General features: G+C 33.4%; 41 protein-coding genes and 1 CRISPR repeat array. Of the genes, 19 read left to right on the top strand and 22 right to left on the bottom strand.

Going from position 1 to position 51,695, the window contains the following annotated elements; genetic code table 11:
• Positions 1-67: 67 nt before the first annotated feature.
• Positions 68-1,495 carry a GDSL-type esterase/lipase family protein gene (locus tag AB1410_02160; GenBank protein MEW6455506.1) on the top strand — a complete coding sequence of 476 codons (1,428 nt, stop codon included), beginning with the start codon at positions 68-70 and terminating at the stop codon, positions 1,493-1,495.
• Between the two features lies 1 nt (position 1,496).
• Positions 1,497-2,261 carry a bifunctional hydroxymethylpyrimidine kinase/phosphomethylpyrimidine kinase gene (thiD, locus tag AB1410_02155; GenBank protein MEW6455505.1) on the top strand — a complete coding sequence of 255 codons (765 nt, stop codon included), beginning with the start codon at positions 1,497-1,499 and terminating at the stop codon, positions 2,259-2,261.
• A 4-nt stretch (positions 2,262-2,265) separates the two neighbouring features.
• On the opposite strand, the gene AB1410_02150 is transcribed toward thiD, so the two are convergent.
• Genes AB1410_02150 through waaF form a run of 4 tightly spaced genes read right to left on the bottom strand, consistent with a single transcriptional unit; the run spans position 2,266 to position 4,812 of the window.
• On the bottom strand, positions 2,266-3,054 hold the full coding sequence (locus tag AB1410_02150) for a TIGR02757 family protein (protein MEW6455504.1): 789 nt from the start codon (positions 3,052-3,054) through the stop codon (positions 2,266-2,268).
• Positions 3,048-3,194, bottom strand: a complete 147-nt coding sequence (locus AB1410_02145) for an RCKP-type rubredoxin-like domain-containing protein (GenBank protein MEW6455503.1) — start codon at positions 3,192-3,194, stop codon at positions 3,048-3,050. The genes AB1410_02150 and AB1410_02145 overlap by 7 nt, the downstream gene beginning before the upstream one ends.
• Positions 3,191-3,787, bottom strand: a complete 597-nt coding sequence (locus AB1410_02140; GenBank protein MEW6455502.1) for an HAD family hydrolase — start codon at positions 3,785-3,787, stop codon at positions 3,191-3,193. The genes AB1410_02145 and AB1410_02140 overlap by 4 nt, the downstream gene beginning before the upstream one ends.
• Positions 3,788-3,789: 2 nt before the next feature.
• Positions 3,790-4,812, bottom strand: a complete 1,023-nt coding sequence (waaF, locus tag AB1410_02135; GenBank protein MEW6455501.1) for a lipopolysaccharide heptosyltransferase II — start codon at positions 4,810-4,812, stop codon at positions 3,790-3,792.
• A gap of 29 nt (positions 4,813-4,841) precedes the next feature.
• Here waaF and AB1410_02130 point away from each other — a divergent pair, with 29 nt between their 5' ends.
• The 3 genes from AB1410_02130 (at position 4,842) to AB1410_02120 (ending at position 8,034) form a co-directional block, all read left to right on the top strand.
• Complete coding sequence (locus AB1410_02130; protein ID MEW6455500.1) at positions 4,842-6,056, top strand: class I SAM-dependent rRNA methyltransferase; 1,215 nt, start codon at positions 4,842-4,844, stop codon at positions 6,054-6,056.
• Positions 6,057-6,130: 74 nt separating this feature from the next.
• The gene (locus tag AB1410_02125; GenBank protein MEW6455499.1) at positions 6,131-7,423 is read left to right on the top strand and encodes an endonuclease Q family protein; all 1,293 of its coding nucleotides are present in this window, start codon (positions 6,131-6,133) and stop codon (positions 7,421-7,423) included.
• A 125-nt stretch (positions 7,424-7,548) separates the two neighbouring features.
• Entirely contained in the window at positions 7,549-8,034 is a 486-nt protein-coding gene (locus AB1410_02120) for a bifunctional nuclease family protein (GenBank protein ID MEW6455498.1), read from the top strand.
• Positions 8,035-8,087: 53 nt separating this feature from the next.
• On the opposite strand, the gene AB1410_02115 is transcribed toward AB1410_02120, so the two are convergent.
• The 14 genes from AB1410_02115 to AB1410_02050 all read right to left on the bottom strand — a co-directional run bounded on the left by AB1410_02115 (position 8,088) and on the right by AB1410_02050 (position 27,778).
• Positions 8,088-10,406 (bottom strand): LptF/LptG family permease, encoded by a 2,319-nt coding sequence (locus AB1410_02115; GenBank protein MEW6455497.1) that lies wholly within the window; start codon positions 10,404-10,406, stop codon positions 8,088-8,090.
• Positions 10,407-10,653: 247 nt separating this feature from the next.
• Positions 10,654-11,841, bottom strand: a complete 1,188-nt coding sequence (locus tag AB1410_02110; GenBank protein ID MEW6455496.1) for a c-type cytochrome — start codon at positions 11,839-11,841, stop codon at positions 10,654-10,656.
• Between the two features lie 188 nt (positions 11,842-12,029).
• Positions 12,030-13,391 (bottom strand): NrfD/PsrC family molybdoenzyme membrane anchor subunit, encoded by a 1,362-nt coding sequence (nrfD, locus tag AB1410_02105; GenBank protein ID MEW6455495.1) that lies wholly within the window; start codon positions 13,389-13,391, stop codon positions 12,030-12,032.
• A complete protein-coding gene (locus tag AB1410_02100; protein ID MEW6455494.1) occupies positions 13,381-14,073 on the bottom strand; it encodes a 4Fe-4S dicluster domain-containing protein in 693 nt (230 codons plus the stop codon). Before AB1410_02100 ends, nrfD begins: the two co-directional genes overlap by 11 nt.
• Positions 14,074-14,080: 7 nt before the next feature.
• Positions 14,081-16,546: a molybdopterin-dependent oxidoreductase gene (locus AB1410_02095; GenBank protein MEW6455493.1), complete on the bottom strand. Its 2,466-nt coding sequence runs from the start codon at positions 16,544-16,546 to the stop codon at positions 14,081-14,083.
• Between the two features lie 9 nt (positions 16,547-16,555).
• Positions 16,556-17,068 carry a cytochrome c3 family protein gene (locus AB1410_02090; GenBank protein MEW6455492.1) on the bottom strand — a complete coding sequence of 171 codons (513 nt, stop codon included), beginning with the start codon at positions 17,066-17,068 and terminating at the stop codon, positions 16,556-16,558.
• Positions 17,069-17,072: 4 nt separating this feature from the next.
• Entirely contained in the window at positions 17,073-18,227 is a 1,155-nt protein-coding gene (locus tag AB1410_02085; GenBank protein MEW6455491.1) for a multiheme c-type cytochrome, read from the bottom strand.
• Positions 18,228-18,449: 222 nt separating this feature from the next.
• Entirely contained in the window at positions 18,450-19,802 is a 1,353-nt protein-coding gene (locus AB1410_02080; protein MEW6455490.1) for a sigma-54 dependent transcriptional regulator, read from the bottom strand.
• Positions 19,799-21,652 (bottom strand): ATP-binding protein, encoded by a 1,854-nt coding sequence (locus AB1410_02075; protein ID MEW6455489.1) that lies wholly within the window; start codon positions 21,650-21,652, stop codon positions 19,799-19,801. The genes AB1410_02080 and AB1410_02075 overlap by 4 nt, the downstream gene beginning before the upstream one ends.
• Positions 21,653-22,026: 374 nt before the next feature.
• Positions 22,027-22,617, bottom strand: coding sequence for a nucleotidyltransferase family protein (locus tag AB1410_02070; GenBank protein ID MEW6455488.1), 591 nt, complete (start codon positions 22,615-22,617; stop codon positions 22,027-22,029).
• Positions 22,614-23,591, bottom strand: coding sequence for a xanthine dehydrogenase family protein subunit M (locus tag AB1410_02065; protein ID MEW6455487.1), 978 nt, complete (start codon positions 23,589-23,591; stop codon positions 22,614-22,616). The genes AB1410_02070 and AB1410_02065 overlap by 4 nt, the downstream gene beginning before the upstream one ends.
• Positions 23,588-25,927, bottom strand: coding sequence for a xanthine dehydrogenase family protein molybdopterin-binding subunit (locus tag AB1410_02060; protein MEW6455486.1), 2,340 nt, complete (start codon positions 25,925-25,927; stop codon positions 23,588-23,590). Before AB1410_02060 ends, AB1410_02065 begins: the two co-directional genes overlap by 4 nt.
• An 11-nt stretch (positions 25,928-25,938) precedes the next feature.
• Positions 25,939-26,550: a (2Fe-2S)-binding protein gene (locus AB1410_02055; GenBank protein ID MEW6455485.1), complete on the bottom strand. Its 612-nt coding sequence runs from the start codon at positions 26,548-26,550 to the stop codon at positions 25,939-25,941.
• A gap of 142 nt (positions 26,551-26,692) precedes the next feature.
• A complete protein-coding gene (locus AB1410_02050; GenBank protein ID MEW6455484.1) occupies positions 26,693-27,778 on the bottom strand; it encodes an XdhC/CoxI family protein in 1,086 nt (361 codons plus the stop codon).
• A 268-nt stretch (positions 27,779-28,046) separates the two neighbouring features.
• Here AB1410_02050 and AB1410_02045 point away from each other — a divergent pair, with 268 nt between their 5' ends.
• The gene (locus tag AB1410_02045) at positions 28,047-29,189 is read left to right on the top strand and encodes a porin (GenBank protein ID MEW6455483.1); all 1,143 of its coding nucleotides are present in this window, start codon (positions 28,047-28,049) and stop codon (positions 29,187-29,189) included.
• Positions 29,190-29,295: 106 nt separating this feature from the next.
• Here AB1410_02045 and mobB read toward each other — a convergent pair whose 3' ends face one another.
• From mobB to AB1410_02025, 4 genes are all read right to left on the bottom strand, one after another.
• On the bottom strand, positions 29,296-29,796 hold the full coding sequence (gene mobB, locus AB1410_02040; protein MEW6455482.1) for a molybdopterin-guanine dinucleotide biosynthesis protein B: 501 nt from the start codon (positions 29,794-29,796) through the stop codon (positions 29,296-29,298).
• A 1-nt stretch (position 29,797) separates the two neighbouring features.
• On the bottom strand, positions 29,798-30,430 hold the full coding sequence (locus AB1410_02035; protein ID MEW6455481.1) for a molybdenum cofactor guanylyltransferase: 633 nt from the start codon (positions 30,428-30,430) through the stop codon (positions 29,798-29,800).
• A gap of 4 nt (positions 30,431-30,434) precedes the next feature.
• Positions 30,435-32,537, bottom strand: coding sequence for a GTP 3',8-cyclase MoaA (gene moaA / locus AB1410_02030; GenBank protein ID MEW6455480.1), 2,103 nt, complete (start codon positions 32,535-32,537; stop codon positions 30,435-30,437).
• A gap of 85 nt (positions 32,538-32,622) precedes the next feature.
• A complete protein-coding gene (locus AB1410_02025; protein MEW6455479.1) occupies positions 32,623-32,781 on the bottom strand; it encodes a hypothetical protein in 159 nt (52 codons plus the stop codon).
• Between the two features lie 115 nt (positions 32,782-32,896).
• On the opposite strand from AB1410_02025, the gene AB1410_02020 reads away from it, so the two are divergent.
• The 13 genes from AB1410_02020 to cas4 all read left to right on the top strand — a co-directional run bounded on the left by AB1410_02020 (position 32,897) and on the right by cas4 (position 44,181).
• Positions 32,897-33,973 carry an ERCC4 domain-containing protein gene (locus AB1410_02020; GenBank protein ID MEW6455478.1) on the top strand — a complete coding sequence of 359 codons (1,077 nt, stop codon included), beginning with the start codon at positions 32,897-32,899 and terminating at the stop codon, positions 33,971-33,973.
• Between the two features lie 14 nt (positions 33,974-33,987).
• A complete protein-coding gene (locus tag AB1410_02015; GenBank protein ID MEW6455477.1) occupies positions 33,988-34,140 on the top strand; it encodes a HEPN domain-containing protein in 153 nt (50 codons plus the stop codon).
• 298 nt (positions 34,141-34,438) lie between these two features.
• A complete protein-coding gene (gene cas3 / locus AB1410_02010; GenBank protein MEW6455476.1) occupies positions 34,439-36,019 on the top strand; it encodes a type I-D CRISPR-associated helicase Cas3' in 1,581 nt (526 codons plus the stop codon).
• A 2-nt stretch (positions 36,020-36,021) separates the two neighbouring features.
• Positions 36,022-38,604: an HD domain-containing protein gene (locus tag AB1410_02005; GenBank protein ID MEW6455475.1), complete on the top strand. Its 2,583-nt coding sequence runs from the start codon at positions 36,022-36,024 to the stop codon at positions 38,602-38,604.
• Positions 38,601-39,392 carry a type I-D CRISPR-associated protein Cas7/Csc2 gene (gene cas7d, locus AB1410_02000; protein MEW6455474.1) on the top strand — a complete coding sequence of 264 codons (792 nt, stop codon included), beginning with the start codon at positions 38,601-38,603 and terminating at the stop codon, positions 39,390-39,392. Before AB1410_02005 ends, cas7d begins: the two co-directional genes overlap by 4 nt.
• A 1-nt stretch (position 39,393) precedes the next feature.
• Entirely contained in the window at positions 39,394-40,113 is a 720-nt protein-coding gene (gene cas5d, locus AB1410_01995; protein ID MEW6455473.1) for a type I-D CRISPR-associated protein Cas5/Csc1, read from the top strand.
• Complete coding sequence (locus AB1410_01990; protein MEW6455472.1) at positions 40,113-40,772, top strand: CRISPR-associated endonuclease Cas6; 660 nt, start codon at positions 40,113-40,115, stop codon at positions 40,770-40,772. Before cas5d ends, AB1410_01990 begins: the two co-directional genes overlap by 1 nt.
• A gap of 247 nt (positions 40,773-41,019) precedes the next feature.
• Complete coding sequence (locus AB1410_01985) at positions 41,020-41,307, top strand: hypothetical protein (protein ID MEW6455471.1); 288 nt, start codon at positions 41,020-41,022, stop codon at positions 41,305-41,307.
• Complete coding sequence (locus tag AB1410_01980; GenBank protein ID MEW6455470.1) at positions 41,288-41,728, top strand: hypothetical protein; 441 nt, start codon at positions 41,288-41,290, stop codon at positions 41,726-41,728. Before AB1410_01985 ends, AB1410_01980 begins: the two co-directional genes overlap by 20 nt.
• A gap of 115 nt (positions 41,729-41,843) precedes the next feature.
• Positions 41,844-42,305: a hypothetical protein gene (locus AB1410_01975; protein MEW6455469.1), complete on the top strand. Its 462-nt coding sequence runs from the start codon at positions 41,844-41,846 to the stop codon at positions 42,303-42,305.
• 16 nt (positions 42,306-42,321) lie between these two features.
• Complete coding sequence (gene cas1, locus AB1410_01970; protein ID MEW6455468.1) at positions 42,322-43,293, top strand: CRISPR-associated endonuclease Cas1; 972 nt, start codon at positions 42,322-42,324, stop codon at positions 43,291-43,293.
• Complete coding sequence (gene cas2 / locus AB1410_01965; protein MEW6455467.1) at positions 43,293-43,583, top strand: CRISPR-associated endonuclease Cas2; 291 nt, start codon at positions 43,293-43,295, stop codon at positions 43,581-43,583. Before cas1 ends, cas2 begins: the two co-directional genes overlap by 1 nt.
• Positions 43,558-44,181 (top strand): CRISPR-associated protein Cas4, encoded by a 624-nt coding sequence (gene cas4 / locus AB1410_01960; GenBank protein MEW6455466.1) that lies wholly within the window; start codon positions 43,558-43,560, stop codon positions 44,179-44,181. The genes cas2 and cas4 overlap by 26 nt, the downstream gene beginning before the upstream one ends.
• Before the next feature lie 316 nt (positions 44,182-44,497).
• Positions 44,498-51,534: direct repeats of the CRISPR family, unit length 37 nt; unit sequence GTTAGCGAAGAGATTCCATTAAAACAAGGATTGAAAC.
• Positions 51,535-51,695: the final 161 nt, after the last annotated feature.

The raw sequence follows: 51,695 nt of genomic DNA, 5'->3' as shown, positions 1-51,695 counted from the left end.
TAAATTACTGTGGAAGATAGAGAATGATTTGTCCGTTTATTGCCGGGAGGTAGCTTAATGGTGGACCTTGAAGAAAAAATCAATCAAAGAATTTCTTTATTTGAAAATTCCGATAGGATGTTCCCCTATTCTTGACTTCTCATGCGAAAAAGATGGCGCTTCTAAAATATGGGTTTCATATACTCAGTATGATGGAAATGACTGGGAAATATACGCAAAATGTCTTGATGCTTCCATGGTGCATCAAGAAAACTCCATAAAAATGTCATCCAATGAATTTCAGGATAGGAATCCTCAACTGTTGAATGTAAATGGAGAAATGTTTGTCATCTGGGAAAAAATTTCAAATGGAAAAACATCAATTTCAATAAAAAAATTAAATTCAGAACAAAGTGAACTGGACATAATTCCATTTCAGGAAAAAACAATTCTTTTTAAGGCATTTACCTCTGATGGAACCATAAAGATTCTATATTTCCCAAAAGGAAGAAATAATAAATTATACATAAAAAATTTAAACGAAAGATATTTAAGTAAAACAACATCAGAAGATTCAATATATGACCATGAAACTGAAGAAAATAAATCTAAAAAAAGTTTTGAGTTCTTTATTGACCCGAATGAGTACATTGCATTTGGGGATAGTATAACTTATGGAACATTCGGAGATGGATTTTTTCCGGAAAAAGGTTATATTCCAAGACTACAGAATTTCTTGCTTCAAAATTTAGGAAGCTCTACCGTATTGAACAGAGGAATCCCAGGAGAAGATACAATTCATGGATTGAGCAGAATCGATGCTGTTTTAAACAAAGATAGATCAGGATATTTTCTTCTGCTGGAAGGGACAAATGATGTAACTCTTGGCTACTCCATAGATAATATCACATTCAATTTAAAAGAAATCCTTAAAAAATGTTTGAATCTTGGAACAAGACCGCTAATCGCTTCAATCATCCCCAAAGCTTTTGATTACGAATATCAGAATTTCTTAGTGATTCAACTTAAGGAAAAAATAAAAAAACTCTCAGATGAATTATCCATTCCATTTGTAGACCAGTTTACAGCGTTTTATTCGTATCCAGATGAATATGGAGGCTGGAGATCCCTTTACTCAGATAGATCTCATCCCAATGAAAAAGGATATGAATTAATGGCAAAAACCTGGTTTGAATCTATAAAAAAATTAGGGCCATTTCCTCCATCAGGATTGAGAATTTCCTCTTCCACTAAAAAATCCACTTCAATCAACTTAAAATGGAATCCAAACTATGATAGCGATTTGCTTGGATATTCATTGTACGTAGGATTTTCTTCAAAAAAATACATCATTAAAGTACTCCTTGGAAAAACAACTTCATATAATATATCTTTGCTTCCTGGGAAAACATATTACTTTTCTTTAAAAGCTGTTGATACATTAAATAACGAAAGTGATTTTTCAGAAGAAATCTCCTACAAACCCCCATTCTGGAATTATTCTAACAATAATTAATATGAGAAAGGTACTTTTATCAATAGCTGGTTATGACCCAACTAGTGGAGCTGGTGTAATTGCAGACATAAAAACTTTTAAAGCTTTTGGATTCTATGGTGTCGGTGTGGTGACTTCTATAGTTTCCCAGAATTCAAAATTTGCAAAATCAATGGATCCGCTTCCTCCTTTAACGATTGAAAAACAAATCAGAGTCCTTGCAGAAGATTTAAAAATTCATGGAATTAAAATTGGAATCATCGGATCAAAGAAAAACCTCCAATGGATTATAAATTTTTTAAAAAAGAGAAAGTTTGAAACTATAGTTCTCGACCCAATTATTAAAGCTTCCCATGGCATAAAATTTCTTGACGATGAGCAAATAGAAATTATGAAGAATGAGCTTTTCCCTCTTGTTTCCATTGTTACCCCAAATCTTTTTGAGGCAATGAAAATATTGAAAATAAAAAATTTAAACCTCAGTGAGCTTAAAGCTTCAATACTCCAATTCTATAAAAGATATTCTACAAAAATTCTTGTCAAGGGTGGTCATCTAAAGAAAGAAAATTGGGATATATTTTTTGATGGTAATAAATTTTATCTATTCTCTGGAGAAAAGATTAAAAAAGAAGTACACGGAACAGGCTGCATCCTTTCGTCTTCTATCTTAGCCCTCAAGACAAAAGGATATACCTGGCATCATGCAATTGATAGAGCAAAAAAGTATGTTTCCGAGCAGATGAAAGAATCAGAAAGAATTGGAAAGGGCCAGGAATTTTTTAGATAATTTTTTACAGAAAATACTCTGAAATTTCTTTATTTAAAATTCCAATCCTTGTGAGGGTAAAATCATATTTCAAAGGGTCATCAGGGTTTATTCTTCTAAAATTTTCAGTTATCTCCTGAGCGGTCTTCCAATCATTTGATTTTCTTTCCGTGAACTTCAACATCCTTGAAATTTTTGCTACATGAACATCAATTGGATAAATTAATTTATTTTTAGGAATTTCGTTCCAGATCCCAACATCTATGTCGTCTTTTCTCACCATCCATCTGAGAAACATGTTCAATCTTTTACATGCGCTTCCTTTTACAGGATCGGGGAGGAGACTCCCAATTCTTGAAATATCTCCTTGAGAAAATTTCTTGGCAAATAAATCAAGAGAATCCCTAAATGGTTGACCTTCTCTATAGCAATCCAGGAAAAAAGTTTTCAATCTCCCATATTTTTTCAGTGCTATGCTTAATAAAATGAAAAAATTTTCAATCTCGTTTAACTTTGTAAAACGATGAACAAAACTATCAATAATGTTGTTAAAGGATTTAGATTTCATGAAAAAATTATAAGGATTTACGCTAATAACTTTCAAAACTCTCTCGCAGGAAGAAAATATATTCTTTACATTGCCATATGAAAGGGAAGAAACTATAAAACCAACAATTTCCTGATTTTCCGGCTCAGAATACCTGTGAACGAATTTAACAGGGTCTGTTTCAATATATTTTTTTTTGTTAAATTCTTTGTATAACCTATCTAATTTTTTCCTTAGATTTAATATTCTTCTATCATCGATTAACACTTTTTACCTGATTTTTTTGCTCCCTGTTTCTTCTCCTCTTTTTTCAAAAACGAATTAATCGCTCCACATTCAGGACATTTTTTTGGCTTGCATCTGGCATCTTTTTGATGCCCGCAAGCAGAACAGCTCCAAATACTCATCTTTTCCTCCTATTTTTTTTATTAAAATTATTCAAAATCCATTTTACACCATCAAGGACATTTTCAGCCACAAAATCCGGCTCTATTCCTGATTCCTTCAATCTATTCAGACTTTCCATCCCATAACCAGTAAGGACAAGAATACATTTTGCTCCTATATTCTTACCAAATAATATATCTTCAACCTTATCTCCTACCATAAAGGATTCCTTCAAATCAATTCCAAAATCTTTTTGAGCCTGCAATGCCATCCCAGTATTTGGTTTTCTACACTCCAGATCCTTTTTTCCATCTTTGGTGTATGGATAATCTGGATGGAATGGACAGTAATAGAAAGCATCGATTCTTACCCTATTATTCAAAAAAATCTCTCCCATCTTCTTATGAATTTCAATCAAATCTTCTTCCTTTATGATGCCCATTGCCACACCTGCCTGGTTTGAAACAACAATCGATAGGAACCCTGCATTGTTGATTAATTTTATTGCCTGAAAGCTTTCAGGGAAAATTTTGATCTTATCGAAGGAATTAGGATATCCAACATCCTCATTTATTGTTCCATCTCTATCCAAAAAAACAGCTATTTTTTTCATAGCTAATTAATTCCTTTTTCCTGAGAAAGAAGCTCTTCTGCAGCTTTAAAAACTTCCCACACGCTTATTTCTTTCATACATAGATGGTCTACAGGGCACTCTCTGTATTTGCATGGAGAACATGAAAGCTCTTTCCTGATAACTTTATAAGGCTGATGTAAAGGAGCGGTTGAGGCAGGATTTGTAGGGCCAAATATAGCAATGATTGGTATCCTGAAAGCGTTTGCAATATGCATTGGACCTGAATCGTTTGTAATAAACAAATCCATCCGGGAAATCAACGAAATGAGTTCCCTTAGAGAAGTCTCACCAGCCAAAATTACTGGTTTTATGTCCATTGATTTTGCAATTTCCTCTGACAATGGAACTTCTTCTTTAGACCCAAAGATGAAAATCATCGAGTCGAATTTTTTTTGTAATAAATTTGCAAGAATTCCATAATTTTCCGTAACCCATCTCTTTGCTTTTCCATAATAAGCACCAGGGTTTATGCCAATTTTAAGAGTGTTCTCTTCTGCTCCTTTTAATTTAAAAATTTCTTCAGTTCTTCTTAAATCCTCTTCACTCAAATACATTTCAAGTTTTGGTTCATCTACCTCAAGATTGAGCTTGGTTAATAAATCCATGTAATAATAAACATGATGCTTTGAGAAGGGGGCTTTTGGTTTCTTAATTCCTTTAGTCAGCAATAAACTTCTTCCGTCAGATCTGTATCCCCATATCTCTGATATTCCAGCAATAAAAAACTCCAAAGAAGTCCTGAAAGAATTTGTAAATAATAAACCAAGGTCAAACTTAAATTTTTTGAGGTATTTTGCATTAGAAAAAATATTTTTTATTCTTCCTCCCCTCTCAAATTCTAAAATTCCTTCTATATATGGAACTCCTTCAAATATGCCTGCAACCCATTTATCAGCTGCAATGTAAATTTTATCATTCGAGAAATTTTTTTTTAGACTTTTAATCGAAGGAATGCTCATTACTGCATCTCCAATCCAGTTAGGAGCTCTTACCACAATTTTCATAGTTTTAATTTTAATTTCATGAAGATGTATTGTCAAAAAAATCAAATGCTTATATATTTTTTGTGATGGAAAAGAAGGTAATTGTTAAAAAAGGAGTGGAAAAAAAGATAAAAAATTATTACCTGTGGATTTACAGGGATGAAATAAGAAAAATTTCCGGAAATCCAAAAGATGGAGAAATAATTTCTGTATATGATCATAATAATAATTTCTTGGCTAAAGGTTCATTCAACGGCAATAGCCATATCCCTGTCAGAATATTTTTCTACGATCAGGATGAACAACTTGATAAAGCCACAATTAAAAGAAAAATAAATGATGCTCTTACTATTAGAAAATCCATTAAAAATACTAATTCGATTAGAATAATTAATTCTGAAAGTGATGCATTTCCAGGTCTGATTCTTGACCGATATGGAAGTCATTTTGTAATCCAGAGTCGAATTAAAACAATTGATTTAATAAAATCTGTTTTAATCGATGTAATAAATGATGTATTTTCACCATTGAGTATTTATGAGAGATCTGAAGGAGATTTTAGAAAAGAAGAAAAATTAGAGCCCATTGATGGTGAATTGTATTTAAAAACACCTGATAGAGTTTTAATAACGGAAAGAAATTCAAGTTTTATCGTTGATGTTAAAAAGGGAGCAAAAACAGGATTTTACATGGATCAGAGAGATAATAGATTTTTTTTTGAAAATTTAATTGAGGAAGGTAATACTGTACTCGATCTTTTCAGCTATACAGGAGCTTTTTCCGTTTTCAGCGCGAAAAAAGGTGCCACTGTTACCATGGTTGAAATTGAACCGGAATACGTAGAAATTGCAAAAGAAAATGCAAGAATAAATAAAGTCGAAAATAAAATAGAATTTGTAACCAAAAATGCCTATGACTTTTTAGAGGATGTTTCAAGAAGCGGAAAAAAATTTGATTTCATCGTAATAGATCCGCCGGGAATTATAAAATCCAAAGGAGAAGTTGAAAAAGGCAAATGGGCTTACTGGAAATTAGCCTATAATTCATTTCTTTCGTTAAAGAAAGGTGGTAAATGTCTTATCTCTTCATGCTCATACCATGTATCTCCCTCTATACTGCTTGAAATGATAAGACTGGCATCCTCTGATTCAGGCAGAAGAATAAGGATTATCACCCAAACGTATCAACCCGAAGACCATCCATGGATACTTCAGATTCCAGAAACTCTTTATTTAAAAAGCTTTTTTTTAGAAGCTTTAAATTAAAAATAAAATTATGTTGAATAAAAAATTTTAAGTTTATAAAATTAGTTTTTAAATAAATTTCGTTTTGAGACCTGATGAAATTTTTAGCTGACCTTCACATCCATTCAAAATTTTCAAGGGCCACCTCCAAAGAGATGGAGCTGGAAATCATAGCCCGTTGGGCCAAAATAAAAGGAATATCTTTAATTGCCACAGGAGACTTTACCCATCCTGAATGGTCTTATCTAATAAAAGAAAAACTTGAACCCTTAGAAAATGGGTTTTTAAAATTGAAAGACCCAGGTAAAATAGATAACCCCTTTTTAAGACAGATTTCTTTTTCAGTGGATGATGTAAACTTTATTATCTCAGGAGAATTGAGTTTCATCTATTCAAAAAACGGCCAGGTAAGAAGGATTCATATTATTGTGTTAGTCCCGGATTTACTGACTGCTGAATTAATAAATAAAAAAATAGAAAACTATGGGAAACTGAGCTCAGATGGAAGACCTATGCTCGGCATGGATGCTAAAAACTTTCTCAGTATAATCCTATCAATTTCTCCCAGAAGCATTGTAATTCCAGCCCATATATGGACTCCATGGTTCTCTCTTTTTGGAGCCAATTCAGGATTTGATTCGATTGAGGAATGTTTTGAAGACATTAGCGATGAAATATTTGTCTTAGAGACAGGGCTTTCTTCAGACCCTTCCATGAACTGGAGACTTTCATCCCTCGATAGATTTACTCTCACTTCAAACTCAGATGCTCATTCTCCTTCGAAAATTGGAAGGGAGATGAACCTTTTTGATACAGAATTCTCATATCAGGGAGTAAGGGAAGCAATAAAATTGAAAAATCCAAAAAAATTTCTTTACACGATAGAATTTTTCCCAGAGGAGGGAAAGTATCATTACGATGGACATAAAAATTGTAAAGTTTGTCTTTCTCCTAAAGAAAGTATCAAAAAAAATCTTTTGTGCCCTGTTTGTAGCAGGAAATTAACCATAGGAGTAATGCATCGAGTTGAAGCTCTTGCAGATAGAGAAGAAAATTATTTACCCGAGGGAGTAATACCTTATAAAAATTTAATTCCCCTGAATGAAATAATAGGAGAAGCAATGGAAAAATCAAGCGAATCTCCAGCAGTTTATGAAGAATACTTCAGATTAATAAATATTTATGGAAATGAATTTAATGTATTAAACAATGTCCCTATATCTTCTCTTGAAAAATCAACATCGGAAAGAATCTCTCAAGGAATCTCGAATATGAGAGAGGGGAAAGTCAGCATATTTCCAGGATTTGACGGAGTATATGGAAAGATCTCTCTTTTTGAGAGAAAAGAAGAACAGAAAGCTGAAGAAGCCCAGCTAAAGCTTTTTTAAGGAAACAAATAAAATTTTGCGAAGAGGATGGTTGGCCTCTTTAAAAAATTAATAAATATAAAATGGTGGTTGCCTTGACAAAATAAAAAATTATATCTATATTCTAAGTGAAATAGGAGGGAAGAATGGAAATCCTGATGGAAGTTAAAGGTTTAATAGTAGATCCTATTAACAATATGCCTGTTATTATTTTAAAAAACATTGAGGGAACAAAGCTTCTTCCAATATGGATTGGGGTTTTCGAAGCAAATGCTATCGCTCTAAAATTAGAGAGAGTTGAAACCCCCCGGCCGATGACCCATGATTTAATAAAAAACTTTCTCCAGGAACTGAATGCCAAAATAAAGAAAATAGTAGTTAGTGATATTAGAGATAATACTTTTTTCGCCAATATATATATACAAAAAGATAATGAAATATTTAAAATAGATTCAAGGCCTTCTGATGCAATAGCCATTGCTCTCAGAGTTAATGCACCCATATTTGTAAAAGAAGAAGTTTTAATGAGAGCCCATACCACTGAATTAGAAGGAGGCCTTGGAGATTTAGAAAAATTACAAAAGTGGTTGGAAAAATTGAGGCCTGAAGATCTTGGAAAATATAAGATGTAAAATGTGCTTCATAAGAAGCTATTTGTAATTGAAGATATTTATGGGACAGCACATTAAGTTTTTATGTAAAAGAATAAATATAACCCTAAAAATCCAAATAATAAGTTAGCTCCCCAGGCAGATATAAATGGTGAAAGAAGAGCAATGTAACCAAGGTTTTTAAAAATTCCTAAAAAGCCCCAGTAAATAATTCCAATAAATATACTTATTCCTATTCCATAAAGAGCCCCTCTTTTTCCCATTGAAAATGAGAACGGAACCGCAATCAAACTCATTATAAAGGGAACAAAAGGAAATGCTATTTTAAAGTTTAAGTCAATTTGAAATTTTATGGTATCAAATCCTGCTTCTCTCAAATCTTTAATATAATTCTTTAATTCCTTGTGATTCATCTGATCAGGCTCTTTCCATTCCTTTATAAAATATGAACTATCTTCCTCTACCCTTACTTTTACAGTATTTTTTTTGTCAAATGAAATTAACTTCTCTTCATCAAATTCTCTAATCCAGGCATTTTCAAGTTCAATATATCCATTTCCTAAATATCCTTTTACTCCAAAATACCTGCTTTTTAATGAAAAATCGTTTTTATCTAAATTAAAAATTGAAATTTCGCTGAACACTTTCTTGTGAGGGTCAAAATATTTATAATGAAATATTCGATTTCTGTCTCTACTCATCATCCATCTTCTATCGATTCTCATGTACGTTTGAGGAACATCAACTCCTCTTATATACTGTTTTAATTCATCAGCTCTTTTATTTGAGTGTGGAAGGAGATTCTCCTGCAAAAAAAACAAAAATATACTAAAAAATACAGAAATTAATAAAACCGGAACAGAGATTCTGTAAAGGCTTATTCCACTCGCTTTTATCGCAGTTATTTCATTAGTTTTAGATAATATTCCAAATGTGAGAAGAGTACTCATGAGAATACTTATCGGCAATACCCAATAAGTAATTTGAGGAAAATAGAACCATACATATTGAAAAAGAAATGAAATGGATCTTTTATGTTCAAAAATATCGTCAAGAAGTTCAAAAAATGTTATCAGGACAAAAATAAAGCTAAGACTCAAAAAACTTAATAAAAATATTTTTACATGTTTTTTTATTATGTATCTATCGATAATATTTGGGAATCTAACTATAAATCTTGGAAGAAGCAATCTTATTGTAACTATGCCTTCTCTCTTTCTAAATTCTTTTTTTTCCTCCCTCATCCCGAGCTTAACTTTTTTTCTTGAAAATAATTCATATGGAATTCCTGGTTTTTCCAAATAGCTTCTTAAAAACAAATAAGAACCTATAAATCCAAATATAATATTAGCCCCCCACATCCCCAAAAATGGAGAGACCTTTCCATCCATCGCTAAATTTTCTCCCGCTGTTATAATAATGTAGTATACGATAATAAAACCAAGGCTTATAGCAAATCCACTCGTTCTACCTCCTTTTTTTGTGGAAATACCAAGGGGTAGTCCTAAAATAGAAAATATTATGCAGGCAAAAGGAAGGGCAATCTTTTTATGTATTTCAACCTGATGGGAATTCCATTGATTTGAATGAGGAATAAATTTTTTCACATCAAATAGAAGTTCAAATATGTCCTTTTCTCTAACTCTTTTCTGAATTCTCAGTGGAGGAAACAATGTATCAGGGTCTAAAGGCTCTGAAGACCTATAAAATTTTGTGGTGCTATATTTTTCAGGCTCCTTTAAAGAATATGTATGAACAATCCCATTAAAAAATTCAAAGGAAGCCTTTTTCTCTTTTTTATTAATGTTTATGGTTCCTCCTTTTGAAATTACTAATTTTGATTCTTCTGGTTCATCTTCTACTGTTATAAAAATATTTTTCCAGATATCGTTTGATTCATTCTGGATATATATTACCCAATTTGAAATCTTTTCATTAAATTCTCCTGGAGCAATCTCCGCTTTAGTTTGAGAAATTATTGTGTTATAGAGAACTTCTACTAATTTATAATTCGACTTTGGTGCAACAATCGACGCAATATAAAAGGTTAAAAGCCATATAACCACTGAAAATGCAAGTATCGGTCTTAAAAATCTTATAAGACTTATTCCGAGTGATTTAAAAGCCATTACCTCCCAATCAGTTGAAAGTCTACTTAATCCAGCAAGAATACCCATTAATGTGGACATGGGGAGAGTAAATGCAATTATTCCCGGTATAAAAAGACCCATTAATTTTAAAACAAGAGAGATAGAAGCTCCTTTACTTATAAGAAGTTCTGTTAACTCAAGAATGTTATTCATGAGCATCGTAAATGAATAAACAATTAATCCAATTAAAAAAGGCGGGATTATTTCTTTTAGAATATATTTATCAAAAATTCTAAAAATCATGTAAAAAGTATACAACAACTATACATTATTAATCCAATTGTTATAATTAAGCGACAAGCAAGTAAAATTAAATTCTCATTAACAAAACTTTACTTGCTTCCAAAATATCATAAAATTCCAAAAAGTTTACTAATCATTTGTAAAAATAAAAGAAAAATCCTTAAAAGACAAGAAAGCCTCATTAGCCAAAGCTTTGACACAGAATCTCAGGGTAGGGTTGTCTGGATAAATAATGCTTTATTGGTGTCTATTTACGTTTTACTGTATTGGAGCGGATGAACTCCCATAGGTCTATCATTTCATTTCCCTCAAATTTAGGCCATGGGACATGGATTCTCTTTACACTTTCCTCCATAGCTGGAGCATGATTCCACATTGCAGATGCCCATTCAGAAGGAGATGAAATAAAATTTGTCTCTGTAAGATTAGGACCTGGAAATTCATTATCTTCTTTTTTTAACGAATGACACACATTGCATTTTTTCTGCTCAAAAATTATCTCCCCTTTTCTTGGGTTCCCTTCAAAATTGATATATTTTACAAAATATAGATAAGCTGTTATATCTGCTAACTCATTCTCTTTAAAATAAATGTAAGGAAGGCTTTTTTCTCTAAGCATTTTTATAAAATCAGGCCATGTATTCCACATTGATGAAGCTACCTCAACGGCATTTTTATTCAGATTTAATTTAGAAAAGTCTGAGGCTGACAGACTCCCATTTCCTTTGACAGAATGACATTCAAGGCATCTTTTTTCCTTCAATAAATTCTTTCCTTTAACAGGATTTCCCGGCTTTTCATAAATTTTGAAATTACTTTTGTTAAGGGAAACCCCCCTTATATAGGCTAAAATACTATATATGTCATCTTTATGAATCTTATGTCTCTCTATCCCATACTTTCTTAACTTCTCATTCATCTTCAATGCGTTATTCCACATGTTTTGAATGAAAATTATTGGTGAGCCAATCTTACTATAATCATCAAGATTTTTGCCAACTCTTCCTCCTTTTCCCCCTGCAGAATGGCAATTAGCACATCCTTTACTATAAAATGTTTCTTTTCCCTTAAAATATTCTCCATACTTTCCAAAATAATCAAGAAAGTATAAATAAGAACCGAGCTTGGACATTTCCTCCCCTGAAATTAAAGGTCTTTCAACTCCCATTTCTTTCATCTTTTCTATCATCTGAGGAGAATGATTCCATAAAGCCCCAGCCAATTTGAGGATGTTTTTCTTTTCTTCCATTTTGCTCAAATCAGGTCCCAATTTACCTCCAATTCCCCAGGTCGAATGACATTTTGAGCATCCCTTATTCAAAAATATTTTCCTGCCTTCCAGAGGATTTTCAATCAATAATTCCTCGTTTCCTGATCCTGAAATATAATAGAATAAAATTAAATTCAGTAATAATATTATTTCTATTCTTTTCATTTTATCTCCTCAAAATTAATTCAAAAAATCATCTTCCAAAAAATAATCTAATATAAAAACAATAAATAATTTGTAGGGCAGCCCTTCAGGGCCTGCCCCGAACCATGCCCTGAGCTTGTTTCATGGGTTGATTCGGGCGTTGCTTAATGCAAGGCTAAAGCCTTGCCCTACATGTCATTTTATTTAATTCATTTTTGCATTAAATCTTTTTTGGATTTAACACCTCCTGAAGGTCCAGGAAGATAATCTTTCATTCTCTCCCCAGCCTCCTCTAGCATTTTTTCCCTTCCTTCCTTAACCTCCCATATGGAAACAATCGGAAAAAGCTTTGAAAATATAACATAGAATAGAATAAACCACGCAAAGCAACCTATCATTAGAAATAACTCCACCCAGGTTGGTATGTATATACCCTGTTCGTAAGGAAGCCTCGGGTTCACAAGAGTGGGTACAACAATCGTAAATCTCTCAAGCCACATTCCTAAAACAACTGAAATCGATGCTATTACTGTTCCTGAAATTGTCCTTGTTTTTTTATTGCTTAAAATTATAAACGGGACTATGAAATTTGAAATTACCATAATCCAGAAATAAGGGGCATACTTTCCGATTAATCTTGAATAAAAAACAGCCATTTCCATTGGCTCATTCCCATAGAAAGTGGTAAGGTACTCAGCAAATGTGAAATAAAACCAGAGAAGAACCATAACCAGAAGAAGTATTCCAAGATTGTTAAAATGTATTGCTTTGATATATTCCTCAAGATGGTATACTTTCCTTAATATTGCCATTGCAATAATTATGGCTGCAATTCCTGAAAATATGGCACCAACCACAAAATAAGGTCCGAAAATTGTACTATGCCACATCGGCTGGATTGTCATCGCAAATACCCATGAAACAACTGTATGAACAGAAACAGCGATAGGAATTACAAGGACAGCCATTATTGAAATGGCCACCTCAAGTCTTCTTTTTTGCTTATCGTTTCCATTCCATCCTAAAGAGAGAATCCTGTAAAACCATTTTCTTTTTGAGATTCGATCTCTCATTATGGCAATGTCTGGAATTAATGGCAGATAGAGATAAACTGTACTTGCAATTATATAAGTGGCAATTGCAAAAACATCCCACAATAATGGCGAATAGATCCTTCCTTCAAATACTCCATTTTTTATAACATTCCATGCTCTATCAGGTCTTCCCAAATCTAAAATTATGTTGAAAGTGCCGATATAAAGAACAATTACTGTTATAACTTCTGCAGACCTTGTGATTGCCCTTCTCCATTCGGATTTTGAAATTCTTAAAATTGCAGAAATGAGAGTTCCCGAATGGCTTATTCCTATGAAGAAAACAAAGTTTGTGATATAAAGTCCCCAGAATACAGGCCTATTCAGTCCAGTAACACCAAGTCCATATTTTAATTGATAAGCCCATCCAAAATACCCAATAAACACTAACACGGCGAGGAAAAAGATGAATAAATAAAATTTCTTCCCTGTACGAACAATTGGAGAAAGTAAAATTTCCTCATCTCTATCTTTCATTCTTTATCTCCTTTAAGTATATTACCTTGGGTTCGGTTCCCAATTCTTCCAGTAATCTGAATGCCCTTTCACTTCTTGAAAGTATTGCAACTTCAGAAAGGGGATCGTCTAAATCACCGAAATACATGGCATTGGAAGGGCATATCTCGACGCATGCCGGAACATATTCGATATTATTTAAATCTTTGTTTTCAACCCTTGCTTTTTCTTTTGCTTTTACCAATCTGTGATAACAAAAGGTACATTTTTCTATCACTCCCTTTGTCCTTATGGAGACATCAGGATTAAGAGATTTTTTCATATCTTCTGGCCATTCAGGCTCATACCAATTAAAATATTTAGCAGTATATGGACACGCGTTAGCACAATATCTGCAACCAATGCACCTTGGATAGATTTGGGTTACAAGTCCTTCTTTATTCTTGTAAGTGGCTCCTACTGGACATACTCTAATACATGGCGGGTTTTCACAGTGAAAGCAAAGTCTCGGCAAAAAACTGATTTTAAACCCGTTTGATTCTTTCTCTTTTACCGAGATAATCTCCATCCAGGAAATTGCTCTTCCCTTTGAAGCTTCATCAGGTGATGAAAATGGCACATTATTTTCAATTTTACATGCAACAACGCATGCACCGCAGGCAGTACATCTATCAAGGTCAATTACCATTCCCCATCTTGTCATTTTACCTTCACGATTTATAAACTTTTACTCTTGTTGTTAAAAACACCATTGAACCTGATACATAGTCGTAATCATAGTTAATTATTTTAAAAACATTACTCCCTATCCCATCAGCCCATCTTCCATAATTTTTATGTCCAAATTCTACCGGAATACTTATAACTTCCTTTAAAGTCCCTTCAAAAAACCTTGCCTTTACTTTAATTCTGCCCTTTGATGATTCCACCCATATATAATCTCCGTCTGAGATATGCATTTCCTTAGCTATTTCAGGATGAATTTCTGCCCACGATTCCCATTTTTCGTTAATATAATTACCAGAAATCTCCTGGAGAAAAGGGAGATTTCCATCTCCTGTCATACGATTTGAATAAATCCTTATTAAATTCAACTGAAAAGGATAATCTACCTCATTTTCCCCATATCGAGGAGGCTCAAAATGAGGAAGATAAATAAAATCTCCTCTTTGACTTATTTTTAATTCATCTGACAGTTTTTCCAATTCATACTTTATTGAAGTTTTATTTTTTACTGCTCTTTTTTTACATATTTCCTCAAGTTTGTTTTTTAAAATCAAAGAATAAAACTCATATTTTTTTGAAGGGGTCCTGAAAACTCTCGACCATTCTGAGAAATAATAAGCAAAATCACACCATGCTCCTTCATTAAACAATGACTCTCTAAACCTCTCTAAATTTTCATACTTTGAAGTCCAGAAGCCCCTTTCCTCTAATTCTGCCATTTCTTTCTCCTCATCCTGATAAGATATTATCGTTCCGGAATTAGATTTAAAAATACCATCGATACTGAAATCGAGAACTTCTCTGTAATTTCTCCAGAGAAAGGATTCTCCAACACTTCCCCCAATCTTCTTTGCAACATGAATAATCAAGTCATAGAAATTCATCATGTTTCCAAATGATTCAACTGCAGGCTGCCCAACACTAAAAACAGTATATCTCCCTAAAGGAAATGCTATACAATCTTGCCAGCTCTCAAAAAAAGTAGACTTGGGGAGCACTAAATCCGCATAAACAGAACTTTCGTCTAAAAATGTGGAATGGCTGATGATAAATGAAATCTTTTCAAACAGATTTTTAAAATTACTATCCAAATTTTCAAAGAAAATGGGGTTGAAATTATCAAGGAGCAGAATTTCTACATCATATGGATCCCCTTTAATCCCTGAAATGGCAACCTGGTTAACCACATCTGTCGCTAAAGGAAACAAGTCGGTTCCCGCTTTATCGATTCTCGGTTTTTTAATTCCCTCCTCTGAAGTTCTATCATGGGTTACTGAAGGAAATGACTCAAGGGGTATTTCACTCGGGACGACAACCCCACCTTTTTTATCTATTGAACCAACAAGGGCATTTAATGAATGAATGATGAAATTAGAATAGAGGCTATTTGTATAATTTCCAACTCCCAAATCTACGATGGCTATAGCAGGTTTTGTTTCAGCAAACTCTTTGGCAATCCTTACTATATCAGCAACAGAAACGCCAGTCTTTACAGATATATCATCAAGATAATATTCTTTTGTAACAAAATCTTTAAATCCCTTATGCACAACACCACTCTCGTCTGTCCAATCAAAAAAACCAAAAGTGAAATTTTCGATAAACTCTTTGTCATAAAGTTCTTCTTTGATTAAAACATTTGCTATTCCTAATGCAAAAAGACCTTCGGTTCCAGGGTTTATCCTGATCCATTCATCAGCTTTATTCCCTGTATATGATAATCTCGGTTCTACATGAATAATTTTAGCTCTTTTTTCTCGACCCTGCCTGATGAATCCAAAAGCATTCATAGCCCTTACCGGAGATATCCAGTCCTCCAGGATGTGCGAACTAAAGGAAAGAATAAAATTTGTTTCTTCAAAATCATAAGCAAAAATGTCATCTATTCCATGGGTTAAATAATTAGCCTTCATAACAGGATTAAAATAAAGAGGATAGACTTTAACATAATTTGGAGTTCCATAAGCTTCTGCAAACCTTGAAATTAACATCTCTCCCACGCTTCTATTCCTGTTTCCCAGGATTACAAATTTTTCAGGCTCTTTTCTTTCTCTCAATTCCTTCAACTTAGTTGAAATTATTTCAATTGCCTCCTCCCATGATATTGGTTTCCATTCCTTCGAAAATCTATTACCAACTTTCTTGATTGGGGTCTTAATCCTGTCAGGATTGTAAATTAATTGAAGAGACGCCAGACCTTTAGGACATAATCCGCCCCTGTTGACTGGGTGGTACGGGTTTCCTTTTAAATTTATAACTCTTCCTTTTTTTACTTTAACCAAAACTCCACATCCACCAAAACACTGGTCACATATTGAAGGAATCCATTTTGAAGACATATCCTCTCTTTCTACAAAATTAATTAGAATATCTTTTTTACCGCAATTTGAAAGGGCTAATCCGGCTAAAGTGCTACCAGTAAGTTTAATAAAATTTCTCCTCTTCATCATTTTTTTTCTTTACCTATGACAGACAATACAATCCACATCTGCCGTTTTCTTTACATGACATGAAATGCACCATTTCATTGAAAACTCCCTGTAGGGCTTATTTACTGCATTTTTTCTTTCTTCCATATTTCCATGGCATTCACTACAATTTATTTTTCCAGTCACCACATGGATTCTATGGGAAAAATATGTATGGTCTGGAAGATTATTAACCTTTACCCATTTAATTGGATTTCTTCCTTTAATAGAATCAATAAGTTTTTTTTCTTCTGAGCTTTCTGAAAGCGAGTCTGAATGACAGGATTCACATGTCTCAATATTTGGAATCCCAGCAAATTCCTCTTTTTTCACATATTGATGGCAATCCTCACAACCCATCCCCTGACTTATATGAATAGAATGATTGAAATTTATCGGCTGTTCAAATAAGACTTCCTCTTTTTTAAAAATAAAGAACTTACTCACTATAAATAAAAATAGAGCCAATAATGTTAATTTAAATAATGACTTTATTATATCCATTCATTTATTTTTTTATTAATTTTTTTTCATCGGATGACATTTCAAATTCGATTTTTTCACTTTTAAATATACTCGGCAAATAAAGATAGGAAACCCATGCCCTTACATCTACTTTTTCATTTTCAGGAATACTATAAAATTCAAATTTTTCTATTCTTTTTTCCTTTGGACCTAACCTGTTATCCATCAAAACTTTTGTTGCACTGTAAAAAAAATCATAATCCTTTTGAATTTCTTTTCCCTTTTCATCAACAAGAAGTTTAAAGTACTCTTTTCTAATTATTTTTGGATATTCCATACTTTTTGTTTTAACACTGACGTATAAAATTAGTTTTCTGGATGGAATTCCTGTTGGAATCATATGCCCTGATCCAACATTCTCCATCACAACCTCAACATAGACCATATTATTTACTCTTTCAGTCTTCAAGATTCTGATTGAAACAGCTTTTTTTAATTGAATTATCGAATGACTGCCAGATATATCATGAAGATTTATCCATTTCTTCGTTGGTCTCTTTATACTCTCCTTCACCGCGTATCCGGGAGCTGCTGGCATATGACAGTTTTGACATATTACTCCTTCTTTATTGTAGGGTCCATTTTTCCATTCACTGTATGTTCCAAGAATAAGAACTCCATTATTATTTTTATATTCATGACATGAAGCACAGATAAGAGAAGTGGTATGAACGGATGAGAATGAGGCTGGATGTTCTGGGGATTCAACATTATAAAGAGGGCCATATTTTATTTTCCCGGTCTCAATTATAAATGGGATATTCTGGTTCAAATTTATATCTTTTATAGAATGACAAAAATCACAATTTATACCCTCTTTCGAAATATCCTTCTTTATTTCATAATCTTCGCTAATTGCGGCAATCGGAGCATGGCATACAACACATAGATATTTTGCTTTACCCTCCGTCTCTTTGTAAGCTTCCAAATAGGAAGCTTCAAAAATCGGGTCAGTAATTGACATTGAATGGAGGGAATTTTTCCAATAATTATATATATCTTTATGGCATTCTCCACATTTTTTGCTGTTCTCGAAATTAACCTTTTTTAACTGCGATTTTTTTGTTTCTGCAGTGATTCTAAACGAAATTAATAAGGTAAAAATAATCAAAAGAAATATAATAATTATCTTTTTCATCCATAAAAAATGAAGCAAAGTTCATGCCAAATATCTAAGTAATTGATAATTAATGTATTTTTATTTTAACGTAAAATTTGATTTATAAATTTTTTTAAAAAAGTATGAAATTTTTTTCAAAATGTATAATTGGAATCAGGAAATATTATGATTTTATTGTAAAAATTCAATATGACAAATCAGTACTCTCAACTGACAAAATTTGCATAAAATAAAGACATTTTAATCAAAATTATATTTTTTAATCTTTCTATATAAATTTCTTTCGCTTATTCCCAGGACATCTGCAACTTGTCGTCTATTTCCCCCAAATCTATTCAGAAGATAACTGATATACTTTTTTTCCATCTCTTTTAAAGAAACATCCTCTTTCAAAAATAAAAAGCTTTCCCTGTTTTCCTCAATCAGGTCTGAGGGAAGATCAGAAGCTGAAATGACTTCATTCTTTGATATAATTAAAAGCCTCTCTATTATATTTCTCAATTCTCTTACATTTCCGGGCCATGAATAATTATTAAATATTTTCAATACTTCATCTGACAATTTTTTCTTTTCTCCTCCTGGTGGTACTAATTTTTCAATAAAATATTCTGCCAAAAGAGGAATATCCTCTTTTCTCATTCTGAGAGGGGGAATCCATATGTTGAATACATTTAAACGATAAAATAGATCTTCTCTAAATTTTCCCTCTTTCACAAGCTCTTTCAGGGAGGTGTTTGTTGCTACTATAACTCTTACATCAACTTTTATCTCCTTTACTCCTCCAACTCTCATAAAAGTTCCCTTCTCGATTATACCTAAAAGTTTTATCTGAAAAGAAGTAGGAATTACTCCGACCTCATCAAGAAAAATTGTTCCACCATCAGCGATTTCAAAAAGACCGTATTTTAGTTGAGTAGCACCGGTAAAAGACCCCTTTTCATGTCCAAAAAGTTCACTCTGGAGTAATGACTCTTGGTAAGCTCCACAATCTAAAGTTACAAAAGGCTTGTTCTGACGATTGCTTTTTTTGTGTATCAATCTTGCAATAACTTCTTTTCCAACTCCACTTTCCCCTTCAATCAAAACTGTAGAATTTGTAGGGGCTACCTGAGAAACTAAATCCAATACTTTCTTAATTTCTTTGCTCTTCCCAATAACATCCGGATAATATTCCTTCCTGGCTATTTGCAATTTTAATCTGACATTTTCTTCTTCAAGTTTTTTCTTTTCATAAGCTTTTTTTATAGTAGATTCAAGCTCTTCCAATGAACATGGCTTTACAAGATAATTGTACGCCCCTGCCTTAATACAATTTACTGCTCCGCCAATATTTCCGTATGCGGTGAGTATAATTACTTCAGTACTCGAAGAGCTATCTTTAATAATTTTTAAAAGTTCTTCTCCGTTTAAATCGGGCATCCTCATGTCGAGAATGATTACATCAAATTCATTGTAGAGTCTTCTCTGAATAACTTCTTTTCCACTTCTGATAGCATTTACGTTAAATCCTAAAATGGAAAGTTCTTTTGAGATAACTTTTCTAAAAACATCATCGTCATCGACTAACAACACATTTATTTTTCTTTCAGTCATGACAATTCCTTTGCCAATGGAAATTTTATTTCAACTTTCGTTCCTTTTCCGACCTCACTCTCTACCGATATTTCTCCTTTATGGTTTTTTATAATATTGTAAGCAATAAAAAGACCCAGCCCTGTTCGTTTATTATTTGACTTACCACTGTAAAAAGGCTCAAAGATTTTATCAATTTCCTTTTTAGCAATTCCTGCTCCTGTATCTTCAATAATAACTCTTCCATATGAATTATCTTTTTGAATCGAAATTTTCAATATTCCACCATTATGCATTGCATCTATTGAATTCAAGATTACGTTTAAAAAAACCTGCTGAATCTGTGTTTCATCTCCACGAATATAAAACTTCTCTTCTCCAAATTCTTTTACAAGAGAAATATTTAATCTCTCGAGCTGGAACTTATTCAGTGAAATAACATTTTCAAGGCATCGGATTAAATCAAGAGGTTGGAATAAAAAAGATGCTTTCTTTGAAAGATGAAGTAATCTTTCTGTTAAATTTTTTATTTTTAAAATTTCATTTTCAATTAATTCTAAGTACTCAAGGGCATCGTTTTCCACGGTTCTCCTTTTCAATCCTTGAACACAAGTAGAAATTGAACCAAGAGGATTATTTATCTCATGGGAAATTCCTGAAACAAGAAATCCAAGAGAAGCAAGCCTTTCCTTATGGTTTAGATCCATTTCAAGTTTCTTTCTTTCTGTTACATCTCTCCAGACTTCAACAACCTGAAACACTTCTCCATCTTTTCTAAAAAGCCCAGAGGAATATATTTCATAGAAATGTTTATTTCCTTTCCTGTCTTTTATTGTTCTAAAAACAAGAGCTGGTTTTCCGGTGCGAAATGTTATTTCTGCAGCACAATCTTCATTATATCCCTTGCATTGATAAGAAAATCTCCTGCCTGAGGAATAACAGACCTCGCCTTCTATTTTTTCCTTTTTTTTGATCAGATTTTTAAAGGAACTGTTAGTAAGAACTATATTAAAATTCCTATCAACAACTACTACGCCCTCATTTATAGAGTTTAACATGTTTTCAATGTATTCTTTATTCTTCTGTAGCTCTTTATAAGATTCTCTAACACGTTCAGTCATCCAGTTAAACTTTTCTGCAAGCTCACCAATCTCATCTCTTGAGTAAATAGAAACCTTTTCATCAAGAGCACCCTTTCCAATTTTTTCTATACTCTTCAGCATTTTTTTTAGTTTTTCAAGGATTGACTTACTCAGGATAAAATATAAAATTAAAATTATTACGATCGTAGTTAAAAATGTCCATAATACAATTCTCTTCAAACTGAGAATAAGTTGCTTCTTTATCGGATCAGTAGAAAAATCAATTATAAGAACACCATTGATTTTATTTTCTTTTGAGTGACATCCAAAACATTTAGGGCTGTTAAAAATTGGGGTAACATTTCTTAGCACCTCTTCTCCTTTAGAAAATTTAAAGATAACAGTCTTTCCTCTAAATCTTGGCTCATATTTATGGCACAGAAGACATGTCTCATCCTTTTCATTAAGAACTTTATTTATCATGCGTTCTTGAGATGAGATTTTTATCTGACCTTTCTTATCAAGAACGATTACAGATTTAACCCCTTCTTCTTTGGCGATTTCCTGGACTATTGAAGCTACTACCGTCAATTTTCCCACCATCATTGCTTCTTCTAATCCCTTCTGAACAAGTTTGCTCATCTGAGTGGTGGATTCAATAAGACCTGACAATAACTGGTTTCTATGATGAAAATATAGATTAATTCCGAATAAAAACAATAAAACTGCAAGGGTCAACGTTACAAAAAAAATTATCTTAAATTTTAAACTCTTATACCATTTAAACATGTTTTTCCATTAATTTCTTAATAATTATAAAAATTAATAGGAAAAAAAATCAAATTTCATTTTATAAAACCATACATAAAAAGGAATTATGCCCCTTTTATATTAAAAGAGGTCAACCATCTTCTGAGCGACATATCGACGAGCATCTGAAAAATCTGTGAAGGGAGGGAGAATAATCTCCTATATTTAAGATTTCCGAAAGAGAAAAGATAAAGCGAACGGGAGCGAGAGAGGATTTAGAAGATGAGAGAAGATATGACCTTGAGAGATAGGAGATTATTTGAGGGAACGAGCATAGATTTTTATGCGAGGAGATCTGAGCGAAGGGGATGGTTGGCCTCTTTAAAAAGATTCGGATGTTTTCCTAATTCTATTTATTTCCTACCCAATATAGTCAGGTAATCTTCATATATATCCACATCTATTAAAAATGCTTCATCATAAATCTCTACTTCTTCTATATTCCTGGAATTCTTTCTAATTATTTCTCTAAGTCCAATATTTTCTTTAAGACCCGCTAAATTTTTTAAATATTTTATGGGAAAAATTGTTGGATGTCCTCTTCTTTCTTCATAAACCGGGATAATAATTTTCTGAGGGTTTTTGTTAAAGTTTTCTACCAATCGATTTATAAGGGATGTGGTAATAAGAGGAAGGTCTGAGGGGGATACCATTATTCCCCTCGAATTTTTATTTACCATTTTAAGTCCTAAAGATACCGAATCCTTCATTTCACTTTCTTTATAAGGATTAAGACATAATTTTACCCGATAATTTTTAACGATCTTTTTTAATTGTAAATCATCTTTCCTGATAACAATAATGGTTTCTACAATATATGAATTTAAAAAAGCTCCGAGAATTGTTTCAATAATTGTGGAATCTTTAAAAGGAAGGAGCTGTTTTGAGTTTCCTATTCTTTCAGATTTTCCAGCAGCAAGAAGAATTGCAGAAACTTTATTCAATTCCCGGTCAATGAACTTAAAGTCTTGTCGATTAAATTTTTTACTAAATCCAGTTTATAATCATTCATTTCCATTGAAGTTGCTCCCTGAACAGCCACATCAGAGGCAATTTTAATAATTTTTTCATTTAATTTTTTGTCTTTAATTGATTCTTCCACCCTTGACGCTCTCAATGGAACAGGTGCTACACCACCAATTGCAATCCTTGAAAAATTACATACTCCTTTCTGTACTTCAAAGATTCCTGCAAGGTTAACAATAGCAAAAGACCATACTGCGCGGTCTGATACTTTAAAAAATCTTTCTTCTATTTTCTTCTTCTTTTTGGGAATCAATATCTCTGAAAGTATATCATTTCTATCAAGGATTGTTTCTTTCTTTACATCTTTATCAGTGTTAACAAAAAACCTTTCAAGGTCAATGATTTTTTCTTCTTTTTTATTCATTATCTTCACTTTTGCATCTAAGGCAATTAAAGCTACAGCAGGATCTGATGGATGAACATAGTAACATCCCCCTGGAGAAAATATTGCATGGTATCTATTATCTCCTTGAACTGCATAACAGATGGTTCCATCTTTTCTCAGGCAATTAAAATTGCCTCTGAAGTACCAACATCTTGGTCTCTGACACAGATTTCCACCAATGGTTCCTTGATTTCTTACCTGAGGAGAAGCAGCTTTTAAACAAGATTCAACCAGAATCCCATAATTTTTCTTAATAATTTCATTTTGAGTAATCTCAGAAAGTGTAACCAGAGATCCAATTCTTAGGAAATTTTCATCTTCTCTTACAAATTTAAGCTCTTTGATTCCTTTGATGTTGATTAGAATCTCAGGATCTTCAATCCATTCTTTCAATAGACTTATCAGATCAACGCCCCCTGCGATTATTTTTGCTTTATCTCCATGCATTTCAAGATAATTAAGCGCTTCTCCTATAGTTTTCGGGGTTAAATATTCAAAATTTTTCATAATTTTTCTCCTTGTTTCTTCATTCCTTTAATTATCCTTTCTTTTGTGACAGGCGCTGAAGTAAATCTAATACCTGTAGCATTATAGATTGCGTTTGCAATTGCTGGAGCCACGGGGATTGTTGGAGGTTCGCCTATACCTTTTGCATTAATTTCATTAGCTGGATAAAAAACATTGGAATCTATTATCTCAACATCTATTGGATAATCTAAAAAAGTAGGAATTTTGTAATCTCCGAAATTTGGGTTTAAATGCTTTCCAGTTCTCCTATCCATTATCCTGTTTTCTAAAAGACCATATCCTATGCCCATCGCAATTCCACCGTAAATCTGACTCTTCCATGTTTTTGGATTTATTACTCTTCCTGAATCATGGGCAGCTAAATATTTTAATATTTTTACTTCACCTGTTTTTCTGTCTATTTCAACTTCAGCAAAATGAGCCCCAACGCTTTTTAACGACTTATCAGGATTAGGCCCTCTTTCTCCTTTTCCAATTAGCATTCTGCCTGGGCTTCTTCTCGCAATTAAAGCAAAGGTGATATTTTTTTCAGGTTTATCTTTAACAAAAACTATTCCATCTTTTATATCAAGTTTTTCCATATCTTCTTCCAGATATATAGATGCCATCGATAGAATCTGAAGTTTAACATCGTAAGCAGCCTGTCTAACAGCAGGACCGCTTGAGGCAACTGTTATGCTTCCATAACTCGGTAATGTGTAAGGAGTTGTCTCTGTATCTGCATTTGTTACTGTAATAGATTTTACTGGAATTTTTAATTCTTCAGCTACAATCTGAGAAAGAACTGTTCTCGTTCCTGTTCCGAGGTCTGCTGCGCCGGTAATAAGATTAATACTTCCATCCTGATTTACTTTAATTATTGCATTCGCAGGTGGTCCACCTCCTCCAAACCATATCTGACATGCAAGGCCAATTCCATAATTTTTATCACCAATTTCTTTTTTAATTTTTTTCTTCTTTTCCCATTCAAATTTTTCCCGTCCTAATATGAGACATTCTTTCAGTCCGTGACTTGCATAAGGTTTTCCGGACTGCGGGTCGACCTCAGGAATATTTTTCAATCTGAATTCAACAGGATCCATTCCTATTTTTTCTGCAGCAATATCCATTATCTGCTCAAGAGCCCAGGTTCCCTGAACATAACCCGGAGCTCTCATGGGAAGAGGCGTTGGAGTATGAGTAAACACAGCATAACTTTCTGTTTTTAAATTTGGAATATTATAAAGAGTCTGAACAGGGCCTTCGCAGCTTCCGAGTCCGATTCCTACAGGATAGGCTCCTATTTGATTTATCGATCTCATGGAGAGGGAAGTTATGGTTCCATCTTTTTTTACACCAATCTTTAAATACTGCTTTGATGGAGGCCTGTAGTTAGGAGCTTCAAAGTCTTCCTTCCTTGATAGAATGACTTTTACAGGTTTCCCTGTTTTCTTAGATAACAAAGCAGCAATTATTGTATATTTTCCAGCTGAATTCTTTGAGCCAAATCCTCCTCCCATGTATGTTCCAATCACCCTTATCTTGTCAAATGGATGATTTAAAGTGTTAGCAATAGCTTCCTGCACTCCAAAAACTCCCTGGGTTGATTCCCACACTGTTAGTTTATCTCCTTTCCAGTATGCTACAGTTCCATGCAGTTCCATCGTGGCATGCTGGGAAACTTCAGTAGAAAAATTCTCTTCTATTATAAAATCTGCCTCACTGAAACCCTTTTCAACGTCTCCCCTCTGGTAAACCGATGGCTCCAGGGATTCTACCCTTCCCCTCCTGAACTGATTTCCAATGTTCCCTCCTGGAACCACCTCAAGAGCTCCTGGCTTCATTGCTTCCTCAGGGTCAATCACAAACGGAAGAGGTGTAAAATCAACCTCAATTGCTCTAACAGCTTCTTCTGCTATATTCCTTGTAATTGCAGCAACAGCTGCAATCTCTTCCCCTGAATATTTAGTTTCTTCCTTTACAAAGATTGGTAATCCTCCTGCCAGCTTCATTTCTCCAGTATCATTTGCAGTTATCACTGCTTTTACTCCTGGAATCTTCAATGCTTTATCAATGTTAATATTGTTAATTTTTGCATGGGGATAAGGGGACCTCAGAATAGCTCCATACAACATAGAAGGAAGAGAAACATCAAATGTGTATTTTGCCTTTCCTGTTACAATCTCATTTCCATCCACCCTGTGAATTTCTTTTCCAACAACTTCTGTTTTTCCCCACACAGGAAGCTCTGGAACTTTTGCTGCTATCGTTTTTATTACTCTTCCTTCAATTTCTACTTCTGTAACAACATATTCATATTTCTTTTGCTTCTCCATTTCTCGCCTCCTTATTTTCCACTTCTGCTTAGAGAAATTGCAGCTTCCATAATATCTTTATAAACTCCACATCTGCACAAGTTTCCGGACAGTGCAATTATTATATCTTCCTTAGAAGGTGCTGGGTTAACATCATACAATCCCTTTAAGGACATTATCTCCCCTGGAGTACAGAATCCACATTGAAAAGCATTATGTTCAATAAATGCTTTTTGAACTGGATGGAGCTCGCCATTTTTTGAAAGACCCTCAATTGTCTCAATTTTTTTACCATCACAATCAACAGCTAAAATGCTACAGGAATAAAAGGCTTTTCCATCTATAAGAACAGTACATGCTCCACATTCTGAGGAGTTGCAGCCCATTTTTGTTCCGGCCAATTCTAAATAATCTCTCAATAATTCGAGCAAAGTTGCTCTATTTTCAACCTCCATATCATACAAAATTCCATTAACCCATATATTTATTTTTGCTCTTTTTTGAGTTTCACCTAAGGATTCATATATAACCTGGCTTTCAGCACCTTTTGGATAAACAATTCCTGTAGCAATTCCAGCTCCAAGACCTTTCAAAAAATTTCTTCTTGAAATTCCCTTTGTTTTCTTAATTTTTTCCTTGTCCATTTTTATCTCCTATAAACTTAATATAAACACATTAAAGAAAGCATGTCATTACAAGGCTGACAAAGTCAGCTGAAGCAATCTCAAAAGAATTAGATTGTCACGCCCTTTGGACCCGCAATTACAATGTAAAAATCTTTTTTGCTTATATATAGTTTCTCTTTAAAAAGGTGATTTCTTTATCCCTTTTATTTTTAATTTTTATTATTTCTGCCATTATGCTCAAGGCAATCTCTTCAGGAGATTCTGCACCAATATCGATTCCGATCGGAGAACGAACTTTTTTTAAATATATTTCTGAGATCCCTTCTTTCTTTAGAGTCTCAAATATTGTATTTATCTTTCTTCTACTTCCAATCATCCCTATATACGCAGCCTCTTTTTCAACTATATTTTTAAGAATTTTCTGATCCAAACTGTGTTCTCTATTTACAAGAACGCAGAAGGAATTTGAATTAATTTTCAAATTCTTTAACATTCCATCCCAGCTATCGCAGATTATTTCATCAGCCTCAGGGAATCTTTCTCTGTTTGCAAAATCTTTTCTGTCGTCCAGAATAACAATTTTAAAATTAAAATTCTTTGCAATTTTATACAATTCCATTCCCACATGTCCAGCTCCCATGATTAAAATTTCTGGTTTTTCGAAAAAACTTTCAAAAAATATTGTCACCCTTTTATCTTCAAAGTTCAGAGTTGAAAGGTATGGGAAAGATTTAATACTCGATTCTAACATTTCTTTCTGGATTAAATTATTTATAAAATTATTTCCGCTATCTTTTACAAAACTCCCATTCTTTTTTATCAGAACTCTTTCTCCTGGAAAAAGATTTTCTACGTTTTCACAGGTAATGACAGTGCCTGAGATTAATTCTTCTTCTCTATTCTCCATCAATAAATTTATCCACTCAAGACTATCAATTTTTTCTAAAAACACTTGCATTTTTCCGCCACAAATTCCAACTCCTTTTGCTTCCTTTCCTTCATAAAATTTGAGTTCTAAAACTCTATTATTTCCGCCTTCAAAAATTTCCTCTGCTGCTTTTATGACCTCGGCTTCAGCAAGCCCTCCTCCAACAGAACTGACAATAGTGCCATCTCTCTTTATTATCATCTTTGCTCCAATTCTTCTCGGAGTGGAGCCTTTAGCATCTATAACTGTGGCGATTACAACCTCTTTATCTTTTTCAATAATTTCTTTCAGCTCTTTTAGAATATCCATTTTCATCATTTAATATTATCTAAAAATAAAAAGTCAAATTTTAAGTATAATAGAAAGCAATTAAAATTTTGTGGCGGTTAACAATTTAGGAAAGCCTCAAAAAATCTTATTGACAAGATTTATTCGAGGTGAATTTTTTATATTTTAGTGCAGCTAAAACTTGATATTCCTGAGATTAAAGCTATACAATTTTGTATATACCATGAAAATTAAAATCGGACTTTTGAGGCAAATATTTGTAACAGCATTAGAAAAAAAATTAAAAAGGAGAAAATTTATGAATCCAATCAGATCAAAAGTTAACTTAATTGTGGGATTGTTAGCTATTTTTATTTTTTCTTTATTTATAGGAGCTTCAGAGGTTGAAAGTGGATATAAAGAAGGGATTTTTGTAAAAACAAAGGATGGAAAATATGAACTAAAAATTAACGCAAGAATTCAATTTTTAGGTTATTATTCTTCTTTTGAAAACAAAATCCCTTCTGAAAAAGGATTCAGCATAAGGAGGGCGAGATTATATTTTAAAGGAAATGGTTTCTATCCCTGGCTAAAATATTACACTCAACTAACAATGGAAGGAGATAAAATTTCTTTAAGGGACTTCTACCTTGATTTTGAAAAAAACAAAAAAATCTCTCCAAAAATTGGGCAATATAAAGTCCCCTTTAACAGAGAATTCCTTACTTCTTCCGCTGACCTCCAATTGGTTGATCGTTCTATTATCAACAATGAATTTGAAGTAGGTCGTGACATAGGAATGAGTTTAGTAGGAAATTTTAACAGTAGATTTAATTATTTTATAGGAATATTTAACGGATCTGGAAAGTATTATAAAAATCTTGATAAAGATCTTTTATATGCAGGAAGAGTCATGTGGACACCCGCTGGAGAATTAAAATACTCTCAATCTTCTCTCGAATATCCAGAAAATCCTATTTTTGCCTTAGGAGCTGCTTTTGCATATTTTCCTGGATATGAGCCTTTAAAAGAAAACTCCGAAGATAGAAAAACCCTCTCAAATGCGGTAAAAACTGTATCAACTGGAACAAGTGATGTTTCACAATTTGTATTAGATTTTGCATTTAAATATAAAGGGTTTTCTTTAGAGGGAGATTATCATTATAGAAATATCACACCTGAGGAACTTAGTGCTAAAAAATTAGAATCATATGGCTTCAGAATTCAGGGAGGTTATCTTTTTGAATCAAAGAGATGGGAAATAGCTTTAAGGTATTCTTCCTTAGATCCAAATATTTCAAAAGAAAATGACATTCAGAAAGAAATCACAGCTGGCTTAAACTATTTTATTCAGAGACATAAATTAAAGATACAGGGGGATTATTCTTATTTAATTAAAGAAATTGGAAATAGAAAGGAAAAAGAAACCCGCTTAAGAACTCAACTACAATTTTACTTTTAATGTTTTTCTGGGTTTATTTTCGATAATTTAATCAAATTTAATTCTATATTGTATTTTCTTTTTTAATTTTTAAAAGCTATATCTACCCTATAATGAAAATAATCATTCATAAAAATTTTTTTACGATAAAATCAGCTAATTCAGATAATTCATTTAAATTGAATACAGGAACATTTAAATCAAATTTTTTATCTGAGACAATGGCAATGAGATTATCCTTCTCAGTGCACAAAAGTTCTCCATGCAAATCTTTTCTGAATACCTCAATTTTAGGGCAGGAGCTCCTTTTAAATCCTTCAGCAAGTACTAAATCAACCCCTTCGATGAACTTTTTTCTTAGCTCATCAAGATTGTATTCTTTCTCTATATCTTTTATTAAAGCAATCTTCTTCGGAGAAGTAATCAAAACAAAAGAAGCCCCTGCTTTTTTATGTCTGTATGAATCCTTCCCCTCCCTGTCCACATCAAATCCATGGATATCATGTTTAATTGTTCCTATTTTGAATCCTCTCTTTTTTAGCTCAGGGATTAATTTCTCAATAAGAGTTGTTTTACCTGAATCAGATTTCCCAACGATGCAGATGATAGGTATCATCGAGCTTCGCATTTCATGCCTTACACCTCTTGCTCTTCTTTTTATTCAAGAGTTTTTGAATCTTAATTGCTTTGTTCAGATCTTCTTCAGTATTAATATTAAAAAAACTTAATTTTTCAGGGTCATATCTTCTAATTTCATCCTCCTTAACGATTCTCAGTTTCACCTCATTAAAAAAATCAAAAATTCTTAAATTATCTTTTTTAATTAGGTCTTCGATATAATTTATGCACCTTTTGGAATAAACAGCGTGAAGGGGCTCAAATCCTGATTTAAATTTTGCAACAACTACATCATTTCCTTCAGATATATTTTTAAAATACTCAATAAGAGATAAATTCAAAAAAGGCATGTCGCATCCAGCAAAGAAAGAATGATAGCTGGATGAAAAATTTAATCCACTGTAAATTCCTCCAATCGCGCCTTTCTCAGAATATATATCAGGATAAATCTTTACATCCGATCCTGAAAAATTTCTTTCATAACCTTTTAGTTTCTTCTCGGATGTTATTATTAAAACCTCTTTAAAGGATTTTCTTAATTTTGATACAATCCTTTCTATTAATAATTCTCCATTCAGCTTAATTTCAGCTTTATCCTTTCTAAACCTCTTCCCTTCTCCTCCTGCCAAAATTATCCCGGTCAATCAATCAACCTCCAATCTGGGACATGTTTCTCCTTATGGTCTCTTCCCTCAGGTTATAAATTCCTTTTTCTGGTTTAAGTAAAACAGCTTTTTTGAATAACTCTGAAATTGTCTCATCGCCAGCATTTTCTCTCAAGGGTGTTTTTACATCAATTTCAATATCATGGGTAAGGCAGCTTCTAAGAAAACCATCAGCAGTAAGCCTCAATCTATTACAATTATGGCAGAACCCATGGCTTACAGGGCTTATGATTCCAGCTTCTCCTCCACTTTCAAGATAAAAATATCTTGAGGGATCACCTGAATTTTCATACGGATATGCTCTAAAATCTAAAAAGGAAGATATTCTTTGAATAATCTCTTCTCTCGAGATAAAATATTTCTTCCATTTTTCATTCAAAACAATCGGCATATATTCGATGAACCTTACAATCAGATCATACTCTTTACCAAATTTTATAAAATTCTCCAGTTCATCGTCATTTATTCCTTTAAGAACAACAACATTTATCTTAATTGGCTTGAGCCCTGCAAGTTTTGCTTTTCTTATTCCATTAAGGACTGAACCTAATTTTTTTCCCCTGGTTATAATTTCAAATTTTTTCTCATCAAGGGTGTCAAGACTTATATTTATCCTTTTTAATCCAGCTTTTCTCAAGGAATCAGCGTATTTCTCCAGCAGAGTTCCGTTTGTCGAAAGAGAAAGGTCTTTCAGGTTATCTATAGAAGAAATCTTTTCAATCAATTCTATTATTCCTTCTCTTAAAAGAGGCTCTCCTCCTGTTAATCTTATCTTCTCTATTCCAAGTGAAACTGCAATCTTTGCCATTCTATAAATTTCAGAATTTGTAAGAAAATCTTTTTTTAATGCTTTTACTGAATCCTGTTTTGGCATACAATAAAGGCACTTCAGATTACAGTTCTCTGTAAGAGAAATCCTTAAATATGTAATAGCCCTGTTATATCTGTCAAAAAGATGTCGCGTTGTTTCAACTCTTTCTTCTTTGTGAGACCCATTATACTTAAAAGCTTCTGACTTATTCTTTCTATTAAAAATTGAAACTTTAAAATTATTTAACTTCTCCCAATACACTTTGTAATTCAAAGCTTCTCTAAGAGCTAATCCTGAAAACAACGCCAGAGTAAAATTTTTATAAAAAAGTGTAATAAGACCCATTATCATCACAATAAAAATATCTTTCCCTTTATTCAAATCTCGGGCTAAAAGCGAATGAAAGATTCCAATAAAAACAAGGGCTATGCCAAAAACATAAAGAGGAATTCCTCTTAAGAAATAAGAACTCATTCTCGCAAAAAAAAGGGCAACAATTATAAAAGTAAAACCGATTATTAAATTTGCCCTTCCTGTTCTTGCACCAAACCTATAATGGGCGGTAAGTCCTCCGCATCCATGGCATAACGGCATTCCTGAAAGCATCCCTGCAAAAAAATTTCCAAAACCAATAGTTTTTGCGAGGCTATTGTGGTTAACTTTTTTAGCTCTATCTCCAAAATAGTCTTTTGCAAGGTCAGAAGTTGCAACTATTGAATTCCCAAGAGTAAGAGGAATTTGAGGTATAATTAAGATAACAAAAGCGGTTAATAAATTATCAAATGCTGGAAAAAAGAATGATAAAGGATTAGGGCCAAGGGAGAAACCACTGAATTTAACATCAGGAAGTAAAACTCCTGTGATAATTTCCTTTTTGAAGACTAACTCAATGCCACTTTTTATAAGTAATATGCCAAGCCCGAACTGAATTCCTCTTACCAAGGGCTTCGAAAAAATTTTTTCTAAATATTTTGAAAAATCAAAAATAAGAAATATTGCCATCAATGCCGCCATTATATAGGCACTCGTTGAAATTATTTCAGGCTTAATTCCATTAACAATGGATATGGCTGCAACAGCTTTCAGGGGCTGAACCGGCATCGGTATTTTATAATACAACCCTGCAATTACATATAAAACACCAGCAGGCAAAAAAACTGAGGTGGGTGAAAGACCACATATAATGATCATTCCCAGAGCTAAAGGGATGAATGTACCTGTATCACCAAATGCTCCTGAAAAATCTCTTAGAAAATCTTTTTTAAAATATCTCATTATTAATATTATAAATATATCTCAATAATCTAAACTATTCATTTTAATTAAAAATGTTTTATCGATTCAATAGATTTAAAAAAAATCATAAAGTTATCCTTATTTCAATCTCTCTAATTTCTTTATCTTCAATCTTTAAAGATTGAAGCATCCCAATTACTACATTCTTCACCATGTCCTGAATGAATGGCTTTAAAAATAATCCCTTCCCGTTTACTTTAATTTTTACCTTTGCCTCTTCCATTCTCCTCCTCCAGCAATTTTTAATTCTATAAACATAACTTAAATAAATCAAACATTTCCTTGATTTTTACACTTAAACATGTTAAATAATGAAGCAAATTTTATGGAAAAACAATATGCAAACATTGTGGGTTATTGAAAGTACAGGAGAAAAAAGATTTCCTTATCGTCTGAGTATAAAAAAGGATGATTTGATTCTTCTCTCCCTGAGAGTGCAGGATATATGGCCTGGGACAAAGGGACAGATCTTCTGCATGAGGGAAGAAGGGAGACAATGGTCAACACCTGTTGAAGAGATAGAGAGAGTTCCTGTGTTATCCCTTAAAAGATATGGCAAGAGATTGGCTGTAATCCTGGATAGAGCAAAGAATAAACGTTGCGATTTTTTATTTCTTAAAAAGAAATATAAAACGAAGGAAGGAGAGTATGAACAGATATTCTGGCGAACACAAAAAGCCCTTCAGGAAAGAAGACCTAAAGTAAAGCTCACAGCAAAGGGCAAAGATTCTCTCCATGTCATTATCGATAAAAGTGAGAGATATCCATGGAGATTTCATGGATGTTTAATTGAGAAAGGACAACTACCTGTTGGAGACTATGCATTAAAAGGCGATAATAGTCTTCTTGCAATTGTTGAAAGAAAAACCTTTGAAAACCTTACTGCATACTTTGGCAAACTGGGCGCCTTTCATCAGATCCTCGGTGAGCTTGAGACATATAAACACAGTGCCCTTGTCATTGAGGCATCCTATTCTGATTTTTTAAACCCTAAGAAGATGAAATTTTACTCACCCACTTTTGCAGCCAGAGCAATTGCTGAGATTCATGCATTCCATCCAAAGCTAAACATTGTGTATACTGGAAACAGAAAACTTGCCAATGAGTGGACATTGAGATTTTTCTCTGCTATAGCCTTTCATTCTGAGGACATTCCCCATGCAAAGGTGTCTGAGGCACTAACAGAATATGGAGTAGAGCCTTATTCCACAGGAGGAAGCTATTATGAAGTAAGAAAGATTATAGACGAGATGCCAGAAAAATTTACTTTCAGGATGCTAAAAGATTTTTGCCAGAATATACCTGAGTTTACAATCAGAAAGGCACTCTCAGACCTGAAAAAAGAGGGGAAAATTTCCTGTGAAAATAGAGGAAAGAAGAGTTACTGGAAAAAGAACAATGAAACGGTCGCTTAAAATTCTGATTATAAATGGCTGAATATTCTGATTTATTAATGGCTCAGATATTCAGGAAATTATTTGAGTTGTATATAAAATCAGAATATGATATAGAATTTCTCACGGAAGAAGAGGCAAGGCTTGCTTTAGAATATGCAAAGGAGATTTTGAAGGTATATAATTGAGAAGGGGCAGACATAAAGGAATTACACGGCTGGAATGACGAAAAGGTGTATTTCTGGGACGAAGAAAGAAAGGTGCGTATCAGATGAGGAGGAATTATATAACCAGCTTGTGGAATATGCAGAAAATATTTTAAGGAAAAGATAAGTGAAGAAAAGGATACAAGACGGAGTAAAAAATGAGGATTGAGAAAAGAGAGATATGGAGAATGTGTAAGAGGCCGGTTGAAATGGATGGAGCGGAGATTTTTCGGCAATATGTATAGAAAGAGGCTGGAGTTTTATTGGCATAAGGAGATGAATGAATATTAATCTAAAAATAGGCCCTCGGTACGTCAGGCAGAATAAGGATGGATTTAGGCCGTTTCAAAGACAGACTTTAGAGGCAATCAAAAATTCAGATGCGATATTAATCTTTGTGGAAGCACCAGTAGGTTCAGGGAAAAGTTATATCATAAGAAACCTAATACAAGATAGATATTTCCAGGATACGGGAAAACGAATTATTCTTACATATCCAACGAGGATTTTAATGGATGCCCAAGTTGGCGCAATGCGAAAAGAATTAAAGGATACCGCTATATGGCCAGATGATGATTTTATACCCAATGGAATTAATATTTTTAATTATTCCTCTAATTCGTTGTTTAGATATCTAGTTAATAAAGGTATTGATATAGAGCTTAACAAAAGCGAGTTAATAAAACAGGCAGTAATTCAAAGTAGGCTTTTTTCTAAAAGGTCAGTTATTATAACGTCTCCAGATGTTTTGCATCTCCTCATAAATCGCGAGACTTATAAAAGTTCTAAAAGATTACAGAACTATTTACAAGGTGCAATAGTATTTTTTGATGAATTTCATCTGTATGTTAATCTTTCCAACTTTTTGGAATTGATAAAAAATCTTCTGGATGGAATAGCATCTAAGGTAGTATTGCTATCTGCTACGCCATATATGAGCAAAGAACTTTCTACTCTAAACAATATTTATCCGTCACTTAATATTTCCTTTACAGACTCGGTGGGAAACAAAAGAGATGCAGAATTCAATTTTCCTCTTGATATAGAAATCCGTGCTTTTAAATTTACAAAATTAGATTTAGTCTATGAGAACCTGAAAGAATTAATCCCATCTATTCCTAAGCCTGCTGCAATTATATTTGACTCTGTATTCAGACTTCAACATATCAAGAAAAAATTAATTAATACGTTCAAGCAATACAAGTTTTATGAGTGGAGTGGATTGGAAAAGGCCAAGTCATTTTCTCTAGATGATAAATCTGTTGTCATTGGAACTTCAGCTATTGAAGTAGGTATTGATATGGACTTTAAGTCTTTAATAACAGAAGCATCTTATTGGACGTCAGCCATTCAGAGAATAGGTCGGGTCGGCAGAAAATCCAATGGAACAGTTGTGATTCTGACTAAAAATGATTTTGGATGGGCAGTTAAAGATCAAACCTGTTTTGAAAGAGATGTATTTGAGAAAAGTATTTTACAGGAGGTTCTTAGAGACCCTTCTGGCAAATTGGTTTCAGGCGAAATGTTTAGGGGAGATAGTTACAACTTCCTGCTTTATGACATTGACACTAAGAATATCACTCCTTATAATGAGGCTATCTTTTCGATGTTTGAGCCGGAAGAAATTGTAGATGATTGGATGACTTTAGATAGGCATAAAAAACAGGAAATATTAAAGAGATACGGCATAGCAGATACAAAAATAAAAGAAATTATTATTCATGACAAGATTTTCCCCTTTTGGGGTGTTGGAAGTGGAAGATTAAGAGATGAATATTTTAATGTAACTACAAAATATATTAAAGAAGATGGAGAACTTCATATAATAGCAAATGAACATTTCATATTTTATGGTGCATGAGCATGGAAATTAAAGAAGTAAAAGTATTCCTCGAGCCTCAATTTGGTTATCTGGCCAAATCGAACGGTGAGCAGTTGTGGGCTCATCATTTTGCAGTTTGGAATGTTTTCAGAAAGATGGGTCGGTTTATCCCGTCGCTAGACGACAGAGAAAAAGAACTGTTGGAACTCTCATGCTTAATTCACGACATCGGAAAACTGAGAGAAGAAAGCCAGAAATTTTTCAGAGGTGAAGGAGAGAATCCAAGAGACCATAAATCTACCATTGAAGAAGTAAGAAAATATTTAAATAAAGAAGACTTAAAAGGGATATTGCCCTTTGAACTTACCGAATCAGATATCAAATTTATATACGATACCATCAAGCCGCATCATAGCCTATCAGACTCTGACATAAAAGAAATAAGTACTGATTCAGCAGGAATATTTACTGAATTAGTAAGGTATGCCGATTGGCTTGCTTCTATGGAGAGTATTTCACCGGAAACTATTAATAAAGTTAGACAATACTGTGATGAATTGTTTGATCTTACTTATTTTGAGGTCTCAAGATTCCCTTCGCCGACGACATTTCATTTTTTAAGAAACATTTTTAAAGAATATCAATCTTTAGGATGGGAACTTCTCTTAACATTTGACAATGCCGCTTTGTTTATCGGAAAGGGACTTTCTTATCCAGAAAAAGAAAAAATTATAGAAAGTATTTCAAAAGCCTTCTTTGATAAATCACTTGGTATTCAATCGGCTTATCCAAAAGCATTTACTAAAGCCCTTCTTGGTGGACTATCTAAAGTTTTCCCAGCGCAGTTTATGATTGCAGCTAACCATAAGAATGAAATAATTGGAAATCTTGGCGATGTATCAAGAAAGGGTGTGCAATTTTTAAGAATCTTATACGATATCTTTTCTTTAGATTCTTCAGAGTTTTCAAAGATAAAGAAGAACCTTCCGAAATGGAACACTATCGGTGCTTGTCTTGGAACCAGCGGACATCCAAAGGCAAAAAGGCAATGGGAAAAAGCTTTTGGTGAAAATCCGCCAGCATCTATTAATACCAATACTCTGTCACATCTTTTAAACATCTTGACTGTAAAGGATGTGATTCCAGATGAGTTTATTGCAGATAAAAAATATTTAGACGACAAGCTTTCAAATTTGAAGCCAGATAATTTGTTTATACTTTTGCATAAAATTGCAGAAGATTACGAAAAGAAAATGTCAGGTTCACAAGAAATGCTTGATTATTTAAACAGCGTTCTTTCAATGGAAGAAGAAAAAGACTTTAGAAAGATAGCTTCTGAGATATTTGAAAGATATAAAACTTATAAAAAGACAACGGATGCATTAAAGGGTGTTTGTGAACGGTGTCAATGCCCTGTATCTATGGAGGCACAACCTGCATTGAAATATAAAAGAGGGGTCGGCTACGGTTTTTCTCAAATCATATCTAAACCCGCAGGGTCAAGGGCAACGTGCCCTATGTGTGCTTATGATAACATGGTGTTAAGAGAAGGACTCGGAGACAGGAACTTGCGGATTTATACAAGAATCTCTTCGAAAGTGCCGGAGTTAATAAGCCTTTATCCTGAACTTGATGATTTGGTTGCAAAAGTTAAAAGCGGGGTTTCAGCACCTTATCAGATATCTAAACTTGAAGAGAGAAAAGAATTCAGGAATATCCCATTTGTTAAAAGGCTCAAAATCCCAATTCCTCCAGAAAAATATAGGAGCGATACAAAAGAAATCTTATCAAGTGAACAAGGTATATTGTTTGATATTCAGACTCTTTCAGCAAAAGAAACAAAAAATTTTAGCCCTAAAGATATGAGAGTTAGATATGAGCCTCTTTATCATTTCTTGAACCTATTAGGTTTTGAAACTTCTCTCGGCACAGAGGAGCAGGTAGGTCTTTTTGGGGAATCAATTCTAAGTACGGAGGAAGAATACTATAAATCATTGTCAGTTATTTTATTGGCAAGCATTTTGGAGAAGGGACAGAAGAAGTATATTATGGCAAAAGATCTTCTTGAGAAAAGTCCCAGTGTGGCAATTACATACACTTCCGAAACACGAGGAAAAACAAATAGGCTCAAACTTTCGCCCGAACTTATGGAGAGGTTCTATGAGTTTATTTATAAATCTGGCTTGGTTATATATAAAACGATGGGAGGTGAATACAAAATGGATAATCTTTTAAATGATGCCGTCTTTTTTGCTAATGGCATACCAAAATTCTGTTGGACTCAGGATGAGTGGCAAAAATGGTTCAAAAGTATGTCAAAGCATTCTATTGGGAAACCTGTTAGCCAAAGCCTTAATGAAATGCTCCTTGGCAGAAGTTTTGATGAAGCCTTTGCAAAGTTTCTTTCTCATATCAGAGAAAATATTGCAAAGGAAAAATCTGGTGAGGCTAAAACCGATATTAAAGAACTTGAGGAGTTTGTCAGAGAAGCAAAAGGCATTTTTCAAAGGTATTATGATTTAAAAAAAGACAATATAACTCAGTTTATCAGAGTAAAGAATTCCCTTCTTAGTGCAATTTATGTTTTTAAACGATATGAAAACCTTCAGGAGGTGCTAAAATGACTCCTTTATTAAAAGAGCCATCTATTCTTTCACAAGGGGTTTATCTTCAGCTCGTGACCAAAATAAAATTTCTTGATGAAGCCATTATTAGGAGCAATGATCCAGAAGAGGTTTTGACATTTAAGTATCAATCTCTTGGTAACCGTTTTGTTATCCCTTGGCGTAAAATCAAAGCAAAGCTTAGAAGACTTGTTATGGAGAAGCAAAGAAGCCTTAATATTGAACCCGGTTGTCATTTAAAAGACGATTTATGTATGAAATGTTCCAGTTGTTTTATATTTGGTGGAACTGGTGAGACCAGTAGTGCTAATGTACCATATAACATTCTTGCGAGAATACTTGGGGAGTCATTCATATCAACAAGTCAAGTTGGTGAAATCCAGCCATATACGCAGAATGCAGTTGATGAAGAAGACCTTACTACAGGGCAGGCATTAATGAGCATCACTCCTGTTCCTAAAGAAACAGAGTTTATCGGAGTAATAACTTTAAAAGACCCTACACCTGAGATTGCATCTATTATAGTGGATAATTTGAAGAGACTTACGAGAATTGGAGCAAGAAGTGTAGAATGGGGCAGGGTAGAGACAACTATACTTGGATTTAAGCTCTCTGATAGAGAGGCTTTAACGGCATACAATCTAATTGACTCGAAGATTGACGGCTTTGGAAAAATTGATGATTTAAAGTTACCAGTAGTAGAGGAAGCTTATAAGACATTAGATGAACAGGTGAAGAATCTGATAAAGCCTCTGTTGAAGAAAAAACCAGAGGAATCTAAAGAATAGCATGAAAGTTTTTAAATATAAGATAGAGCTAATAGACCCTTTGTTTTATTCTAAGGAGGGTCTTTCAGGAGCTATATCTCCTAAGTATCTTCATGCTACCGCTATTAATTATGCAGTGGCATATTCTTTAGGAATAAATCCAGAAGCTCAGCCCTATATAATTTCCGAAGAAAACAGGGGAAGGAATACGCCTCGATATGAAAACTCTCTTGCTTCAGAAGCCTTTTATTTTACACCTGGCAGACCAATCGGAAATATAAGATATATCTCAGAAATTGCAAAGGGTGAAGATGATAATTTCGTGAAACTTGGTTATGGTGCTTCTACCGGAAAAGCAGAAGTATTAAAGGCATCTCAACTTTTCTCAATTCCTCCTGAAAGTATTTTTGAAGGTTTTTTAATTGTCAGGAAAGAGATGATTTTCCCGTTAATTATCAGGCTTGGCAGTTTTCGTGGTAAGGCACTTCTTAATTTAGAAGAAATAAGAGTTTTAAAAGAAAAAGACAAAGCCTTAGTTGCTCATCTTGTTGACCCACTTGTAAGTAAGACAATAAGAGGAATGATGATCGGGATGTTTCCGTATCCAATTATTGAAAATGCAGTATGTGAAAGGTGCATCGAAATAAAGGTTGACGGGTTTTCAAAATATATTGCCTTACCAGATAGTTTTGATTTTTTAGAAAATAACATTAAGAGAACACCACATATAGCAATTATCTGATGCAAATTAATAATTGCATTTTAACACTGATAACTGACCGTCCAGTCGTAGATTCACCTACTACACTGAGAGGTTTTATCGCGGGAAAGTTCCGCAATAATCCTTTCTTGCATAATCATTCAGAGAAAGGTTTTATTTATACCTATCCGAAAATTCAATACAAAATAATAGATAAGATTCCTATGATTCTAGGGATTGGTGAAGTTTCTGAATTTGTTGAAGAAATATTAATTATCGAATATCTAAATTTGAAAAATAAACAATATACAGTTATAGATAAAAAACTATTGAGAGAAAATAATTCTTTTGGCGTGATAAATGGAATGCTTTCTTACAAATTCCTCACTCCATGGCTTGCGCTTGATGAAGAGAGTTTTAATCGTTATAAAAAAAGGAATAGCGGAGAAAGGAAGAAACAGTTAGAAAGCATTCTCATAGGTAATATTATTTCTATGGCTAAAGGGCTTGAATATGTAATAACTGATAAGATTATTGCTAAGGTAGATGTTTATGAAGTTCACACCTCTCTCAAAGGCACGCCCATGCTCGGGTTTGTTGGCACATTTTCAGTAAACTTTGAAATCCCGGATTATTGGGGACTTGGAAAATCTGTATCAAGAGGGTTTGGGACGGTAATAAAAATAGGAAGTGTAAAATAAGCGATAGGAAATGGGAAATAGAAAATATTATAATATTGAGGCTGTTCAATAAAGGAAGGTTTTTTTGAGGTTGTTTTAAGAAATGAAAACATTAAAGCATAGTAAAGAGCAAAGACAGAGAAGGAAAATTTTTAGCAAGTCTTTTTTCGGAAGTTGCAGTAAGAAAAATCTGGGACAGCTCGCAGATCTTTACTTTTCAATGATTTGCGAGTTATTGAACAGCCTATAATATTCATATGGAGGTGTTATGATACCAAAATACGAGCTTGATAGAGCCATTGAAATTGCCAGAAAATATGGTATTGGGAAAATGTACTTAATTGGGTCTTCACTATATAAAGATCCAAATGATATTAATGATTATGACTTTGCTGTCATAGATGTGCCCACAGGAAATTTCTTTAAATTTTATGGAGAACTATTCAGGTCGTTGTCAAAGAATGTGGATTTAATAGACCTTTCAGGGAAAATGACAAAATTTAAGGAAATCATTCTAAGAGAAGGTAAACTTATTTATGACAAAACAGCTGCTTAAAGAATACTGTGAAGCAGAATTTGAAAATATAGATGCTGTTGTATCTGAACTGTTTTCCTTCCTAAGCACTGGAAAATCTGAATATTCTATTCCGGATTTAGCAGCCATTGCTACTTTTATCCATAACTTTTATAACGGTATTGAAAATATTTTAAAAAGGGTTGTCTCTTTCAAACAATTAGAGATAAAAGACTCCCCCAGTTGGCATAAAGATTTACTAAAGGCAGCTTCTGATGCAGGAATCATCAGCAACGAATTGTACAATACTTTATCAAACTATCTATCCTTCAGGCACTTTTTTGTCCATGCTTATAGTTTTACACTTAGGTGGGAAGAATTGAAACCACTCATAGATGAGCTTGAAGAAACGCTAAAAAGATTTAAATATGTAATATACATTTATATTGATAATCTCGCTTAATACTTCCATGCTCGATTATCTCGCATTTCTCTGTCAACTTTTCAATTTTAGATTATTAGGTCTCGGAAAGTCGGTTTCGAGAGGGTTTGGGACAGTTATAAAGATAAAATAAAGAATGAAGAAAAGGGAAATCTTCAAATCGGCTAAGATGTTGGATGCTCAGTTACTTGCCAACATTAAATTAAGGCTCCCAGAACTTGAAAAGCTTTTAGAAGAAATGAATTCTCACTGGTGCTATGAGGACTCTATCTACCGTTTCTATTATCAATCCTTTAAAGTCTATGATCTTCAAAATAAAACCAAGAAGATTATTGAGGCTTTAAAAGCCATAGCACCCAGAGGACAGAGTTTTTGTCAAGAATTTCAGCAAATCATTGAGTCTGGTGCCAGTGGGAAGAAATTTGAACCGAGCCATAATAAAAACTGGGCGTATCATACCAGAGTTTTTGTTGAGGCTTTTTTCCATGCCAAATTCTTTTTGGAGATGGTCGTCAAATATGGTAAGGAGCTAAAAGAACCTCCAGACATGTTGCCATCTGGCTGGGCAGCATTACTTTGCCTTTACAATATGCGATAGAGAAGGTAATCGAAAAATGCAGCTTGTAATTAATACTTTTGGCTCATATCTGAGAAAAAAGGAGAATTGTTTCCTTGTAAAGAACGAAGATAAGGTTTTCGAGGTCTCTGTAAAAAAGGTCGATAGCATACTCATCACTACAAGTGCTTATATTTCAACAGATGCTATCAAGCTTGCAATGGATAATAACATTGACATCATCTTTCTGGATGAATTTGGTAATCCATACGGAAGAGTATGGCATTCAAAGCTGGGAAGCACAACATTAATCAGGAGAAAACAACTTGAAATGGCTGAAAAAGAAGAAGGACTGGAGATAGCAAAGGAGTGGGTCATTATAAAATTTCAGAATCAAATAGATTTCCTCAATAAACTAAAAATAACAAGACCAGAGAAAGCTGAAAAAATCAACGAATGGATTTTTGGACTTGAGGATATAATTGAAAAACTTAAAAACCTTAAGGGAACTCTTGATGAGAAAAGAGGTTCAATCATGGGTTTTGAAGGAGCTGGAGGAAGAATTTATTTTGATGCATTAAGCTACATCATTCCAGAAAGATTCAAATTTGAAGGAAGGAGTCGACAGCCGGCTCAGGATGAGTTCAACTGTCTTTTAAACTATGGCTATGGGGTTCTCTACTCTATGGTTGAAAAAGCTTGCATAATTGCTGGATTGGATCCTTATGTGGGATTCCTTCATACAGATAATTATAATAAAAAATCTCTTGTATTTGATTTAATCGAGATGTTCAGAGCTCTGGTTGATCAGACTGTTGTTTATCTTTTCAGCCAGAGAAAGATTAAGAAAGAATATTTCAATGAGATACAAAATGGGCTTACCCTGAATAAAGATGGCAAAGCTTTTTTAATTGAAGCTCTGAATAATAACTTCGAGAAAAGCGTCCGTTACAGGGGAAGAAATATTAAGAACCGGGATATAATTCAGTTTGAATGTCACAGGATTGCAAATAATTTAATCGGTGCATGATGCTGGTCTGGGTAGTTTACGACATTGTTGATACGAAAAAAAGAAACAGAATCTCTCAGATATGTAAAAGCTATGGACTGTATCGAGTTCAAAAAAGTGTATTTTTGGGCACTTTAAATAGGAATGAGCTTGATGAAATTTCAATTAAATTTCTTGATATTATAGACGAAAATGTTGATTCAGTTTATGTTTTTCCCATGTGCGATGAAGACTTTAAAAAAGTTAAATTATTGGGACAGGCTTTTGACAGGAGTTTAGTAACTGATGAAATTATCTCAAAATTTTTCTAAACAATTAGAAAAAGTAGAGGGAATGTACTTAACTCCTTCAGAAATTATAGAATATCTTTATTGCCCTCGATTCATATATTTTATGAATTGTTTGAACATTTCCCAGCATGAGGAACAGAGATACAAAGTTTTACTCGGCAGGGAAATCCATGAGGGAAGAAAAAGAGTCAATAGAAATTATCTAAGAAAAAAGATTAATTGTACCGGAAAAGATATCAATGTTTATATGGTTTCTGAAAATTTCCATTTAAAAGGCACTGTAGATGAAGTGTTATATCTTGAGGATGGAACCCTTGCTCCTTTTGACTATAAATTTGCTGAATTTAAAGAAACACTTTATAGAACCCATAAGGTTCAATCTGTTCTATATGGACTTTTAATAAAGGATTTCTATAAAGCTGAAGTGAAGAAAGGCTACATTTGTTATGTTCGGGATAATTATCTTGTGAAGGAAATTCCATTTAAAGAAAAAGATTTTATAGAAGCACAAATGATAATTGATGAGATGTTTTCAATTATCCAATTGGGTTTTTATCCAAAGAAAACTAAGTATTCTATAAGATGTGTGGATTGTTGCTATAGAAATATTTGTGTATAAATGGGGTAAAAAATAATGAAATTTTTTATTGCAAATTTTTAGTGTTGAATTTAGAATTTTATGGATATCTCGTGTAAGATATCTCTGGATATTTGAAAAATTTATTTCGCTGACAATAAATGAAGGAAAATTATTAAAGAAAAAGAGCATTGACATTGTAAAGAATTGAAAATTAAGCAGAAAGCAAAAAAATAAATATGTAAATGCTAAATAAAATGCACAAAAAATTGTGCAAATTTTAAAGGATATTTAATAAAAAATGCTTTTCTCAAAAATAAGGAAATTGAGAAAAAATAAGGGCTTACGGAGAATTTGCCTTAGCGAAGAGATTCCATTAAAACAAGGATTGAAACAATCCATATTGCTGCCCATTCATTGAATACCAAAGTTAGCGAAGAGATTCCATTAAAACAAGGATTGAAACCTTTCCAATAATTGCTTTTCCAATTTGCTCTAATATATTAGCGAAGAGATTCCATTAAAACAAGGATTGAAACCCCCTAACAACAACAGGGGTTTCAGTTGATCATTCTTAGCGAAGAGATTCCATTAAAACAAGGATTGAAACAAAGTCCTGGGCAAAGAACTTTCCGACATCATAAAAATTAGCGAAGAGATTCCATTAAAACAAGGATTGAAACAGCATTTCCTGTATTTTCCACTGATATTGAGCTATTTAGCGAAGAGATTCCATTAAAACAAGGATTGAAACTTCTGGGAGATGAAAATATCTTGCCAAATCTCTGGAGTTAGCGAAGAGATTCCATTAAAACAAGGATTGAAACTTCTGGGATACATCCCATTCGGTCAGGGAACAGGGAGTTAGCGAAGAGATTCCATTAAAACAAGGATTGAAACTGGTGCTATCTATTTGTCTTAGGCCTTTTACAGTTGTTAGCGAAGAGATTCCATTAAAACAAGGATTGAAACACTCTTCAACATTTCTTGTTTGAATAGAGAACCTTCGTTAGCGAAGAGATTCCATTAAAACAAGGATTGAAACTACCTTTCTTTCATCACTTCATATCTTCTCCACCAGGTTAGCGAAGAGATTCCATTAAAACAAGGATTGAAACCTTTCATTCTCTTTCCTCAGTTCGAAATTCAGGAAGGTTAGCGAAGAGATTCCATTAAAACAAGGATTGAAACTTGTTTATGAAATAAAAAAGAAGGCGGATTTTAGATGGTTAGCGAAGAGATTCCATTAAAACAAGGATTGAAACTAAAGCAAATTAGATGGCTTTTCCTTGAGAACTCTGGTTAGCGAAGAGATTCCATTAAAACAAGGATTGAAACTTTAAGAGATTATGGAAAATCTCGCTCTCCTTAAAAGTTAGCGAAGAGATTCCATTAAAACAAGGATTGAAACAAAAAAACTTGACAAATATATTTTTATGTATTATAGTTAGCGAAGAGATTCCATTAAAACAAGGATTGAAACTCGTTCTGGTTATTCGCCTCATATTGGGTTTTCGAGGTTAGCGAAGAGATTCCATTAAAACAAGGATTGAAACCTTTTCCTTCTACCACATCTGTCCAGAGACTCATTTGTTAGCGAAGAGATTCCATTAAAACAAGGATTGAAACTTAGGAGGACGAGATGGCATTATTTCAATTAGACCAGGTTAGCGAAGAGATTCCATTAAAACAAGGATTGAAACTTGGCTTACAATGGATTCTTACATGGAGCTTTGAAAGGTTAGCGAAGAGATTCCATTAAAACAAGGATTGAAACCTCCCAGAGAGATTGCACAGAAAAGGGCACAACTGTTAGCGAAGAGATTCCATTAAAACAAGGATTGAAACTCAAGTCAATACAGTCAATTTAATATTGCTGTTGTGGTTAGCGAAGAGATTCCATTAAAACAAGGATTGAAACAAGATCAGAAATAGAGCATTAATGGAGCTCCGGCAAGTTAGCGAAGAGATTCCATTAAAACAAGGATTGAAACCATCAAATTTTGCGAATATATCTATAACTTCAATGGGTTAGCGAAGAGATTCCATTAAAACAAGGATTGAAACAAAAAAACTTGACAAATATATTTTTATGTATTATAGTTAGCGAAGAGATTCCATTAAAACAAGGATTGAAACTTGGCAGACAGTAGAGGATAATCAAGTTTGTAAAGAGTTAGCGAAGAGATTCCATTAAAACAAGGATTGAAACAATCTTTCACTACATTCAAATCTCTGGTAGCTTGCAGGTTAGCGAAGAGATTCCATTAAAACAAGGATTGAAACATTTTATATATAGTTCGAGGTTGAGGTTTCTTTGTTGTTAGCGAAGAGATTCCATTAAAACAAGGATTGAAACTAGTGATACAAAACCTAATGATTCAACAATAATCGAGTTAGCGAAGAGATTCCATTAAAACAAGGATTGAAACTGAGCCATTAACAAAAGCAAAAGCAATCAGAAAACCAAGTTAGCGAAGAGATTCCATTAAAACAAGGATTGAAACTCCACTCAAGGAAGGCTTGCTTTTCAATTATTTTTGGTTAGCGAAGAGATTCCATTAAAACAAGGATTGAAACCTCTATAGTAATAAGTGGTAGATGGTAATAAGCCTGGTTAGCGAAGAGATTCCATTAAAACAAGGATTGAAACTTTACATAATTTGCATTTAATACTTCTTCCTTGGAGTTAGCGAAGAGATTCCATTAAAACAAGGATTGAAACTTGTAATTTCTTCAGCTTTCATCTTTTTTCTCAGGGTTAGCGAAGAGATTCCATTAAAACAAGGATTGAAACTGCAACCTCCGTTTCGCTTAGTATTTCTTCTTGTTCAGTTAGCGAAGAGATTCCATTAAAACAAGGATTGAAACACCAAAGAGGATTTAACTAAGTTTTGTAAGCTCTGGGTTAGCGAAGAGATTCCATTAAAACAAGGATTGAAACATATCATAGTGCTTCGAGACCAAATTTCCTTCCGCAGTTAGCGAAGAGATTCCATTAAAACAAGGATTGAAACAAAACAGTCAAACCGTATCCTTTTTCTGCTAACCACGTTAGCGAAGAGATTCCATTAAAACAAGGATTGAAACATCTGGGAGCTCAATGGGACAGAATAATGATTCAGAGGTTAGCGAAGAGATTCCATTAAAACAAGGATTGAAACATGGAAGAAAAGTATTTTATGTTTGCAGATGTAGTTGGTTAGCGAAGAGATTCCATTAAAACAAGGATTGAAACCGCAAAAAATAATAAAGCTATTTCTCAAATATTATTCTGGTTAGCGAAGAGATTCCATTAAAACAAGGATTGAAACATCATTTTCTTCATTCCTCCTCCACATGATGCAAAGGTTAGCGAAGAGATTCCATTAAAACAAGGATTGAAACCATTGAGCCAATAATCTACTGTTTCATAGATATAAGTTAGCGAAGAGATTCCATTAAAACAAGGATTGAAACAAAAAATATTTAGAACGGTGGCTCATCGTCTTCCTCCTGTTAGCGAAGAGATTCCATTAAAACAAGGATTGAAACATATTATAATGCTTCGAGACCAAATTTCCTTCCGCAGTTAGCGAAGAGATTCCATTAAAACAAGGATTGAAACCAAAACTTATTGTATCATTTAATATTGTTAAAGTTGGGTTAGCGAAGAGATTCCATTAAAACAAGGATTGAAACTCCTCCTTCTTGGGGAAGAGTCTCGCATGGATGATGGTTAGCGAAGAGATTCCATTAAAACAAGGATTGAAACATAATATTTGAGTTAAATGACTACTAAAAAAGAAAGTTAGCGAAGAGATTCCATTAAAACAAGGATTGAAACTAAGCTTCCTCTAAGATTTCTCTCATATCTTTATCTGTTAGCGAAGAGATTCCATTAAAACAAGGATTGAAACATATTATAGTGCTTCGAGACTAAATTCCCTTCCAGTTAGCGAAGAGATTCCATTAAAACAAGGATTGAAACAAGAAAAGCTTGACAAACCACATAACATGTGTTATAGTTAGCGAAGAGATTCCATTAAAACAAGGATTGAAACTGAAACTTATCTAAAGAATAATCCTAAATATAGAAAGTTAGCGAAGAGATTCCATTAAAACAAGGATTGAAACAGCTCGTTGAAAACGAAAGCAATGAAAGGCGATGTAGTTAGCGAAGAGATTCCATTAAAACAAGGATTGAAACTCAGCAATATCTCGCAATGAAATCAGCAGGCATGTGTTAGCGAAGAGATTCCATTAAAACAAGGATTGAAACATATCATAGTGCTTCGAGACTAAATTCCCTTCCACAGTTAGCGAAGAGATTCCATTAAAACAAGGATTGAAACTGATTCAGATAGAGAATTTAGAAAATTAGTCGCATCGTTAGCGAAGAGATTCCATTAAAACAAGGATTGAAACTCATCAAATCCCATTTAAGAAAAGACCTGAGAATCGTTAGCGAAGAGATTCCATTAAAACAAGGATTGAAACCTAACGAAGAGATACCAGAGGTCAATATAGTGGGAGGTTAGCGAAGAGATTCCATTAAAACAAGGATTGAAACTTAGAGATGTTGAGGTTGCCTCTGATGTGGCTCAAAGGTTAGCGAAGAGATTCCATTAAAACAAGGATTGAAACCTTTCCATCGATAGAGTGTCATTGAGCTTATATGCAAGTTAGCGAAGAGATTCCATTAAAACAAGGATTGAAACCCTGTAGAAAAAAGCCTTAATAATCCACTGGGTAAGGTTAGCGAAGAGATTCCATTAAAACAAGGATTGAAACCTGATAAGGATTGAGGATATGAAAAACAAAAAATAGTTAGCGAAGAGATTCCATTAAAACAAGGATTGAAACAAAACTAACTGTGATTGTAAAGATGGGGAAACATCATGTTAGCGAAGAGATTCCATTAAAACAAGGATTGAAACTTATTTCCTATATATTCCCATATACTTCCATCTGAGGTTAGCGAAGAGATTCCATTAAAACAAGGATTGAAACCTTTATTCCATAGTTCTTGTAGCATTTCCCATCTGAGTTAGCGAAGAGATTCCATTAAAACAAGGATTGAAACAGCTTCTCATTGTTGATTAATGCGTCTTTAATCTTAGTTAGCGAAGAGATTCCATTAAAACAAGGATTGAAACTCCCATTTAAGAGTTTTTCCTACGAAATAATCTCCAGTTAGCGAAGAGATTCCATTAAAACAAGGATTGAAACACAGAAGATGAAAAATTGGACTCTTATCTTTCTCGGTGTTAGCGAAGAGATTCCATTAAAACAAGGATTGAAACTACAATCATTAGTTCAGGGAAAAACACTCAGGATCTGTTAGCGAAGAGATTCCATTAAAACAAGGATTGAAACTGCGCCAAATGGAAAATAGCGTGTGGGGGAGCTGGTGTTAGCGAAGAGATTCCATTAAAACAAGGATTGAAACTCAGAAATAGAGCATTAATGGAGCTCCGGCAAGAAGTTAGCGAAGAGATTCCATTAAAACAAGGATTGAAACCAGAGAAGATAATAGAAATATCGAGCTCATGGGAGGTTAGCGAAGAGATTCCATTAAAACAAGGATTGAAACTGGTAGTATATGTTTACATATTCTAATACGTGTTGGTTAGCGAAGAGATTCCATTAAAACAAGGATTGAAACCATATTTCAATAAGTATTGACGCTATTATCCAGGCAGTTAGCGAAGAGATTCCATTAAAACAAGGATTGAAACATTGAAAAATTAGCTTTTGAAGCTAAAGCAGATATTAGTTAGCGAAGAGATTCCATTAAAACAAGGATTGAAACCTAATATTAATTTATCTATTCCCTCAGGATAATTGTTAGCGAAGAGATTCCATTAAAACAAGGATTGAAACAATACTTAACTTCTTCTTGCCAAGTCTCTCTTCCTGTTAGCGAAGAGATTCCATTAAAACAAGGATTGAAACCTTCTTTCATGGTTTGAGGTCTGTCATAAAAAGGAAGTTAGCGAAGAGATTCCATTAAAACAAGGATTGAAACTTTCCATTTTTTTTACTCCTTTAAAGCCTTTTTTAGTTAGCGAAGAGATTCCATTAAAACAAGGATTGAAACCATTATCCCAGAAAAGTCCAGAATCAGAACCCAACGGTTAGCGAAGAGATTCCATTAAAACAAGGATTGAAACTGGATTTAGGATTCATCCTCTTCTCTATGTTCTGGTGTTAGCGAAGAGATTCCATTAAAACAAGGATTGAAACTAGGAAAAGAATGTTTTAAATTCATGTAGTCATCCAGTTAGCGAAGAGATTCCATTAAAACAAGGATTGAAACTGATTGCAATGAGATTTCTATATAAGGCTGTTCCAAAGTTAGCGAAGAGATTCCATTAAAACAAGGATTGAAACATTTCAGATTCTTGTCTATATTGAGTCTCCTTCAAATAGTTAGCGAAGAGATTCCATTAAAACAAGGATTGAAACTAAATATTATTCTCAGATGAAAACAGTTGAGCCTAGTTAGCGAAGAGATTCCATTAAAACAAGGATTGAAACATCAATATCCCACTGAGATTGGACTTGAATTTCTTTGTTAGCGAAGAGATTCCATTAAAACAAGGATTGAAACAGGGAACGACTATCATTGAACGCCCCTCTAAATGAGGTTAGCGAAGAGATTCCATTAAAACAAGGATTGAAACTAGAATTTATAACCCAGATGTTTCAGAGGAAGAGGGTTAGCGAAGAGATTCCATTAAAACAAGGATTGAAACAAAAAATTAAAATATCAAAAATTTTTTCTTATTGAAGTTAGCGAAGAGATTCCATTAAAACAAGGATTGAAACATCCAAAATATAAAAGACCTAAAATCAAATTGGAAAGTTAGCGAAGAGATTCCATTAAAACAAGGATTGAAACATGTTTAAAATTAAAGAAATATTGTTATCAACTATGTTAGCGAAGAGATTCCATTAAAACAAGGATTGAAACTAAAATCTTTAGAAAAAGATCCTAATTTCATTTTGAGTTAGCGAAGAGATTCCATTAAAACAAGGATTGAAACAATTCTTTGAATCTTTTTCCCTGGTAAGTGAAAATAGTTAGCGAAGAGATTCCATTAAAACAAGGATTGAAACTCTCCTTCATCAATTCTGAGGATTTCTGGCTATTCTCGTTAGCGAAGAGATTCCATTAAAACAAGGATTGAAACATTTATATTTATTTTCGAACATTACCTAATGATTAGTTAGCGAAGAGATTCCATTAAAACAAGGATTGAAACTTAATTTTTCTTGACTTTTTTTAATCAAAAAAATAGTTAGCGAAGAGATTCCATTAAAACAAGGATTGAAACTGATTGAGCCAATGAGGGCTGTGTCAATGCGAAACAGTTAGCGAAGAGATTCCATTAAAACAAGGATTGAAACATACAAAGATGAATCTCATCAATAGAAGAACAAATGTAGATTGTCAAGGAAAATTGACCCAGCTTTTGCATTGAATTTTGACCCACCTTATAAACTTTCTCTAACATCTTTTGTTTCCCTTTTTAATGATTTTTTCAACTTATCTTTCACTCTGTAACTTC

The organism is Acidobacteriota bacterium, assembly GCA_040756905.1.
Taxonomy (GTDB): Bacteria; Acidobacteriota; Aminicenantia; order JBFLYD01; family JBFLYD01; genus JBFLYD01.
The sequence above is the reverse complement of the archived record's forward strand: the minus strand, read 5'-3'. Positions and strand labels throughout refer to the sequence as shown.

Bases quoted from the DNA above. Each gene is read 5' to 3' on its own strand.
- thiD (MEW6455505.1), top strand. From the start codon at position 1,497: ATGAGAAAGGTACTTTTATCAATAGCTGGTTATGACCCAACTAGTGGA.
- AB1410_02145 (MEW6455503.1), bottom strand. From the start codon at position 3,194: ATGAGTATTTGGAGCTGTTCTGCTTGCGGGCATCAAAAAGATGCCAGA.
- AB1410_02140 (MEW6455502.1), bottom strand. From the start codon at position 3,787: ATGAAAAAAATAGCTGTTTTTTTGGATAGAGATGGAACAATAAATGAG.
- waaF (MEW6455501.1), bottom strand. From the start codon at position 4,812: ATGAAAATTGTGGTAAGAGCTCCTAACTGGATTGGAGATGCAGTAATG.
- AB1410_02125 (MEW6455499.1), top strand. From the start codon at position 6,131: ATGAAATTTTTAGCTGACCTTCACATCCATTCAAAATTTTCAAGGGCC.
- AB1410_02120 (MEW6455498.1), top strand. From the start codon at position 7,549: ATGGAAATCCTGATGGAAGTTAAAGGTTTAATAGTAGATCCTATTAAC.
- AB1410_02115 (MEW6455497.1), bottom strand. From the start codon at position 10,406: ATGATTTTTAGAATTTTTGATAAATATATTCTAAAAGAAATAATCCCG.
- AB1410_02110 (MEW6455496.1), bottom strand. From the start codon at position 11,841: ATGAAAAGAATAGAAATAATATTATTACTGAATTTAATTTTATTCTAT.
- nrfD (MEW6455495.1), bottom strand. From the start codon at position 13,391: ATGAAAGATAGAGATGAGGAAATTTTACTTTCTCCAATTGTTCGTACA.
- AB1410_02100 (MEW6455494.1), bottom strand. From the start codon at position 14,073: ATGACAAGATGGGGAATGGTAATTGACCTTGATAGATGTACTGCCTGC.
- AB1410_02095 (MEW6455493.1), bottom strand. From the start codon at position 16,546: ATGATGAAGAGGAGAAATTTTATTAAACTTACTGGTAGCACTTTAGCC.
- AB1410_02090 (MEW6455492.1), bottom strand. From the start codon at position 17,068: ATGGATATAATAAAGTCATTATTTAAATTAACATTATTGGCTCTATTT.
- AB1410_02085 (MEW6455491.1), bottom strand. From the start codon at position 18,227: ATGAAAAAGATAATTATTATATTTCTTTTGATTATTTTTACCTTATTA.
- AB1410_02080 (MEW6455490.1), bottom strand. From the start codon at position 19,802: ATGACTGAAAGAAAAATAAATGTGTTGTTAGTCGATGACGATGATGTT.
- AB1410_02075 (MEW6455489.1), bottom strand. From the start codon at position 21,652: ATGTTTAAATGGTATAAGAGTTTAAAATTTAAGATAATTTTTTTTGTA.
- AB1410_02065 (MEW6455487.1), bottom strand. From the start codon at position 23,591: ATGAAAAATTTTGAATATTTAACCCCGAAAACTATAGGAGAAGCGCTT.
- AB1410_02060 (MEW6455486.1), bottom strand. From the start codon at position 25,927: ATGGAGAAGCAAAAGAAATATGAATATGTTGTTACAGAAGTAGAAATT.
- AB1410_02055 (MEW6455485.1), bottom strand. From the start codon at position 26,550: ATGGACAAGGAAAAAATTAAGAAAACAAAGGGAATTTCAAGAAGAAAT.
- AB1410_02050 (MEW6455484.1), bottom strand. From the start codon at position 27,778: ATGATGAAAATGGATATTCTAAAAGAGCTGAAAGAAATTATTGAAAAA.
- AB1410_02045 (MEW6455483.1), top strand. From the start codon at position 28,047: ATGAATCCAATCAGATCAAAAGTTAACTTAATTGTGGGATTGTTAGCT.
- mobB (MEW6455482.1), bottom strand. From the start codon at position 29,796: ATGCGAAGCTCGATGATACCTATCATCTGCATCGTTGGGAAATCTGAT.
- moaA (MEW6455480.1), bottom strand. From the start codon at position 32,537: ATGAGATATTTTAAAAAAGATTTTCTAAGAGATTTTTCAGGAGCATTT.
- AB1410_02025 (MEW6455479.1), bottom strand. From the start codon at position 32,781: ATGGAAGAGGCAAAGGTAAAAATTAAAGTAAACGGGAAGGGATTATTT.
- AB1410_02020 (MEW6455478.1), top strand. From the start codon at position 32,897: ATGCAAACATTGTGGGTTATTGAAAGTACAGGAGAAAAAAGATTTCCT.
- AB1410_02015 (MEW6455477.1), top strand. From the start codon at position 33,988: ATGGCTGAATATTCTGATTTATTAATGGCTCAGATATTCAGGAAATTA.
- cas3 (MEW6455476.1), top strand. From the start codon at position 34,439: ATGAATATTAATCTAAAAATAGGCCCTCGGTACGTCAGGCAGAATAAG.
- AB1410_02005 (MEW6455475.1), top strand. From the start codon at position 36,022: ATGGAAATTAAAGAAGTAAAAGTATTCCTCGAGCCTCAATTTGGTTAT.
- cas7d (MEW6455474.1), top strand. From the start codon at position 38,601: ATGACTCCTTTATTAAAAGAGCCATCTATTCTTTCACAAGGGGTTTAT.
- cas5d (MEW6455473.1), top strand. From the start codon at position 39,394: ATGAAAGTTTTTAAATATAAGATAGAGCTAATAGACCCTTTGTTTTAT.
- AB1410_01990 (MEW6455472.1), top strand. From the start codon at position 40,113: ATGCAAATTAATAATTGCATTTTAACACTGATAACTGACCGTCCAGTC.
- AB1410_01985 (MEW6455471.1), top strand. From the start codon at position 41,020: ATGATACCAAAATACGAGCTTGATAGAGCCATTGAAATTGCCAGAAAA.
- AB1410_01980 (MEW6455470.1), top strand. From the start codon at position 41,288: ATGACAAAACAGCTGCTTAAAGAATACTGTGAAGCAGAATTTGAAAAT.
- AB1410_01975 (MEW6455469.1), top strand. From the start codon at position 41,844: ATGAAGAAAAGGGAAATCTTCAAATCGGCTAAGATGTTGGATGCTCAG.
- cas1 (MEW6455468.1), top strand. From the start codon at position 42,322: ATGCAGCTTGTAATTAATACTTTTGGCTCATATCTGAGAAAAAAGGAG.
- cas2 (MEW6455467.1), top strand. From the start codon at position 43,293: ATGCTGGTCTGGGTAGTTTACGACATTGTTGATACGAAAAAAAGAAAC.
- cas4 (MEW6455466.1), top strand. From the start codon at position 43,558: ATGAAATTATCTCAAAATTTTTCTAAACAATTAGAAAAAGTAGAGGGA.